Here is a 57,671-nt window from a genome sequence, read left to right on the forward strand (position 1 = left end):
TAAACATTACGATACAGATAATTTATACATAGCCATGCAGTTATGCGGTGTTATGGACGACTGTAAATCCTCTGAAACTTATAATAAATTACAAGACACCTACAACTCTCAAACGTTTTGTCACAGTTGCCAAGGAAAAGGAAAACATGTGTGTAAAAAATGTAATGGTTCTGGTTACTACTATCCAAATGGTGGCTCCCAAAGTTACACCTGCACAACATGTGATGGTGATAAAATACTAAAATGTGATGTCGTTATAAATCAGCCTAGCAGTCGAATAAAATCTAATTTTAGAAATATTCAACCCATGAAATAAGCATTTCATATTATACCCAAACAAAATGATAAAACGTTTACCCCAACCAACCATCACGATCTAAACTACGGTATTGAATCGCTTCACTGATATGCGCACCCAATATATCTTCAGACCCTTCTAAGTCAGCTATTGTTCTCGCAACTTTAAGAATTCTATCGTAAGCTCTAGCGGACAAATTTAAACGCTCCATTGCTGATTTTAAAAGTGACATCGAAGCGTCATCTAACTTACAATATTTCCGGATTTGCTTAGTATTCATTTGCGCATTGTAATGGATATGCTCCAAATCTTTAAATCGTTGCGTCTGTTTTTCCCGAGCTTTAGTCACGCGTTTACGAATCTCTACAGAAGATTCTCCTTGGCGCTCATCAGATAGTTTTTCAAACGGCACTGGAGTCACTTCAATATGAATATCAATACGATCTAGTAACGGTCCCGATATTTTACCCATATAGCGTTGCATTTCTGCAGGTGAGGATGTTATAGGAGCATCCGGATCATTAAAATAACCGCTAGGACTAGGATTCATACTTGCCACTAGCATAAAAGACGACGGATACGTTACCGTAAATTTTGCTCTAGAAATTGTCACTTCTCTATCTTCCAAAGGCTGACGCATAACTTCTAACACTTCGCGTTTAAACTCTGGCAACTCATCTAAAAACAACACTCCATTGTGCGATAAGGATATTTCACCGGGTTGTGGGTAACTTCCACCACCTACTAAAGCGACGTTGCTTATTGTGTGATGAGGGCTTCTAAACGGTCGTTGCGCCATTAAACCTGTATGCGCTTTTACTCTGCCAACGACCGAATGAATTTTTGTGGTTTCCAACGCTTCATGCAAAGTCATTGGTGGCAAAATACTTGGCAATCGCTTTGCCAACATGGTTTTACCAGATCCTGGAGGACCAATAAGAATTATATTATGGCCACCTGCTGCTGCTATTTCCATACAACGTTTAATAGACTCCTGACCTTTGACATCGGCAAAATCAAACTCTGGAAAGTCTAAACTTTTATAAAACTCTTCACGTGTATTAATTATGGTTTGCTCTAAAGGTTCACCATTTTCAAAGTGATTAATGACTTGCATGATGTTCTCAACTCCAAAAACTTTGATATTATCTACAATAGCCGCTTCTTTACTATTTTGAATGGGTAGGATGATATTTTTAAACCCTTCTTCTCGCGCTTTTACAGCGATTGGCAAGGCTCCTTTAAACGGCTGTAAACTGCCGTCTAAGGACAATTCCCCCATAATGAGGTAATCCTCTAAGTTTTCCGCTTTAATTTGATTAGACGCTGCTAAAATTCCGATCGCTAAGGTTAAATCATAAGCCGAGCCTTCTTTTCGCAAATCGGCAGGTGCCATATTAATCGTAATCTTTTTTCCTGGAATTCGGTAACCGTTATTTTGAAGGGCAGCTGCTATTCTGTAGTTACTTTCTTTAATAGCATTATCAGGAAGTCCCACTAAATGATAACCCACTCCTTTATCAACATTTACTTCAACAGTTATGGTCGAAGCCTCTACACCGAAGACAGCACTTGCGAAAACTTTTTTAAGCATGAATGATTAGTTTTCTTAAAAGTAAGAAAATCAGCGCAATAAAAAAACCTTTCAAAATTTAAACTTGAAAGGCTTCTTTATTAAATGCACTATAATTTAATCTTTTAAGACCTTTATAATTTTAGTAGCTTCACCTATTTTAACCTCAACAAAATACATTGCTGATGGTAACAACGACATATCTAATATAGCATTATCACTATTGATAATTTGAGTCTGTAATAATCGCCCTGTGAGATCTACAATAGAAATTTGATCTATGATAGTTGAATTATTAATAAATAACTTGTTGTTTACGGGATTTGGACGAAATGAAAATTCTGAAAACAAATAGTCGTTTGTACTTAACGACGGCTCTTCACCAAATGAAAGATTATCTAAATAAGCTCTATCATCACTGTTTTTACCTAATTGTTGCAGCGATACTCGCAATGTACTTCCGGCGAAAGAAGATAAATCTACTTCTACATTTTCATAGTCTACTGCATTATTAGCATTAAAAGATACAAGCTCATTTCCGTTAACGATTATTCTAAATACAGATTCTGAACTAGAATTTAGAAATGTTTGTCTTAAATCGAAATTCATAAATAAATCTGATACACTCGTCGCATCAACTTCAAAATTCACTTTTGAAATAAAATTTTGATTCGCTATCCAGTTTGAATTTATGTTGCCTGTATTATACCAAGCGGTATCATCACTACCTCCAGTCATCATAATAACATCTTCTCCATTATCAGTAGTTAGTCTACATAATGTATTTTCGGTTTCTTCTAAAATTAAACCTTCAAGGTCATCACTATTAAAATCGAATGTTAAATCTGCTCCACTCACCATATCAATTACCTCTTCATATTCTCCTTCTAAACTAAAAGAATCCACAGAAATAGTATGCACAATAGACGAATAACCAAAATCTAATAAAAAGGAATAATCACCATTTACGACTGGCGTAAATGTTGTTTCTATGGTATGATAATTATAGAAGCCAAAACTAAATTCTGAAAAATAATTAATGTAATTATCTAAAGCGTCTGTTGTATTACCTTGACCTGTCCATATTTTAACGCTTTGAAAACTATAGTCACCCTGTTCTTTTCTAATTTTAAAGGTTAAAGTATAAGTTGTACCTGCCTGCATATTAAACATTGGTGTTATCATGTAGGCTTCAATTCCATATTCATCAAAAATGGCGTATAAATAATCGGTATCACCATCACCAACTTGATAAGCACTTAAATTAGAATTACTAGAAACCCAAACATCATCATTTTGAAAACAATCTGGTAATATACCTTGACCATAAGCCTCCATATTATCAAAGTTTTCAACCCATGGCACACTCTCTACATTACAAGCTGTAGTTGCATTTAATGGTCCAACCCATGCACTTGTTTCGGAAGACCCACAGTTAGTTCTCACATAAAACTCATAATTAGTTTCAATACCTAATCCTGTTATAGATGCACTATTAGTTGTTGTATTTACAGTATTTCCTGTGCCTTGCGTAAAACCTTGGATACCAAATTCAACTTCAAAAGCTGAGCCTGATCCTAAATTATCCCAAGACAACATAACACTTGTGTCTGAAACTGATAAAAAATCTACATTTAACGGTTCTAAACACGTTGGCCGCTCTTTATACTCTAGATCATCAAACATTACCATAGAGTAATCATTTTCTTCATTATGTTTTATAGCAATGTGGTGACCGTTTCCTGTATAGGTTGCAAAATCTATTAAAAACTCTTTTCCAAATATTGGAACTTCGTCTGCCCAAATAGTTGTAAATGGCACAAAAGTTTCAATATCTAATGGGTTTGTCATTGTACCAATTATAATCCCTGACTTGTTACCAGTTGAACCTGTAGATTCGTTTCTAACCCAAATTTTTAGAATTTTATTGGTATCTAAATCCGATAAAAATGGTGAAATTAAAACACCAGGCAAAGGTGATGTATCTGAATTATAATAATTTACAAAACCAATATTTGGTGATGAGCTAGGACTAACCACTAACCCTTCTGAATCAAAAATTCCAGAAACAGAACGATTATTTCTTGTCCAACAGAAATTTGGGATGCCACTATTCGAATTTTGATAATATGCATTATAACTATCAAAATTCTCATAAAAAGGAGCTGATTCTACACAGGTTATAGAAAACGCATAAGGTATACTCCACTCACTGTAACCAAAATCTACACTACAATATGCTCTAACACGATACTCGTAATTAGAAAACGTACTTAAACCATCTACCACAAAAGGATTTGAATTAGTCTGAATCACGGTACCATTGCCACTCACAAAACCAATAGGTCCATATTCAACCTCCCAGCTTTGTGGTGCTAGTTCTATGTTATTATCTTGCCATGCTAATGTAACTTCTCCTGTAGCTGTTTGTGTCGCTTCTAAACCCGTTGGTATCACACATGAATTTTCTGAATATTCAAAATCATCAAAAAGAATGACTTGACGCTCATTAAAAGCGGCTTGCCTTATTCCGATATATTCATCCTCTAAATAAAAGTTTGACAAATCGATTTCATATTGCGTCCACGTATCTTCATTCTCAGCAGCATTTGTAATGGTATAATACGGTGTAAATGTGGTATAATCATCTGGATCTGTCATGGTACCAATAACAATCTCGGTTGGTGTTGCATATGCACTAGAAATTGGATACATCCAAAACGAAACTCTTTTGTAATTATCTAAATCAATGAGCCTTGGAGACACCAAGATGCTTTGTTCTGAAACCTCATCGTGTAATGGATGGTTTGTTTCATTCATAAACCAAATTGCTTGCTCACCAGTATGCGCATCTGGCGTATTATAAGCACTATTATTATACACTCTTATCTGCCCTATTTCATCCCAATAAGACGATCCTACCTGTGGTAATAATCCTGTCCAACAATGCTCTAAAAAGCCAGTTGGATGATTTTCGAAACCTTCTTGATAGCCGACCTCGAATCCTGCACATTTTGTTGTAAACACTTGCTTAACCGACCAGTCACTATAACCTGATCCACAATTTGCTCGTATATAATAGTCATAGTCTGTATCTTCCACTAGATTAGAAATCGTAGTAAAAGAACTATCATTTGCCGTTATAACGGTTCCGGTTCCAATTTCAAAACCAGAAAACCCATATTCAATCTCCCATGATGTAGGGTTTGAATTTTCGTAAGACTCCCAACTTACGTCTACAGCATCATAACGCTTATCTAACACTATTGGATAAAGCGGTTCTGTACATTCTGGAATACTTTCATAGGTAAAATCATCTACGAAAAATTCACTTCCAACAAATTCGTCACCATGCTTAATGGCAATATAATGGTCAGTACCCGTATAATTATTGAAATAAATAGTATGCTCTTTCCATGCTACCACATCTTCTTCATAGCTTTTATACTCATTCATTTCTTCTGGTGTAATGGTTTGCACTAAAGTAAAAGTGCTACTATCATTGGGATTGGACATTGTACCGATATGTAAGCTAGACCTATTATAATCTGAACCTGAAGACCCTTGACGAGAAATTAACTGAAATCGGATTCTTTTTTCATTATCAATATCTAAAATTTCTCTTGAAACCAACATTAGATTATCGGCTCCGCCTCCTGCATTATCAAAACTATTAAAAAATTGAATAAACTGACTACCGCTATGTGGATATAAGGTTCTGTTTACACCATTATAATTAACATTAAAATCTTCTACTGCATAAATATTAATAATGGTATTATCCGTCTCTACGATTTTTGTCCAACATGGACTAATTGCATTTTCAAATTCAAAAGACTCAAAGTAATAGGCTTCAACTGGCATACACGTCGTAAAAAACGTAATGACTTCTGACCAATCTGAATACAATCCGCCTTCATCACATTTAGCTCTAACTCTTATGCCGTATTCGATACCTTCAAGCAGATTCTCTAAAGTAAAATTATTTGAGGTAACTATAACCGTTTCTTCAGAATTGTAGACATCAATCTGCTCAAACTCAAGCTCCCATTCTATATCAGATTCGCCAACACCCCAACTTACGTCTACAGTATTATCATATACTTGCTCTAAAGTTAAATCTGAAGGCACTTCACACAACACTGATTGAAGATAGGAAAAATCATCAATAACCACTTGGCTGCCATTATTAGAGCTCGCTCTTTGATATTTAAAGGCTATATATTTATCCGTTCCATTATAATTATTTAAGAATACGGTGTACTTTTCCCAAGCATTGCCTTCTACACTTCCATCAATAGTTTCTAAAGTTTCAAAGGTTGAATAATCTTCTGGATCCGTGATTGTTCCTACTTTTAATCCTCCATCGTAATTACTGATGTAAAATTCAATTTTTTTATCGTTAGACAAATCGGTAAGTAATGGTGACACCATCATAACGCCATAACTGGAATACGCGCTGGTATCTTCCATATATGCAGAATAACCATCGTCACCAAAATTATTATCGATAACCATTTCAAAACTGGTCGTATAACTATTAGACGAATATTCATAAGCCATCCAACAGGCATCTAATGTAGAGCTATTAAAATCATACGTATAACCTGCTGCATACGATTGTCCACACCCAATATCTACCGTAATTTTTTCTGACCAGTCACTACTATTGTTAGTATCACAAACAGCTCTGACATAAAAATCGTATACGAATTCCGTTGGTAAATCTGAAACACTAAAAGGATTAGAATTTACCTGAATGACCGTACCATCATCAAACCAAAAGCCTTCTTCACCATATAGAATTTCCCATTGTGAGGCATTATTCTCATCATTCCAAGACAATTCAATTTCACCATTTGAAATTGAGGTATTTGAAAAATCAGTTGGTGTTTGGCATGTGGGCATGTCAGAATACTCAAAACGATCTAAGTAAATAATTGACGTCCCTCCTATTGGCTCTTCTTCAATTTGCATATTGAATGCGATATAGGTATCCGACCCTGAATAATCATCGAAGTTGATTGTAAACTGTTTCCAGTCCCTATAAATCATATCCTCATAGGCTATTGTTTCTTTAGCTATGAAGGTATTTGCATCAGTTGGGTCAGTCATTGTACCAACCACCATATTTGCATTATTATACCTAGGATGTAGCCAAAACTTTATACGCTTACTGCCATTACTTAAATCACTAAATTCTGGTGACACTAAAAAGAGCTCACCATTTTGCTGGTAATCATTGAATTTAATGGTATTTCCACTACCTCCAAGTGGATATGAATAAGACACATCTACAATATTTGTATTGTATACCTCTGGATCTACACTAGGTAATCTCGACCAACAATTAGCAAATTCACTATCGTCAAAATTCTGAGTATATGAATCATAAAATGGCCCACAATCTGTGTGAATATTTTGAAGTTTAAACCAATCGCTATAACTACCTCCGCCACAATTTGATCGGATATAAATATCGTAAGTTGAATCTGGGTAAAGGTTATTTATCGTAGTATTATCTCCTATTCCACTGATTATAGTACCAGAACCCAATTCAAAATTAAGTGCACCGTATTGTATTTCCCAATCGGTTACGCCATTTGTGTTTGTCCAAAGTAAATCTGCTGAACTATCTGATAGTGCTGTGACATGGAAGTTCTGGGGTTCTAAACAATCTGGCGTGTTTTGGTATACAAATTCATCGATAAAGAAATCTGCATAATTATCTATTTGTACTTGATTAAATGCCACAAAACGATCATTACCAGTGTAATTTTCAAAATTTATAATGATTTGTTCCCATATTCCTTCTTCCATATTTGCAGAAGAAATCGTTTGATATGGTGTAAACGTTGACATATCATTTTGAATCGCAAGTGTTCCAACGATAAGGTCAGAATCACCTTCTTCATTTTTTAACCAAAATTTTATACGCTTAGAACTATTTAGCTCAAATAATTCAGGGGTAACAACAGCTCCTTCATTGTAATTTGAAATTTTAATAGCACCTGTTGATGCCGTCGTATTACCATCTTGTGTAATAAAACCACTACCTAAAGCTTCCCAACAACTATAAAATTCTCCACCGTATCCATCTTCAAAATCATAAGAATAATCTGCAACAATTGCAGGACATGCGGTTGTAAATTCATTTGAATGAGACCAATCACTAGTTTCACTTCCACCACAATTAGATCGTATGTAGAAATCATATTCAGTATCACTCTCTAAGCCCTCTAGTATAAATGGTTTTGAAGTTGCATTCACTAATACACCTGTACCAAGCGTAAAGTCTTCTAGACCATATTCAATATCCCAACTTGTAGCATTACCTAAACTTGTCCAATCTATTGACGCTTCTGTAGCATACGTTATAGTTTCAACATCTATAGGAGTTATACAATTTGGTGAATCTTCATAAATAAAATCATCTATATAAGCAATAGTATAAGAACCACTTAACTTAAAAGCCACATGATTTGCATCGCCTGTATAATTTGCAAAATCAACATGAATTTCCCTCCATTGATTCCCGCCTCCATCACTAAATGAAATACTCCTGTAAGGTTCAAAAGTTGTAATATCGTCAGGATCTAAAATTGTCCCAACATTTAGAGACGTTACTTCTGGTGAGTATAACCAAAATGATACGCGTTTAGAACTGTCAAAATTTGATAATTCTGGAGTAATTAGTAAAGCATCGTCGTTAGATGCCACGCGCATACCAACAGAATTAACACCAGAATAAGCTGCTCCAATAGTTTTTACATAGTAATAATTAGATATTGTATGTGGATATTTTCTCCAACATCCATCTATATTAGGTTGTGTTGTTGTTTCAAAACCTTGTGTATAATTAACTGCTACAGCACCACAATCTTCTGGACTACATATTTCTGTAAAATAACTATTATATGGTATTGTAAAATTTGATGTGGCATAAGCAACATCATCTACACAAATACTACTTAAAGACGAGGCATTATCTATATTAAAATATGTGAAAATTGTATTATTTCCATTTTTAGCATTGACAGTTTCTAACAAAAACCCACTAAGATCTAACCACTCTAAATTAGGGTTGTTAGAAACATCTACTGTTGACACATATAGTCCATCAAGTGATAAATACGCTAAACTGCTATTAAAACTGACATCTAGCTCTGAAATATTATTATCCGTGACATATAAATTATATAAGTTAGGATTGTTTGAAACATCTAAACTCGTTAAATTTAAATTACGCAGATATAAACTACTTAAATTAGGCATATTAGACACATTAATCTCCTCCTGATTAGTATACCATAATAAAATATTTTCGAGTGTGTTATTATTTGAAAAATCAACGGTACTTAAATTATAACAATAGGTGGCACTAAATAACTCGAGGTTGACATTATTCGAAATGTCTATATTTTCAATAGGATTGAAATTGATTTCAATTGATTTTAGCGCTGTATTAGAAGCGATGTCTAAATCACTAATGGAATTCGCCGAAACATTTAAAACCTCTAAATTTACATTTGATGCGGTATAAAGTTCAACAAGATCATTACCATTACAAGCCAATTCCTTTAAATTACTATTCTGAGAAATATCTAAAACACTCAACTCATTGGCTGCAATTTCTATTTTTTCTAAAGCAATATTTTGAGTTAAATCAACTGCTGTAATTTCATTATTACTGCAATTTAACGCTGTAATAGATAGAAAACTCTCAATACCTGTAAGTTCTGCGATATCAGATGATGCCACATTTATACTTCCTGCATAAGCTTCAGCCTCGGTAACCTGAATTTCACCATCGCTATTAGTATCAATAATAGGATCATGATTTAAAAGTGCGGTTTTAAAATTTGCATCAGGAATGGTTACATTTTGAGAAAATGACAATGATGTTACTGCAATACATAAAAGTATTGTAAAAAGGGATTGGTAAAACTTCATTTGATTGGTTTAATAGGTCAATTAGAGCTCACATTGATACGACAGCATTACTGCCAAAGTCGTAAAACTGTTAAATAAATGCTAAAATATATAACAAAAAAACCTTTCAATACTAAAATTGAAAGGTTTTAATTATGACTACATCTACTAATCAACTCTTAATAAACCGTTTAACAGTTTTAGTGTTACCAAATTGAATTTCTAGGAAGTACACTCCATTAGACAAATCGCTAACATTTATGGATTCTGTATTATTGATGTTTACCGTTTACTTTCTTCTACCATTGATTACAATAATACTCATTTGATTTATACACCATATGGATTATTATGTTTCTTGACAGAAGAATATGCTATGAAACCTGAATTTCTCTTACAAACTCCAAAGCGCGTTTTTCATTGTAGTATATATTTTCCTTATCCACAAACCCAACATGCCCACCATATTTTGGCATTTCTAAAAACAGGTTAGGATTATACTTCGCTTCTTTTACAGGATAACATTCTGCCGATAAAAAGGAATCATTAAGCGCATTAATAATTAAAGAAGGTACTCTAATATTTGGAAGAAATTGCAGACAACTCGCTTTCTCATAATAATCAAAAGCATCCTTAAATCCATGTGCTTTTGACGTATATACATGATCAAAATCTATTAAAGTTTTAATTGAATCAAAATCCGCAACTGATATATTATTAGGAAATTGCTCTAATTTTGGTTTCAACTTATCTTTTAAATGCGCTAAAAATCGAATCGCGTAATGTTTGTTTTTTAAACTTAATAATTCACCACAAGAGCCTTTTAAATCACAAGGTGTAGACACCGCAATAACCGACTTTAATTCCGTTGGAAGCTCCCTTCCTTCACCCACATATTTTAAAACCATATTAGCACCTAAGCTTATGCCTTTAATATAGATATCATCATATTGTCCTTTTGATAACACATGTTGAACCACAGCGTCTAAATCTTCTGTAGCACCTGAATGATAACTTCTAAACAATATGTTAGGTTCACCGCTACAACTTCTAAAATTCACCGCACAAGCATCAATGTTATGATCATTGAATAACTTTGCGGCTCCCGTAATATAAGGACGCTGTGCACTGCCTTCTAAACCATGAAGTAAAATAATAACTTTATTAGATTTTTGCTGTGCATAACTCCAGTCTAAATCTAAAAAATCGGTATCTTCTAAAATGATACGTTCTCTCGTTTGCTCTACTCCTTTTACCTTTCGTGCTAAACCTGAAAAAACGGTGGACACAAAACTCTTTTTGGACCAGAATGGTGGTTTGTAGGTGGATTCTATTACTGGCATTTTCAGTATTCTGTCTTTAGTTTTTTAATCGGGTGATCAAGTTAAACGTCAGTTCGAGTGAAATTGACTTTTTTCAATTTTGTATCGAGAACTTTTTAAAGCATTAATTACTAAAAACTTCTCGCTACAATTTCTCATGCTTCGAAATCACTCGAAGTGACAACTATGATGTGAATGTTATATATTATTTAAGCACAGTAAACTCAATCGATGAATCATTAAACACCTTATGGGTCTGCTTTTGAAAATCACTTTCCTTAGCTTCAAAAATATTATCTACGTACGTCTGTGGATTCGCGTCTATATACGGAAAAAAGGTGCTTTGCACTTGTACTTGAATCTTATGCCCTTTTTTAAACGTATGAAACACATCTTGTAACTTCAAATTAACTGACGTCTTTTCGTTTGGTACAAGAGGTTCTGGTTCTGACATACTATTTCTAAAACGACCACGTAACACTTCGCTTCGTACCATCATGTGGTAATTGCTTAGTTTTAAGTGATCTTGAACATCGTCTGTGTTTTCAGTATCTGCAGGAAATACATCAATCACTTTTACAATCCAATCAGCTGCTGTTCCAGTTGTAGACACCTTTAATTTTGCTGAAATATCACCAGCTAACGTGATATCTCCGTCTAATATTTCAGTTTCAAATGTTAACACATCTGGTCGTCTTGAAGCAAAACGCTGATCGTCTGTCATGAATTTACGTGGTGTAAATCCAACACCTATATCTTCCGTATATGGCACGGGCTTCATTGGGTCGCTAATAAAATCTGACGTTGCCAGCATACGATTCGCTTGTTTTGTTAAACGTTCGTAAGGTTGCATAAAGTAATCTTGTTTTGTCGTATTTTCTGGTGGCCAAGTTTCAAAAGACTGCCATTCTTTTGTCCCTGTATTAAACATTTGTGCTTCAGCCAAACGAGTGCCTCCATCAGCTTCACCTTTTAAGAAATGATTAAAGAACTTGGTTTCCATATTTTTCTGAAAATAATCAGAAATACTATCCCCAAAATGAATATTTCCTACCACTTGTCGTTCGCTATTTCTAGCCCAATCACCATGGCTCCATGGCCCAAATACAACCGTATTGTAATTATCGCTATTGGCTTCAATACTTTTATAAGTATTAAACGGACCGTATAAATCTTCCGCATCAAATAATCCTCCGACAACCATAGTGGCTGGCTTAATGTCTTTTAAATGTTGAATAATGCCTCTAGATTGCCAAAATTCATCATAAGTCACATGTGTTTTCAGTTGCTCCATAAACACATTGGTACTATCGTAGTACTCATCTAACTTACTTAAGGGCATATGATCTAAGAAAAACTGATGTTGGTCTTCTGTTTTTAAATCTGGTAATGTATACCAAGATTCCGTTGTAGGTTGATCTTTCATATATCCAAACAAACCTGTGGCTCTCCAATAACTCAATAAATAAGCACCATTATGAATAAAATCATCAAAAAAGAAATCACCAATACAAGCTTGAGGAGACACGGCTTTTAATGCCGGATGTGAGTCTAATAAAGAATACGTGGCATAAAATCCAGGATAAGAAATCCCATACGTTCCCACGTTACCATTATTATAGTCTACGTTGTTGACTAACCATTCAATCGTATCATAAGTATCACTGGCCTCATCATATTGGGTTCCTGTTTTATTCGGAATGTAAGCGCGCATGTTATCGTAAACCCCTTCACTATTCCAACGACCTCTCACATCTTGATAGACCATAATATTACCTTCTTCCATGAGGTTTTTATTAGGACCTAATTTAGCTTTAAATTCATCTTCACCATAAGGCCTACAGCTATATGGAGTTCGCATCATTAATATCGGATAGGTTTTGGTCGTGTCTTTTGGTGTATAAATGGTGGTGTGCAGTTTTATACCATCGCGCATGCTAATCATTACTTCATTTTTGGTATAATTATCTTTTGCAAATGTATTTTCAACCTTTTGATCTGGTGCGGTTTCTAAAGCTTGATGCTCTTCTTCTTTACAATTGAAGCCTATTAAAAACGTAAGAAGGATGAAAAAAATTTTATGGTTTTGCATATCATTAGATTTTGAAGATTGAAAGATATATATTTTGAATTTATTATTTCTCAACAAATCCAAAAGGTAATAGAATCAATAGAAATGTTACGATTAAGCCTCAACGGATGTAAATTCAAACTTTCCACCATCAAACAAGCCTTTATCACTTAATTTTAAAGCCGGAATAACCAACAAAGCCATAAAGGATAAACTCATATAAGGTGCATGAAGTTGACTTCCCAATTGTTTGGCCATTTTATCGAGTTCTGAATATTGTTTCCCAATAACTTCGGCATTTTTATCACTCATAATTCCTGCAACAGGCAGTGCAACTACTTTCTCTTCTGTATCACTTACTGCACAAATTCCCCCTTCATTTTCTACTAATAAATTCACGGCTTTACAAATCGCTTCGTCCGACACTCCAATAGCAATTATATTATGCGAATCATGACCCACAGAACTTGCAATAGCTCCTTCTTTTAATCCGTAATTTTTAATGAATGCAATGGCAGGCTTGTCATTTTTATAACGATTAACAACCGTCATTTTTAAAACATCGGTTTCAGTGTTAGACACTAGATTCCCATTTTCAATCTTAGAATCTACGATGATTTCATTGGTTACTAATTCTCCATCTAAACATTCAATCACTCTAATTTCTTTTGCATCAGATTCAAATCTAAAATCTGAAACCTCTTTTTTATCAGTGTTGAAATTATTTAAATTCTGAAAATCTACATGCTTCACATGTGAAACTCCATTAGCAAACACCAACTCACCATTAATATAGGTTTCAAGCGTTTTAAAATCTTTTAAATCTTCTACAACGATACAATCTGCGTCATCACCTACCTTTAGCAATCCCACATCTAAATTGTAATGTTTCACTGGGTTTACACAAGCTGACTGCAAAACTTTAAATACATCAATTTCTTTTGCTACTGCTCTTGCACACAATTGATTAATATGCCCCAATAACAAATCGTCTGGATGTTTGTCATCGCTACAAAACATCATATTTTCATAATGTTCATCTAACAAGCCAATTAAGGCTTCAAAGTTTTTAGCTGCACTACCTTCTCGGATAATGACCTTCATTCCTTTTTGTAGTTTTTCTAAACCTTCGTCATAAGAAAAACACTCGTGATCTGTAGAAATTCCTGCTGAAATATATTTGGTTAAATCCTTACCTCTTAAACCTGGTGCATGTCCATCTACGGGTTTATTATAATGTTTAGCCCATGCTATTTTCTGTAAGACTTCCGCATCATCGTAAATGACTCCAGGATAATTCATCATTTCGGCCAAATACTTAATATCTGGATTCTCCATTAAGGTTTTAATAGCGTCAGAATCAATAACAGCGCCTGCCGACTCAAAACTTGTCGCTGGCACACAAGATGGTGCTCCAAAATTGAATTTAAAAGGAGTTTGTTTTCCGTTTTCAATCATAAATTCCACACCTTTGACGCCGAGTACATTGGCGATTTCGTGTGGATCTGAAACTGTGGAAACGGTACCGTGATTCACCGCTATTTTAGCAAACTCACTTGGTACCAACATAGAACTTTCAATATGAATATGAGCATCTACAAAACCTGGTAAAATGTAATGATTTTCGTCGCAATCTTGCTCTACGATAGATTCAATTTTTCCAGCTTTAATTGTAATTTCTCCTTTAAAGATTCTACGATTCTCAATATCTACAATGTTTCCTTTTAATTTCAAACTACTCAATTTATTTTTATTATTAATAACAGACTATCTAACAACCTATCTTATTTTATTTCAATTATTTAACATAGAACACTTAAATATTAAATTTAATAATATTTTTAGTATTAGTTTTTACTTTAAAACGCTCATCCCCGCGTTTACCAACAACCCAAATCACGTTATTATCTGAAGTTAAAACCCAAGTATTTTCTTTTTCTATTAAGGAGGTTTTTTCGTCTTTAAGGTATTTACTCACCTTCTTTTTACCTGTCATCCCTAAGGGCTGAAATAGGTCTTCAGTTTTCCAAAGTCTTAATTCCAACGGAAATTTTAAGCGGTCTTTATCAACATAAATGATGTGGTTTGATGTTTCAGAAATCGCAACAACTTCGCTAATAACCAAATTACCAAAAGGTGTGTTTATAGCCGTGTCACTTTCTTGTATATATAGAGAGGCTTCACTTTGCTCAGCATGAGATAACGTTGCTAAGATTAAATGGTCGCGATGCTTGATTAAACGATGTGAATTAGACCTTACCAATTTGCCTGATTCTGCATCTAACAAATCGAGGACATCATTCCATTCTGTAAAACCGTAATGTTTAAAGGTTTCGAATAGATACGCTTTAGGATTCGTTGTGGTTTTAAATTCTGAAATCCTAAAGGTTGTCCCAAGATGATCATCAGAGACAATGGCACGCTTTTTAAACTCCGTTAATTGCTCGTCTACGATTAATGCGGTATCATTAAGATGGCTTAACGTATTTTGAAAACTATCTAATAATTGCGGATTGATTTCTTTTAAAATCGGCACCACTTCGTGTCTTAGCTTATTTCTTAAATATTTACGAGAGGCATTACTGGCATCTTCTCGCCAAGTGATTCTCTGTTCTTTTGCAAAAGCTTTAATTTGTAATCTCGAAAATGGCAATAATGGTCTTACCACATTATCGTTTATCATCGGAATTCCCGTTAAACCATTTAAACCCGTTCCTCTTGTAAAATTAATGAGGAAGGTTTCAAGGTTATCATCTGCGTGATGTGCTGTAAGAATATAATCGAAATTTAGCTGTGTTGCTAATTCTTTAAACCAGTTATACCGTAGTTCTCGTGCAGCCATTTGAATAGAACATTTGTTTTCGTCAGCATACATCTTCGTATCAAAGTTTTGAATAAACACTTCAATATCTAAAGCATCAGCTAATTCTACAACAAAAGTTTCGTCCTTATCACTTTCTTCGGCTCTTAAGTTGAAATTACAATGGGCTAATGAAAAATTAAGTTTCAAGTTATGGCATAAATGTGCTAAAACCACACTATCTATTCCACCAGAAATAGCAATGAGTAACCTACCCTCTTTTAAAATAGAAAGGTTTTTATCGATGTGATTATTGAAGTCTTTTTGCACATCTCAAAGGTATTGAAATTATTCATTCCTTCAGAAGTACATATACTCAAACTTTTAGGGTAACTGAACTTTATTCTCCGGTGTTAAAATGACTTTTATCATATTGATGTGTATTCTTTTTAATTAACTTTAAAAGAATTTAAAATTATTAGGTCATGAGTGTAACAGAAAAATTAACATCAGAAACGACACGAAATGCCTTTGAAAAAAAGGTGCTTTCTGCAATACCGCATTTACATCCTTATGTAAAACACAGAATTTATATTGCTGAAACTACAGGCATTTTACCAAAAAATATGTTTTCGTCTAACGGCATTATTGACGAGAGTATTATTCTTCTTTATGATAAGGATTTTGACATAGACGCAGAACCTTTAGCTGTGAAGTTAGAGCTATTTAAAATAGTGGATAACTATATGAATTTACTATTTAAAAATGAAGCGCATCACAAAGAAACCATAAGCACAGATGCTTTACTTAAAAAAGAATTAGATAAACTTAGTGAAGAGTATACTATTGATGGCGATTTTGATTATGTCTTAAATACAGAACTTAACGATATTTCTTACAATCAGAATGAAAATGACATTTTACAACTTTATTCTGACAAAGAATCTTCCATTTTAAGTGCTTTTGAAATTAAGGATTTATCTACGAAACAATCTTCATCAGCTTTCAATAAATTGTACAATTGGCTCCCTTTCAATGTGTCTAACATTATGGATTTATACATTTTTGGGAAATTAGATTTTGAATCTATTGCTAAAATTAAAAAACTAGAAGAGAAACGTGTCGTGGATATTTTTGATAAGGTTAAGCGCACGTTTAGACGGCATATTGAGTAGTAGTTGTTGTTAGGGTAAACAAACTATTACTCAGGGTTACACAAAGAAGGCACGAAGATGCACAGAGCAATTTTTCTAGATGATGAAATGATATTTTAGTGTTAAACCTTAAGAAAAAGCACAAATTGAAACTAAATGTCTCACTGAGCGCAGTCGAAGTGCAGATGAAAATTGAGACTGAAAAACTATCCTTCTAACGCTTCTCGCATGGCTTTTGCTTTAATTAAGCATTCTTCGTATTCTTTAAGTGGGTCACTTTTTGCAGTGATGGCGCCGCCTACGGAATACGAAATGTATTGTTTAGTTTCGTTATAAAGTATACTTCTAATTATAACATTAAAATCGAAATCACCATTGGGTGTAAAATAACCAACAGACCCCGAGTATAAACCGCGTTTGGTTTCTTCAAGGTTTTCAATAATTTGCATTGCGGACAATTTCGGAACTCCTGTCATGCTACCCATTGGGAACGTCGTCTTCACAATTTCAACAGGATTTGTATCTGGATGAATTTGAGACTGAACTGTAGAAATCATTTGATGCACTTGCAAAAATGAATACACTTTGCAAAGCTCCTTCACCTCTACACTTCCTTTTATGGCTGTATGCGATAAATCGTTTCGCACTAAATCTACGATCATAATGTTTTCGCTACGCTCTTTTAAGTCTTTAGATAAATCGTTGGCGAGTTTTGTATCTTCTTCTATATTTTCAGAACGTTTAGCAGTCCCTTTAATAGGTTGTGAAATTACTGTGGTACCATCTTTTTTAATATAACGTTCTGGCGACGCAGACATCATATATTTATCTTCAAACTTTAAGAAACTTGCGAATGGTGGTTTTGAAATAGCATTGAGCTTCTTAAACGTTTCCAAGGGATTAATTTCACTGTTTTCGGCATAGAATTCTTGACAAAAATTCGCTTCATAAATATCCCCTCTTTGGATATGAGCTAGCATTTTATTGACTTTTTCGAAATAGTCGTCTTTATGAATTCTAAGTTTTATTTTTATAGGGGTTTCGTTATGAGCCTTCTCGACTGCGTTGGAAGTGACATCCGATTCTAGTAATCTAATATCATCCTCAATCTCATCATCAACCATTTTTAGGTACTTGATTTCAACGTGATTATCTTTAATTAAAAAGAGTTTTTTGGGTTGAAAGAAAAACAAGTCAGGAAAATTTAAACCGTCAAAATTTTCAGATTTTAAGTGTTCTGTGGTGTTTTTTAAATCGTACGTGAGGTAACCGAAAATCCAATCGTTAGTTATATTTTGATATTCTTTTAAGCGCTCAAAAGCATCAAAAAAATCCGTACGCAACGTTGTAAAAGCATCTACAGCTAAAATCGCGTCATAATTGCTGTATGGCTCGTTGTGATTATTAGAATCTAACCACAATATATCATCGAATTGTTGCGACCAAAGCAATAAATTTCGCTTAAAGTGCTCTATGTTTTTAGGCCGATGAATTTGTGTTGTTCTCAATAGTAAAATAATTGCCGCAAGTTACCGAAATAAAATTATTTCTACAGTGTAGATTTTATTTGTTGAAGGTTCAAAATTTAGAATTACACCCCTAAAGTCACCTCAAGACGACAATTCTTAAAAAACAATTCATGTTTTTTTTAGCGCAACAGTGAGACTGTCCCCTTGAAGAGACTTTAGGGGTATTTTCAAAGGATGAATTCTACAACTTCTATTGAATTAAAAAACCTTTTAGGATAATTAATAAGAATTGTATATTTCAAAAAAAATACGCAACATTATGTATAGCTTAAAAAATGACGTCTTAAACATCCATATAAAAACAATAGGTGCCGAATTATGTAACATCACTTCTGCACAAAACGCTACTGAATTTTTATGGCAAGCAGACCCAACGATTTGGGGTAGCCACGCCCCAAACTTGTTTCCTATTATTGGTAGCATGAAAAATGACAGTTACACGTACAATAATAAAACGTACCACATGCCAAAGCATGGTTTTGTAAGACATAACGATAATTTTATTGTGAAAGACCAATCGGATTCTAGCATCACATTTAGTCTAACATCTAATGATGAGCTTTATAAATATTATCCCTTTTTATTTGAGTTTAAAATCACGTATACGTTATTAGGAAATAAGCTAACTATTAATCATACTGTGACAAATCGCGATAGAAAAGCCCTTTATTTTTCATTAGGTGGACACCCCGCTTTTAATTGTCCGCTATCAAAAGATGAGACGTATACTGATTATTATTTAGACTTTGAACATACTGAGGATAGTCAAACCTATTTGTTAAATATGGATAATGGCTTGCTAACAAATGACACGAAACCAGCATTTTCTGATGGTAATAAAATTAAGTTACGACCGGACTTATTCAATGCAGATGCCTTAATTTTTAAAGACTTAAAATCTAGAAGTGTAAGCTTATCACATCACACAAGAGGAAAAGTTTTAACCGTTAACTACAGCGGCTTTAAACAATTAGGAATTTGGGCCAAACCAAATGCACCTTACGTTTGTATAGAACCGTGGTTAGGCATTGCAGACCATGAAACTACAGACCAAAAAATTGAAAACAAAGAAGGAATTTTGAGTTTAGAATCAGGTGCCATCTTTGAAGCCAGTTATAGTATTGAAATTGACCAAAAACATTTAGTGTAAATACGTTCCAAAGTTGTATAATCAAAACTTAAATAGTTTTCATTTAATAACCTTAAAGTCTTAAATTTTATAAAAAGTATCTTATTTTGCCTCTAACAAATAACCAGTTACATATATGAATCGCCAAATCTTTAAAGGAAACTCAACCTTTCACCTACTACTACTCCTATGTTTTTTAACTCAATTTACGTTTGCTCAAGATCAGGACTCGTATGGTTTATTATGGAAAATAGAAGGCAATAACCTAAAATCTACCTCATATTTATTCGGAACCATGCATATCGATGATTCTAGAGTTTTTAACTTTAGTGATGCCGTAATGCCAGCGATTGAAAACACAGAATATTTTGCTTTGGAAGTAAATGCCGATTCGCTCATGGTAGCAATGACGAGGAAAACATATGATATTACTGCAAATGATTTCTACAAAAAACTATTAAAACCCAAAGACTATCAACGGCTTTTAAAACGATTTAAAGAAATTAATAGCTATTCATTAGAAGACTCAGAAATTATGAGTCCAGATCAAGTTCTAAGCCTACTTGTACCAGATATACATAAAGAGGATGATAAATCAACCTTTGTAGATTTCTACCTTTTAGGTCAAGCACGAACTATGAACAAAACGATTGTGGGATTAGAAGATGTAGACGATCAAATTAACTATTTTGATAATTTATCTGATGAATCAAAAACCAAACAAATTTTAAGTCATTTAGATATTGATGTGGATAGCATTAATAGAACTAAGGAAATTATGACCAAAATATATGCTACTGGTGATTTAAATAAAATCGCTGAGTTTGTAGATAATTTTGATGTTATTGACAGCACCATGATGGCAAGAAACCACGTGATGAAAAATAGCATCATAGACATCATGCAGAAGGGAAGTTTGTTTGCTGGAGTTGGTGCTGCTCACTTAGTGGGAGACAACAATGTGATTGAATTACTACAAAAAGAAGGTTACGACGTTAGCGTTGTAGAAGCTGAATTTACCGGAGTTGCAGACACCTATACAATTGATACTTCAAAAGGATTTTGGTATAACTATGAAGATACAGCATTAGGGTTTCATCTCGAATTACCTAAACACCCAAATATTAAGGAGGATTTTGACCAGTTTATTATACGCGGTTACGCTGATATACCTACTAATACAAGTTATCTGTTTACGGGTTTTGATACAGGTTATGCGCTAACACAATCTCAAATTGACACCTTAATGGAAAACATGGTATCTAATGTCATTGAAAAAAGAGAAGGTGAAGTTATTAGTCGAGAACAACTTCCGGATACCGATAAATTTGGCTACGATATTATAGCTAAACTGCCTAATGATGTTATGGTAAAAGCTAGATTTGTTGTTAAACATAATCATTTTTATTATTTCTCAGTCGAAACGCCTCAAGCGCAAATCAACGAAAATTCCGTTCATCGTTATTTTAATTCCATCACAATTGATGGCATAGAACCAGTTGCTAAAATTGAAGGCTGGAGAGAATTTAAAAGTGAACAAGGAGCATTTACCATTCAAATACCTGTTGAAGCCAAAGACATATCCAGAGAACAACCAAATCCTATAGATGCAGACGGAGCACCTTATTTCCTTAATCTTTACATGGCAACGGATACCGAAAATTTAAATAATTATTTAATAAGATATAACGACCAACCTATAGGTTATTTTCTTCAAAATCCTGAAATAGCATTTCAAGAAACCGAAAATGGATTAGCACAAACATCCACAATGCTAGCCGAACCTAAAGTTATTTATTTAGATGGTTTTGAAGGACGAGAATACGAGGTAAAACTTAACGACAAATACCATTGTATTGTACGCGCATATTTCAGAGGAAACAGAACGTATCTTATAATGAAACAAAAGATCAACGAAACCGAAAAAGTGAGCGCTGACGATATTTTCTTTGAGAGCTTTAAATTATTGCCTTACCAAAAATCAAAACTCACTGAGTATGAGTCACCAAATAATGCGTTCAAAATGAAATTATTTGAACCGGTTAAAGAAGAGATTGATACTTTAAATCAAAATGATTCTAATGTTATTGACTCTTACGATTATACCACTGTAAACTCAAATACAGGAAGCATCTATCAATATGGCTATAATAATGTCGGTAAGTACTTTAGAATTTCAACTTTTAAAACATTTCTTGAAGATTACAAAAATGGAATGACCGAATATAATGATAGTATTATAGACGAGCATATCGTTGTAAAAAATAATGATTCCATTATTCAGTTTACAGCTCAAAATAATTTATTTGACAACAAAAACCGTGTAACGTTGAATCAGATTTGGTATAAAAATTACAGAATTCATATTGTGAAGGCCATTGTAACACATGAGGAAATGGAAACAGGAATCGTACAAGATGTCTTTAATTCAATAGATGAAAAACCTGTAAATTTAGATTTTGATGTATTTGAATCTAAAGCCAAATACATTATAGAAGATTTAAAATCTAAAGATTCCATAGTCTATAATAGAGCCCTAAAAGCTTTTGAGTATTATGAATTTGATAAAGACGATTTACCTATTTTAAACGATGCACTTAACTATTCATTTTCGAATGAAACAAGCGATGAGATAAAAGCAAATTTAATATATGAATATAGCCTAATCGATGATGAAGCCTCATTAGATGTACTTGAGACGTTTTATAACCAACCTTCAACATCAGATATTTTAAAATCTGCTATTCTCATTGCAATTCCAGATATTGAATCAGAAAAATCCTTGCCGCTTTACAATAAATTGTTCTTTTCTAATCCGCCAATTGAAGAAGAATCGTATGATTATAGCTTGTTTCAACCTTTTACCGACTCATTAAGCTATGCCCTAGAAAATTATAATAAACTGTTATCATTAATGTCTGCTGGGCAATTTAGAAGTGATATAATTTATATTTCTAATGACCTTTATAATTCAGAGTTAGATGCCAAAAATATTGTAGTATCTAATTATAATAAGATTCTAGAGTATTTAGTTACAGATTCCGAAGTATTTTTTAATATTCCACCACCAAGCGATGAGTACGATGAAGATTATGACTACACGTATTATAATTTAATGGTAGCTTATTTGAACAGTCTGAATACAGTGAAGTATGATGACAGTATTAGCAACGCTTTTACTTCTAAATTATTAAGCAGAGATGATGACAGATGGTTGCGATTGTTAGCTATTACTGCACGTATCTTTAATAATTATTCCATTTCGGAAGCTGTATTACATCCTTATTTGGAAGATATGTATTTCAGGTTTGAAATTATGGAAGCCTATCATAAAATCAACAAATTACAAGATGTAGATAAAAAATATCTTAAAGAAGAAGCATTCGCTAAACTATCCTTTTACAACTATGTTGGTGAAGATGGAGGCTATCCAGATGACATCAAGATTTTGAAAAAAATTAAAGAGAATGATTCCGAGTTTTATGCTGTTAAATGCGACTATATCGATGAAGATCCAAATGAAAATGTTTCGTACATAGGTATTGTCGGTCCTATTGAAACCGTATCACAAGATACTGAATTTACAATGTATAGCGCTTATACGTATTGGGACGAATATGACGATGACTGGAAGACTAAAATAGAGACTCTAATCACAGATTTTTTAGAGTTGTAGAAATAGTTATCTAATTACAACTATCTTTGCACCTTAAAACAGACACGTGACTTTTAACGACCTTAATTTAAATACACCATTATATAACGCTTTAGACGATTTAGGATTTACAGCTCCTACTCCAATTCAGGCTGAATCTTTTAACGTGGTAGCCGCAGGCAAAGATGTAGTTGGTATAGCGCAAACCGGTACAGGTAAGACTTTTGCCTACATGTTGCCTATACTTAAAAACCTTTCGTTTTCTAAACAAGAAAATCCAAGAGTTTTAATTTTAGTACCTACACGAGAATTAGTGGTACAAGTCGTTAGTGAAATTGAAAAACTTTCAAAATACATTAACAATCGTGTGTTAGGCGTTTACGGTGGGACTAATATTAATACACAGAAACAAGCTGTAGCGCAAGGTCAGGATATTATTGTAGCCACTCCAGGACGATTATATGATTTGGCTGTGAGTCGCGTTTTACAATTAAAATCGATTCAAAAATTAGTGATAGATGAAGTTGATGTGATGCTCGATTTAGGATTTAGACATCAACTCCTTAATATATTTGATATTTTACCTCCGCGTCGTCAAAACATCATGTATTCCGCAACGATGACTAAAGATGTGGATGACTTAATTACGGACTTCTTTAAAAGTCCGACTAAAATATCAATCGCTGTTTCTGGTACTCCATTAGAAAACATTAAGCAAGAACGTTTTGATGTTCCTAATTTTTATACCAAAGTCAATTTACTAGAGCATTTATTACGTGATAAAGATGAATTCTCAAGAGTCTTAATTTTTGTCGCTTATAAGAAGATGGCAGATCGCCTTTTTGACCAATTAGAAGACTTATATCCTAATGAAACCTGCGTCATTCACTCTAATAAAACTCAAAATTACAGATTGCGTAGTATTGAACAATTTAGAGAAGGTGAAAACCGTTTATTAGTCGCTACAGACGTTATGGCAAGAGGTTTAGATATTGAAGGTGTTACGCATGTTATTAATTTTGACACACCAGATTATCCTGAAAACTACATGCATAGAATTGGTAGAACTGGTCGTGCAGAAAACGAAGGCCATACCATTCTATTTTCTACAGATAGTGAACAAGACGGCTTAGAACGCATTGAGGATTTGATGCAAATGAAAATTGATACGCTTGAGATTCCTGAAGAAGTTACCATTTCAACCGAATTGATTGAAGAAGAGCGCCCACAAATAAGAGAGCGCAACAACCCTACAAAACGTCGTGATGAAGATGCGCCAGGACCTGCTTTCCATGAGAAAAAGGAAAAAAATCAAAAGGAAAATTTAGGAGGTTCTTATAAATTTAAAATTGCTGCGAAATATAAGAAACCTAAAACTCGCGGTGATAAAAATTATAATAGACGAAATAAAAAATAAGTACCTCTACTCTAGTTTGTGCAAGTCGTCGCAATGCACATTATAATCTAAACAAAGAATTTCTAAGGTTTCCGAAAGTAGTGCTTTCAATTCTACATTATCAGGTCTAATAGCGTATGCCAGTTTAAATTCAGAATACGCTTCTGAAATTCTACCTTTATGTAATCGCGATTTTCCAGATTTGAGTAAAAAGTTAAACGCGTAATTATCTTTTTTAATTGCCCATGCTATTTCGTTTTGGTGTCGTAATTTAGAATCTTCTATCCAATGTGGAATTGATAACGCAATTACTAAAACCATTACAAAGAACAAGATAATTCCAAAATTATAACTTCCTTCATTATTTGAATATTGAAGTTTAAATTTTCGACTATAGGTTGGTACTGCAGTAAATGAGCCTTTTCGTTGCATAGAAAATGGTTGACGTGGACGCATCCCGTATATCCATTTTTGCATACCCAACCCCATGTAACCCATACTATTGTCTTTATAGTATAGGTCTGTAATCTGAAGGTTTTGTTACAATATTATGATGTAAAATCAGAAATAAGACCTGTCAGGTATTAAAACCTCGGCAGGTCTGACACGTATTGCTATTTAATGCGTTAATATAATTCCTGTTCTATAAACCTATTTAGATTATGATTTAAAGATGTTGTTAGAATTGAAATTTTTCGTAATAATTATTATATCTTATTGTAAGCAAAAATAAACTTATACTACAACCAAGTATAAATGCAAGAAGATTATAGAGCATTAATGATTTTCTTTCTATTCCGTAAACATTCTTAAAAGTATCTGGCCGATTTAATATGTATATTGAAATGGATAGAATTATCAAAAAACCAATTATTGTGAGAATATAAACGAAATCTATTAATTCACCTTCATACTTTATATCAAATAACGATACGGCAAAAATGTTACATAAAAGTAAATAAAAGGAACTAAGTAATACAAACCAACTTAATTTACTCTTATATAAAACCGCAAAAACAGGAATTAGCATGTATAATAATGGTTTAAAATAAATATGATAATTTAATGTTCTAATAATTGCCATGATATTATATTCATTTTCATTCCAACTATGTAATTCAGGAAACATAATTATAGCGCTTATTGTGTATAAAATAAAGATTATAAGAACTATAGCATAAACAATATAAACTGGTTTTAACGTCTTCAAAATAATAAATTAATTTTAGCAAAATCGATACTATGATACCGATAATGCAATATAAGTACAATGACCTGACAGATCTAAAATCCTATTGTCCACCAACAGCCCTCAACGAATCCAACTGACGTTGCAAAGCATTAATCTTATCGGTATTATCTTCTACTTTAGGAATACTCATAATAGAATCCATTTGTTGTTCTATAATATCTTTATCTTTTGGTTCTTCTTTGAAGTAATACCCTATACCCTCACTAGACCTCCACGCTTCGTTTAATTGATTGTAAACTTCTTGATCCCACGTACTAGGATGTTTTACATCTATCCATATCACGTCTCTGTATTCGCTATCAATCAACACTAAATCTGGCGTTGCGGAGCCATCAAACTGCTGGGAATTTGTTGAACTAATAGACGAAATAGTACCTAAGAAAAACATACGTTTTCGACCTGCAATATCTTTTATATAGGGTCTAAATTCTACAGGTGTACTCGCATTCCAATCGTATTCTTTACGCGATTCTTTCACTTTTAAAGGCATAGCAGATACACCTGCATACCCTTGTTTTTTAGTTGCGTGATCGTAGTAATACATTTTATCGGTTCCGTCTGCAGGAATAAACACACTATAACTTAAACTGGTACGCTCATCTCCTACAGGTTCTAAACCAAACCAATGATACAAACCACTATAGGCATCTGAATTTGATCCTGAAAAATCAAAATCCGTAACATACGGTTGTTGGTTCTGATCTTTTGGCATTACAGGAATTTTAACAGCCGTTTCCATATTCCATGGTAATGGATCACTAAAGCCACCTAAGAATTTTAAAGATTCAGCTTGTAATTGCGATACATTTTCGGCGAGTGTATTTTGCTTATTTAAAAAGGGATAATTTTTAATATCATCCGGGCTCACAAAGGTTCCTTTTCCGATAGTGATGCGCTCTAAATAGTCATTAAAATCATGCTCACCACTATCTATAATCATCACACCACCAAACGTTGGATAGGGAAAAAAGAACCCTTTCCATTTTATTAAGCTCACCACTTCTACCCAATTACCAGCATCGTTTTTCATGTAAAACGTATCGCTTGGTTCATAATTAAATAACATCCATGGATTAAATCGTTGTACGACGGCATTATATGTGTTTCTACTGAATTTTAAGGATTCGCCTATGGAAAATGTAACGTCAATTCTATTTTCATTTGAAAACCTTGGAAATGGTGTAGTACTACTTACTGAAAACACTTCCTCGGTATTGTCACTAATACGTTGCATTACATATTTTTCACTTGGCTGAATAGCCATGGTCCATTTATTCTCAGTCCCAATTCTTACTAAATGTGGTAAGGATACATCTTTAGTTTCACCCACACTTTCATTGGCCATAGAAAATACATTTCTTAAGGGCTGAATACGCTCATTCTGCGTTAGTGGTAATTCATTTATTTCCACTTTATTTAGATCATTAAACACATTGTAGGTTTTCATATAATCATACATCTTATAATGCCAACCAACAGCATACAAAATTCCGAAAAAGACAATCAGTAAGGCCAAAATCCCCAATCGGCTACCTACTTTTGCCGATTTTCTAAATTTACGAAGTCCAAAGAACAGACATAAGATACTTATTAATATAATAAATATATACTTCCTGATAAACAATAAAACAGGTTGGTAATCATCCCTAAAAAAGAATAATAACACGATTAATAGCAATGCTACGAAAATTGTAATTCGTTTTTGTTTACCGCCTTTATTCCAATATGATTTTATCATGGTAATTATTTGTCATTGCAAAGTTGACTTTTTTGTCAGCTGTGGCAATCTGTTCGTTATTTTTATAAATATTTTAATGTTAATGAGATACTTCGACTGCGCTCAGTATGACATTTAGGATTACATCAACCCTTTATCTTTCAAACGCTCTCTAGCACTTGGCTTTTCTACTTCGGGTTGTGTTTCAATTTCTTTCTTAGCTTCTTCAACAACTTTAGGTTCTTTAGTTCTTAAGTCTTCAATAAAATCTTTTCCTTTTTCCACGACATCATCAAACTTATCTTCTAACGATTCACTTTGCTCTTCGATAACTTCAGAAGATTTAATAACGAAACTCGCTATATAAGTTCCTAAAAGTGTTCCTACTGCAAAAGATGAAAATGCTGAAATCCCATTATAACTACTAAAAACAGCTATTGGTGTTAAAAACTCAATAATTAAGGCTGCAATAAGCATCAAACTTACCACAAAAACTATTCTTGGTAAAAGGGATTGTTTAAACACAAATCCTTTGGGATTATCAGGATGCATTTGAAGCTCTTTACTATTTACAATTTTATTCAAAAAACGATATGCACCATTTCCGTTGGACTCTCTCCAATAGATGAAAATTCCAAATAAAATTGCTGCTATAAATATGACGAGTTCAATTCCCATGATTCTTGTGTTAATGTTACTTATAAAGTTAGTCTAAAATTATTAAATATTGTTACGGATTCTTTCAATAACCCAATCTTTAAACGAATCTTGCCAAGTCTCATAATTCTTATAAAACTGTTCTTTATCATACCAATACAGAAATAAAACATCCTTTGGCGCGATGTTAATTAATAATTTATGAATTAAATCGCGATGCTCAGATGACAATGATGAATGTGGTAAATGCAACGCAAAATAGAGCGACTGATCAACGATATCTTCAATTTTATAGGCATTACTGCGTTCTAATTTTTCAAGGTATATTTCAACGCTCATCACCTGTTTCCTGGCATTGATATCTATTTTATTCAAATAGCTTTTGAAGAGTACTTTGTCATTTAATATAGCTAATATTGGGTGTTCCGTGTCTTTTAAAAATTGAGCAAGTTCGTATTTTTTAATACGGTCGTAATTTGGGGTTTTCACTACCTCTCCTAAATCACATTCTATAATGAGATGATCTTTCAACTTCGCTACTAATTCTGGCTGCTCTATATGATAAATTAAAACATCATGAATAGTATCTTTTATAGCTTCCTTATAATGTACTTTACTTTCAAAAACGACTATTGGTTTTATAAAATCTCGAAGTAAATACACTCCGTCAAAAGCTCTGGTGTAAAATGAACCGGTACTATATTGTAAAGGATGTAAGTTTAAATCTCTATGTCTTAAATCTCCGTACGTCTTTGCTGAGTCCAGTAACTGTTTCTGAATGCCTTCATCTATAAAATTATTTCCATTATTGAATTTATCGATCAGCATTAATTGGTCTTTTTGAACCTGCTCTAAATTGTCTATCAGTTTGAATATGATATTAACCTTATCATATTTTAGAACATCTAATGGCTCATAAAACACATCAATATCCTGGTCAAAATCTATACAAATGGCAGAATCTCTTGTAATATCATTTATTTTCTGACCATGCGTTCTAAACACATGTTGCATCATTTCTCTATCAAACGAATGAAACGGCAGATACACCGGTTTTCCTTTTTGTAATGGCGAAATAATAATGCCATGCGGATTTGCATCTCCATGATTAAGGTAATGCATATTATTCTTTTCTTCTGCAATATCTGGACTCCAGCCAATACCATCAATAAAAAATGACGTCAACTTGGTTTCAGAAAACCCCAAGGTTTTTAGACACTTGTTATAACGCTCAACGAGTTTTCCGCTAATGGGAATAAGATCACTTCTATATAGGTTGGCTTGCTTTAATTTTTGCATCTTAATCTAACAAATTATTTATCTGTGCATATTGCAATAACATAATCGTTTTTGCATCAATAATTTCTTCAGTTTTAATCATTTCTAAGGCTTTGGAAAATGACAATTCTAACACTTCTATTTCTTCATCTTCACTTTCTAACCCTCCTCCTTCATTTATTTTTTGTGCATCCTTATATTCTGCGACGAACAAAAACATTTTTTCAGTCAAGGCTCCTGGTGATGTATAAGCTGAAAGCACTTGTTTTGCATTGCTTATTTTATATCCCACTTCCTCTTCTGTTTCTCTAATTATTGTTTCTAAAGGCTCGTCGTTATTATCAATGGCACCAGCACAAGCTTCAATAGACATTCCGTCTACTTGGTTTTCTTCATAAATTGGCATGCGAAATTGTTTGGTCAAAATTACCGTTTGCCTTTCTAAATTATATAACAAGATAGCTGCACCATTACCTCGATTATAACATTCACGCGATAAACGTTTCCACTTACCATTTTTGAATTGATAGTCGTAATCTATGCGATCTAATTTTGCCCAATCGTGAGAAAGGGTTGTTTTTGTTATGTTTTTTAGGTTATTCATTTAATTATAAAATCTTTCTTGATGTTTTTCGAGTTTAGGAATAATATCTTCCCAATCTTTAAAACTTATTGGTTCTAACTTTCTAGCTTTCAAAAAATCGATCGCTTCAAAAATATCTTTCAAAATACTTTCATATTTAGTCTTTTTAAAGCCTTTATAGGTCTTATTTAAAATTACCAGACTATTTAATGTAAATGTTTTATTCTCTTCTGATAATGATTCTTCAAATGTATCATACTCGTCTTGGCGCAAAAATCTTTCATTTGAAAAAGGATTAAATATAATTTGAGAAAAATATGAAGGCTGCTTTTCATGATTTTCCCATAAAACTCCGATAAATAAATTATAACCTCTTATACTTCCTTTTAAATCATTCTCGTCATCCTTAACAAAACCTTTTCTTTTAAATTCGACTAATGGCGAAGAATTAAGAATTTTATTTATTTTCCAAGGGCGATAATAGGTGTGACTTAATAGCTCAAGAGTTCCTATAAAAATTAAAATAAACCATATTAAAAACCAAAATATAAAAGCTGAATAGATATCTAAATCTTCGTTTTTATTTGTGAAAAAGTAGATTAAAAACAAACCTAAACAACCCAAGGTGTATACCAAATAATACTCTTTAAATATATACCACGTTCTTTTCAAAATCTATTTTCTTTCTCCAAATTGCTCTCGCGCCTCAGTTTCAATATTCATCTGATTCACTCTAGCATCTACTTTACGCTTGAAATCTGTATCTGCAATAGTGGCCACATTATCTAAATAACGAATTACTTCTTGTCGTCTTATATCTGAAAAGTTTAAACCTTTCATATTCGATTTCATTAACTCTTGAAGCATATTAAACTTCGTGTCATAATCCTTTTTAAAATACGTTTCAGGATTGTCAAACCAATCTTGTTCTAAATCGAAATCCGTAAGTCGCAATGAAATGGCAGATTGAATATTTCGAACATCTCTTGAAGAGAAAAACGGAAATATCTTCTGGATTTCTTTATACAACGCCGCATAAAACATATGGTCGTTATTCTGATGCAATTTTTCAATTTTATCAAAGGTATCATGTACTCTGGCTTCCGATGGATGTTCAATAGTATTCAGAATTTCACCCATACTGTTTGCCAAACCTTGGTCTGACAAGTATTTATAAACTTCGGGATCATTCATGTTTACAAAATCTGGCATAGTGTCTTGTAACTTCTTCCACCAAATATAATCTTGATCTACAAAATCGTGTTCCGTACGTGCACCATCAATTTTAAATCGCCCTTGAACTCTAGAGATTACGGCCTTATCTAACATTTCAGGTAAATTGGTAAATAATCCAATAGAACTGTTACCATAATTAACCGCATAAGCTCCTTCCGTATATCTTAAAAATACACCAATCACTTCTTTCACACCTGCAGAAACACCTTGCGCTGTACGTTCTTGCAGGTTATTTTCGGCATCATCAATTGGTGCGAATATTAATCGGGTTGGGTCTTGAAGCGGCTTCATCCATTCGACCATTTTTTCAGCAGAACCACCTTGAAACGTACTAATTAAGGTATCTGGCATAGGATGAAACAAAAATGGAATATCTAAATTATCGGAATGTTCTTTAAGTCGGGTGGCGATGGCTGCTATCAGCATACTTTTACCTGTTCCTGGAATTCCGTAACCCATAAACACGGGCATAAAACCACCCAATTCTTGAAACGGATTTTTCTTAGCTTCAATATCGTAACTCAATAATCGCTCTGTTAAACGACGTGCAAAATGCTTCGCATCTCTGTTACCTACAATTTGTTCGAACTGAATTTTATTAAATTCTATACTTTTTGCCGTTCCCGAAAACGCATTCTCCCAACCAGATACGGCAAAATCTGAGTTTTCTAGTTTGTATGTTCTATCAACTATAGTCTCAGTGTACTCTAAACTACTTTTTCTTAGTTGAATTTCGTCTATTAAAGCTTCAAAATAAACTACCGTAAAATCTATAACATCTTTATCTGATTTTATGATTTCAGGATGCCCTAAATACTTATCATAATAAAACAACTGACACGAAATGCCTTTTAAAGGTGTTAATAACGACACTTCCGGAATACCTGCAAATTTCTGCTTCATCACTGATAAATCATCTGAAGCATGTGGTTTTAAATCATGGAGAATTTTATATGCAGCAGAAAATAACATAAAAGCGGTTGCGGTATGCATTTTACTTTCGTACTCATGTCTTCCTGAATTGTCTAATGCCGATTTATTTTCACTTAAACTCGATAAACCTGATGCATCGTAAAATGAATCTTTAATCCAGATCCCCAAAGTCATGCCCTCTTGAACAGCGTATAATGTTTGATTCAAATAAATGGGAAGTGCAACCGACTCTGGCAACAAACGCTTTTTTAAAGCCAATATCGTTTTTGAAACAGAAGTAACATTAACATTACTTCCGTTATTAGCTCTAGATAAATACAACAAAATAGATTCATCTTTAGTCTCTGCATCTTTATTTTTTGCGCGCTGACTTTGTTCCCATTGAATGGATTTTAAATAAGAGGTAGCTTCATCTCGAAGCATATCTAGTTCATTTTGTTTAATTGGGAATGTTGAGTTGTGTTCCATAGCATTATTTGTAATTCAAAAACCGTTTGAATTCTATTTAAAATTCGAAGCAATTAATTAAAATCAAAGGCTTCGAAATCATCTTTATAAATTGTTCTAATCTTTTGTTTTATCGCGTCCGTATAAAAAGCCTCTTTTTTAGGAAAACTACCGTTAGAGTCTTTAAATGCAATTAATTCAGTGTTTTTTATGTTATAAACATCTGTTAATTCAGCAATACTTTCTTGATCAGCATAGCTGTTAGACTGCCTAGGTTGAGATAAATTAATCGTAGTGTCGATTCCAAATTTTTCACTAAGCTCTGGCAATCTAGAGGACATATCCTTTAAGTGAATCACTTCATCAAGATTTATGTTTTTTAGAATATAAGTTTGAGGTCTCCAATGTGGATTTACATCTTTCATTTCATGATTCAATAAATAATCTACAAATAGCGCAAATGTGATGTGATAGTTTCCTTCAGAATCCATAACTCCGATTTCCTTAACCACATCCTGAACCCAAGATCGACCAAGGTCATCACCACAAAATTTATCTACATAACCACTAACTAAACGTTCATAAGGATTTCTTATCACCGCTATTTTGTAGAAAGCCGCATCATCAATATGTTTAGTAATTTGAGCTTTTGTACTAACTCTATAAATCTTTATAAATTTTCTTAATAAAGAATTCGTTGATTTTATCTTATCTGAATCATGAAACAGAAAGCGATACTTATACCATTTAAAACTAAAATACAGTCCATAATTATTAAGCATTTGAAATGTATTAGAAAATGTACTTTCTAAATTAAGGGAATCTATAAACCAACTTTTTAATGTGGTCCCTCCACATTTAGCATTAGTGAAAAGAATAAATTTTTTATCGACATTTATTAATGGAAATGGTTTTCGAAGCGTACCCACAAGCAATTATTTAATTTTTAATGATTAAGATTTAATTATTTCTTTGTTATTAATTCCGAAATCTGAATCGGGCTCTGTGCCAACTTATTCATAATTTCTGGTGTTTTGTTGTACAGCATTTGTATAATTCTGTGAGGTGCAAAAACATATCGCTGTCTAAACATCGCATCCCAACGCTGATACGTTTGCTTACTAAAAAAGCCTCCTTCCTTAAATTCACTTCCAGATGTTAATTCATCTATTTTAAACGAAATAGCATACGATTCTAAAGGGATTTCTTTATTCGCTATACCTTGTAAAATAGCGTGTGTTACTTTGTTTTCGTCCTTAGCAAATACATTGTGAATTGGACCTAAATCCACACGTTTTATGAGTTTTGGAAGCACTTTGGGTAAACGCTTATCAATTCCGTAAGCCATGGTATCTAAAGCCATTTCTCTATCTGCAATAGTTTTTAATGCGCTATAAATTTCACTACGATCCTTTAAAGGATCTCTTCCATCGTAATCAAAATACATGTAGCATATAAATGGTCTATTATGAGACACATCGTAGAAACTCCAACTGACCAAATACTCAGCAGCAGAACCTTCTGGTGCTGCTATAATTTTACCTTGAACAAAACGATTGAAGATATATTCTTTCTTAGCTGACGTATAATACACAATTGATGCGGCTTGAAAGAGCTTACGCTTCGCAATAGGTTCTTTCTTTCTCATTAACGTATCTAGAAATTCTTCTTTAAGAGTGTCTACATCTGTAAGCTTTCCTAAGTAATCTTCTCGTAAAGCCAAATCGTTAAACAAATAACGGAATTCTAAATAATTTGGAAAGCTTGAATCGGTTAAATCCACCTTCATGTTTTCCTCATCATCATACATATATTTTACACGCATGGCTTCAATGGAATACAATAATAAATCACTGTATTGCTTAAAGAGAAGTACTTCTTGTTGGTTTAAAATTTGTTTTTGTTGTACAGCGACAATAAGCTCTTTAAGTGAGAAATCTATCATTTTATGATAGAACACATACTGCTCTTTTGAGTCTAATACAGCTGAATCTAATGGTGTTACAATCATTTTTAGTAGGTAGTTGGCAGTATTCAGTTTGTAGTATCCCAAGAATACCTGAAAAGTATTATTAAAAAAAGATATTAAATATAATAATAGTCATAGTATTCAGTTTCAATTTGACTGCCAACTAAATACTAATGACTCATCACTAAATTTTATCCTAACAAATCATCCTCATTAGCTTCTGGCTCTGGTTCGCCTGCTGGCTCTCCTCCTCCATCACCAGAAGGTGCATTAGCATCTGCAGCATAGTAATCTTCGAAAATTTCTTTCATATCAATACCATAACGCTCGGCAAAATTCTTTTGAATAGACTTATCCTTTTCACGAATCTCACTTAAAGCTTCAGCATAACTTCCGTAAACACCCTGCATCACTTTTTCGTGTACTGGTATATTATCCATCATTTCTTGACGTGCGCGTGCACTCGCTGTATGCATTGCTGCTAACGTTTCCCCAATATGTTCATCGGTTTTAACACCTAAATGTTCTAAGATTGCTGCGAATTCTTGATCTGTACGTGCTTTTAAAGCCACCACATAACCGTCGTAATATTTAAGACGCTCGTCTGTATCTGACTTTAATTTGGCACGATGCGTTTGTAAATTACTACGTAATGAGGTTAATACTTTTATAGTAAGGTTATGCTTATGTACAAAACTATCTTTAGAAGCCGCTAATGTGGTATAAGCATTTTTAAGACCTTCTAATTCTTCTACTTTCTGCTCTAATGTCGTCACTTTACCTAAAGCATCAGAATATTCAGTAGATTGCTTATCCGCAACTTCTTCCAATCCTTGACGTGCTTGTTTTAAAAGTGCATACCGCTCTTCTAATTTATCTTCAACTTCTTTTTTCTTTTGAAGTGCTTTAGTATGATTATTTGAAGCTTCTACAATGGCGGTTTTAAGACTTTCTTCAACTTCTTTAATTTCAATTTCTCTGTCTTTTAAACGTTTGATGGCTGCTTGACTCTTAAAAGACAATTCATTTAACAAGGTTTGAATATCAGCCGTCTCAATACGTTGCTGAAACATAGCTTTTGCTTTATTATCTGAAGCATCACGTTCTTTCTGTGCATTTTGAAGCTCTATCTCAGCATCTTTAATTTTGCTTTTACGTCCCCATAGATTATTCCACCAAGTATCTGGTTTATTATTGGCATCTTCTAGTTCAACTTTAGCGCGTTCTAAACGTTTTACAGCGTCATCAATGATTTTTTGTTCCGCCGCATTTAAAGCTGAAAAACCTTCAAACATAATACCAACTTCATCTTGATAATCTGTTAAGTCCTTAATAGCATCTAATAAGGTTGTTCTATCCTTTTCTGCCATATCTACAACATTATCTAATGTTGCATTTAGTATCTTCTGACGACTTTCTGGATCATCTTCTTGAGCTAGCTTTGACTTCATTTGGTCAATGGCTTTTCCCCAATTTACATCGACTTTCGCTGTTTTTTCATTGGAATTGGTTTCTAATAAATCAAAATCATCAGACATATTTGTATAGTGTTATTAAGTTGAACAATTTTCAGGATAACAATTTCGGTATTTTTTTAAGACTATAAAAACTTTAGTTGCTAAAATATATGTAGCATTTCTTTAATAATTGTTACAAATATTTATAAAAATTTGATTTTTTTTAAAGATTTAACAATCGCTTGTTTCCCTTAAAAACACTGTGGTTTAACGGATATTTAGTACAGTTAATCGATATAATTGTTGATTAAAAGTTGGTAAATATTTTAATATTAAGGATTTAACACTTAGTTTTTTTATATATTAGCGTCATAGAACCCAAATCTAGAACGAAAAATGATACGTACGAACCTGTTTTCAAAGGCTTTAATTGTGACAACTACACAACTTACATTGATCTTGATCGCTGTAGCAACTATTTTTATCGTTTTTATCTTAAGCGCAATCTTTAAGATGTATAAATTAAAAGCTGAAAACAAAAAATTGATGCAAACAAATGCTTATAAAGATTATGAAGATGCTGGTGAAGATATACACAACGGTCATCTTTATGGCGATAACTAATTGATGAATTTAAATTAAATTTTACAATTTTGAATAATTCATCCGAGCAAATAATTAGTATACTTTCTATTGGATTTATAACAATGACTATTTTATGGGTTTCATTGTATCTAAAAACAAGACAACTAAAAGCGAAAATAAAACGATTAGAAGATAAATAGTCGAAGTAATATTATAAAAAAAGAGCCAGCAAATTGCTGGCTCTTTTTTTGTTTAATTCCACTTAAAATTATCTTACTAACTTTCTATACTTAATTCGTTTTGGCATTAAATCTCCACCCAAACGTTTCTTCTTATTTTCTTCGTATTCACTAAAGCCACCTTCAAAGAAATACACTTGAGAGTCTCCTTCAAAAGCTAAAATATGCGTACAAATCCTGTCTAAGAACCATCTATCGTGACTAATAACAACAGCACAACCCGCGAAGTTTTCTAAGCCTTCTTCCAAAGCTCTTAGTGTATTAACATCTAAGTCGTTAGTGGGCTCATCTAAAAGTAATACATTACCTTCTTCTTTAAGAGTCATCGCTAAATGCAAACGGTTACGTTCACCACCCGATAGTAGTTTCACCTTTTTATTTTGCTCACCACCAGAGAAATTAAATCGACTTAAATAAGCTCTAGAATTCACTTCTTTTCCGCCCATCAATACCAACTCTTGCTCGTCACTGAAATTTTGCCAGATTGTTTTTTCTGGATCAATATTAGAGTGCTTTTGATCGACATATGCAATCTTCGCCGTTTCCCCAACTTTAAACTCCCCTTTATCTGGAGTTTCTTCACCCATAATCATTCTGAATATCGTCGTTTTACCGGCACCATTTGGACCAATAACACCAACGATTCCTGCTTGTGGTAGGTTGAAATTTAAATCATCATATAATAATTTATCATCATAACCTTTGGCAACACCTGCAGCTTCAATAACATTGGTTCCTAAACGCGGACCATTTGGAATGTAGATTTCTAATTTCTCATCGAGTTGTTTTTGATCTTGACTCATTAATTTATCGTAGTTCTTCAAACGTGCCTTTTGCTTTGTTTGACGACCTTTAGCTCCTTGACGTACCCAATCTAGCTCACGCTCTAAGGTTTTTTGACGTTTAGAAGCTGTTTTACTTTCTTGAGCCATACGTTTAGATTTCTGATCTAACCAAGATGAGTAGTTTCCTTTCCAAGGAATACCTTCACCTCTATCAAGTTCTAAAATCCAACCAGCCACATTATCCAAGAAATATCTATCGTGTGTTACAGCAATAACCGTCCCTTTATACTGTGCTAAATGATGCTCTAACCAATGTACAGATTCTGCATCCAAGTGGTTAGTAGGCTCATCTAATAATAATACATCTGGTTCTTGCAATAATAAACGGCATAGTGCTACACGTCGACGTTCACCACCCGAAAGGACACCAATTTTCTTGTCACCATCTGGAGTTCTTAAAGCATCCATAGCGATTTCGAGCTTCGTATCTAATTCCCAAGCACCAGCAGCATCAATTTGATCTTGCAATTCTGCTTGACGGTTCATTAGCTTTTCCATTTTATCGGCATCGCTATAAACTTCTTCTAAACCAAATTGGTCATTGATACTATTGTATTCATCAAGAATCGCTACAGTTTCAGCGGCACCTTCTCTTACTATTTCCATTACGGTTTTGTCGTCATCTAATTGCGGTTCTTGTTCCAAATAGCCAACCGAGTAACCGGGTTGAAATACCACATCTCCTTGATAATTTTTATCAACGCCTGCTATAATTTTTAACAAGGTTGATTTACCAGAACCGTTGAGACCAAGAATCCCAATTTTAGCCCCATAAAAGAAACTTAAATATATATTTTTTAAAACGGGAGTATTTGCTCCTGGAAAGGTCTTTGTAAGACCTGACATTGCGAAAATTACTTTTTTATCGTCACTCATTATTATTTGTTATTAGTTGTATGTTGTTCCGTGGCTTGTACCGTTCGAGATTATTAAACGACCACTTAAAACGTTTTTAAACTCTACCTTTCAATGCATTAAACACCCAAGCGATGCAGAAAAACCCACCTCCTACTGCTGCAAATCCCCAACCTGCAACATCGTCATATCTAAATGCACCAAGGGCTATAAGCCCAAGTCCTACAAATATCATAATCCACGTCGCCCAAGCTAGGACAGTATTTTTATTCATTGCCATACTCTTAATCTTTTAATTTAGTAGTTAGTTGAAGTACAAATATCGCATTTTAAATAAAAAAAGCATCACAAATTGCGATGCTTATATGATAATAAAGATTTAAAACTATAAAGTAATCATAGGAACTTCTATCAGTAATAGCTCACTATCAGATTTGGAATACACATCAAAAGTGTTAATTTCATGAATACCTAGTGCATCTCTTGACGCTAAAATCTCGCCTTCAACTTCAATTTGCCCATAGATATTCATTATATACACTCCGTGATTTTGACTTTTTAAAGTATACGAAAAAGTCTCATTTTTTGATAAATCAATTCGAGATATTAACGCATCTTGATGAATCTTTAAACTGTCATTTTCACCAGTTTCAAATGAAGATACCAACGTTTGAAGCTTTCCTTTTCTTTTTTCTGGGTTGAAAATCTTCTGATCGTAACGCGGCTCAACATTTAGTGTCTTTGGAATAATCCAAATTTGAAATAAACTTAAATGCTCATCTAAAGATCCATTTATTTCAGAGTGCTGTACACCTGCTCCAGCAGACATCACTTGGACTTCATTTGGCACAATCGGTTGCCAATCATTATTCATATTATCGCGATGCTTGAGTACACCAGATAATGGAATAGTTATGATCTCCATATTTTTGTGTGGATGCGTACCAAATCCCATTTTTGGAGCTATAATATCATCATTAAGAACTCTTAAAGCACCAAAGTGCACCCTTTCTGGGTTATTCCAACTCGCAAAACTAAAGGAATGATTCGCTTGTAACCATCCATGATTTGCAAATCCTCTACTTTCTGATCGATGTACTATTTTTTTCATTTTTTTATTATTAGCGCATTTTATCCAATAAATCACTTAATTGTTCTGCCTCTTCTTCATTTAACTTAGCGAGCAATTCATGATTTAAATTTTTAGGGATCTCCTTTAATAATTGAATTCCCATGGTTGTAATTGAAATTTTCACAATACGTCTATCGTCTTCTGATGGCAAACGTTCAATATAATTTTTGGCACAAAGCTTATCCATTAATCGCGTCGCATTTGGAGAACGTTCTAACATTCTACTCTTTATCGTTTGAACTTTTAGAGGCTGCCCTGCTCCCTTTAGAATTCGGAGAATATTATACTGCTGTGGTGAAATGCCAAATGGTTTAAAAAATTCATTTTGACAACTTGTAATCCAATTGGCGGTATAAATAACATTCAATAAGGCTTTTACTCTATTATTTTCAAATTTTGAATTGATATCTTTTGCTAAGTCTCCCATATTAAAGGTGCTTTGTAAATTCTTCTAACGCAATTAACAATTGGTCTTGTAATTCTGCATTCGTTATTTTTCCTTCCGAAAAATTGTCACCAAAAGATGGTAATGAAAATTGACCGACAATATTACCGTCGTGTCTTGGGAATCGATCTAATGCCATTTGCAGTACCGACTGCCCTCCTCTTGCTCCTGGAGACGTTGCCATTAACAATATCGGTTTGTTAAAAAATGTTTTTGGCTCTACTCGAGATGCCCAATCAAATACATTTTTAAAAGCAGATGAATACGCTCCATTATGTTCTGCTAAAGAAATTATAATACCATCTGCATTTTTAATATGCGCTACAAAATCTATAGCTTCCTTTGGAAAACCTGTATTTATATCTCTATCAGCACTGTAAATTGGCATTTCAAAATCGTTTAAATCTAAAACTGTGACTGAGGCATCCTCCACTAAATGAGATGCATAAGTTACCAATTGCTTGTTTATCGATGTGCTACTATTACTTCCAGCGAATGCTATAATGTTTTTCATATTTATGATGTTTTATGAAACAAAAATACAATAAAAAATAATATATTCCAAGGAAACTATTTCCGTGTAATATATTTTAAACAAAACATTCACTTTTCAAACATCAATTCGTTTTGTAAATTCGTACAAAACAATAGTATACTTTAATCAATCAAATACTCCTTATTAATAGCTAACATATATGGATATCAAATTCAACCAAAACGAAGATTATAATAAACTTCTTCTTTCTGATCTTAAAAAACGCCTCGTACAAGTCAAATTAGGTGGAGGCCAAAAAAGCATTGATAAACATCATGCCAAAGGCAAAATGACGGCTCGTCAGCGTGTAAACTATTTATTAGATTCCAAAGCTAAATCAATTGAGATTGGTGCCTTTGCTGGTGACGGCATGTATGAGCAATATGGAGGCTGCCCATCTGGAGGCGTGATTGTAAAAATGGGTTACATTAAAGGAAAGCAATGTATCGTTGTTGCCAATGATGCTACGGTAAAAGCGGGAGCTTGGTTTCCTATTACAGGCAAAAAGAATTTGCGTGCTCAAGAAATAGCCATAGAAAATCGTTTACCTATTATATATCTAGTAGACAGTGCTGGTGTTTTTCTGCCCATGCAAGATGAAATCTTTCCAGACAAAGAACACTTTGGCCGCATTTTTAGAAACAACGCTGTAATGAGTAGCATGGGAATTACCCAAATTGCTGCGGTTATGGGAAGTTGTGTGGCTGGCGGTGCTTACTTACCAATTATGAGTGATGAAGCCTTAATCGTTGATAAAACAGCGAGTATTTTCTTAGCAGGAAGCTACTTGGTAAAAGCTGCCATAGGCGAAACCATAGATAATGAAACTCTAGGTGGTGCCACAACACATTGCGAAATTTCTGGAGTTACAGATTATAAAGCAAAAGATGATAAAGACGCTTTAGATAAAATTAAAAACATCGTAGATAAAATTGGTGATTTTGACAAAGCTGGCTACAATAGAGCTGAATCTAAAAAACCAAAAGAGAATCCGGATAATATCTATGGAATTCTTCCAAAAAGTCGCGCTGATCAATATGATATGAAAGAGATCATAAAGCGTTTAGTTGACGATTCGGAATTTGATGAATATAAAGAAGATTATGGCAAAACAATTATAACGGCTTATGCTAGAATTGAAGGTTGGGCTGTTGGCATTGTTGCTAACCAAAGAAAATTAGTAAAAAACGCAAAAGGTGAAATGCAATTTGGTGGTGTTATTTATAACGACTCAGCTGATAAAGCAACACGTTTTATTGCCAATTGTAATCAGAAGAAAATTCCATTGGTATTTCTTCAAGATGTCACTGGCTTTATGGTTGGTAGTAAATCGGAACACTCCGGAATCATTAAGGATGGTGCCAAAATGGTAAATGCCGTTAGTAATTCTGTAGTCCCAAAATTCACTATAATTTTAGGTAATAGTTATGGAGCAGGAAACTATGCCATGTGTGGAAAAGCGTATGACCCAAGGTTGATTGCAGCTTGGCCAAGTGCTGAATTAGCTGTGATGAGTGGTAATTCTGCTGCAAAGGTTTTATTACAAATTGAAACGGCTTCACTTAAGAAAAAAGGAGAAAAAATTACAAAGGAAAAAGAAGAGGAATTATTTAATAAAATAAAAAACAGATACGACGACCAAGTGTCTCCTTATTATGCTGCTTCTCGCATTTGGACAGATGGAGTTATTGATCCTTTAGATACAAGAACTTGGATTTCTATGGGAATTGAAGCTGCTAACCACGCTCCTATTGAGAAACCTTTTAATATGGGTGTTTTACAGGTTTAATTTATATAAATAATCCTTGAACAAAAAAAAAGAGCGCAAATTTAATTTGCGCTCTTTTTTGTTTATATATTAAAGAATACTAATCTAGCGTTAAGCCTTCACGCTTTGCTTTCTTTTCTTCTCTTTTTTCTTTAAAATGTTCCAATGAAGCCCCAAAAATCCAATACGGCACTACAAATGTTAAAAGGAAAATCATTAACCAAAATCCAATAGTTAATATGGTTAAAAATGCTAAAAATCCTAAATATTGATCAAAGTCGAACATAAGTATTGTTTCGTTTACGTTTTATTAGTACAAAGATATAACCAAAATATAAGTTTTACAACAGGCTTGCCTAGTTTTATCAACAGGTTATTAAAAAATTAAATAGATGTCATTAATAAATTGGCTGTTGCTGGATTGGTAGCTAAGGGTACATCGTGTACATCACACAGTCTCATTAACATCAAAATATCAGGCTCATGTGGATGACGATCTAATGGATCTCTAAAAAACAACACCATATCACACTGACCCTCAGCAACTCTAGCTGCAATTTGAGCATCTCCACCTAAGGGACCAGAAAGTAAAGCGTTAACTTCAAAACCTGCTTTACTTACCTTTTCACCAGTTGTTCCTGTAGAAATTAATACAATTTTCTTTTGAAGCAAAATATCTCTGTGTTCATTTAAAAATTGTACCATTTCGGCTTTCTTTCCGTCATGAGCAATAATAGCAATTACCATATTAAAGATTTTTTACGTGATAATTAACTAAACCTTCAATTGGTCGTCTTACAAAGTTACCAACTTTAAATCCGTATTCTTTGGCAACTTGCTTGATTTCATCTTGACCAAAATACGCTATAGAACCTGCAAAATGAACTGGAATACCATTTTCTAGCTCCTCTTTATACTGAAGAATCATATTCTCGGTAAATAAACGGATACCTTTTGTAATGATATTACTAATATATTCTGAATCTTTATTAATAAACATAAATTCCGCATGATCTGCTAAATAGGCACTTGGATTGGTTTGTTTATAAAGGTTATACTTAATAAAATCGGAATCTAAATTATGCTTATGAGCAAATGCCACACTAATCGTGTCTGGCATTTTATTAAAGTAATAATCTCTAATTAATTGTTTACCAAAATAATTCCCACTGGCATCGTCCATTAATATAAACCCAAGACTATCAACACGTTGATGCAAGTCTTTACCGTCATAATAACTACAATTAGAACCCGTTCCTAAAATACAAACTACGGCAGCTTCATCATTAGTATTAATACATGCTCTAACTGCTGCATATGTATCCTCTCTAACTTCTACTGTGGCATTAACGAAATAAGATTCCAAAATTGTTTTTAATAACAACGTTGGTTTCTCTGTTCCACAACCTGCACCATAAAAATAGATATGGGTAACCTCACTGGCGATTGCCATTAATTCTTTACTCTTTCGAATTGTTTTATTCAGTTTTTTCTCTGCCACAATTGCAGGGTTTAAACCTTTGGTTCTAATTTTATCAACGGCTTGTTTACCATCAGAGTTAATTGCAATCCAATCGCATTTTGTAGAACCTCCATCTGTTATTAAAATCATGATAATGAGTTTATATAAAAATTCCGTAGTCTATGACAAAACATAATCCTACGGAATTTTCAGAATTAATACTATGTCTTAAAGGCTATTCACCTTTTGAGCTAAATCAACTAATTTGTTTGAATAACCAAATTCGTTATCATACCATGATATTAATTTGAAGAATTTAGAGTTAAGTTCAATTGACGCATCAGCATCAAAAACACTTGTTCTTTCTTCACTTACAAAATCTTGAGACACTACAGCGTCTTCAGTATAACCTAAAACACCTGCCATAGAACCTTCAGCGGCACTCTTCATTGCTGCTTTAATATCTTCTAAAGACGTGTCTTTTTTAGTTTTTACAGTTAAATCTACAACAGATACATCTACAGTTGGTACTCTAAATGCCATACCAGTTAATAAACCATCTAATTCAGGAATTACTTTACCTACTGCTTTTGCAGCACCAGTTGAAGATGGAATGATGTTATTCAGTGCAGAACGTCCTAAACGGTAATTTTTGCGTGAAGGTGCATCTACTGTAAATTGTGTAGATGTAGCTGCATGAATTGTAGTCATTAATGCTTCTTCAATTCCGAAGTTATCCTCAACAACTTTAGCGATTGGTGCTAAACAGTTTGTTGTACAAGATGCATTAGATACAATAGTATCATTAGCTGTTAACTTGTCATCATTTACTCCCATCACAAACATTGGAGCATCTTTACTTGGTGCAGAAATTACTACTTTTTTGGCACCACCATCAATATGGTATTGAGCCATTTCTAAAGTTGTAAAAATACCTGTACATTCTGCAACAACAGTTGCGCCTGCTTCGTCCCATTTAAGACTTTTTGGATCTTTCTCTGCAGTAACACGAATGGTTTTTCCATCGACTACTAAGTGACCATCTTTTACTTCAACAGTTCCATCAAATCTTCCATGAACTGAATCATACTTTAATAAGTATGCTAAATGCTCAACATCTAATAAATCGTTAATTGCGACAACATCTACGTCATCACGTTTTACTGTTGCTCTAAATACAATTCTTCCTATTCTACCGAATCCGTTGATTCCTAATTTTAAATTTGCCATTTCTCTATCTTTGTTTTAATTTTTATTAGTGTTTAAATTGACATTATATCTGAAACTCTTAAAAGTTCCTTGTTTATTTTAGATTTTCCTTTTACGGCTTGGTCAAATGGTGTTAATTCTATAACATCGTTTTTCATACCAACCATATAATTACTTTTACCTGTAATTAAACTTTCTACAGCTTTCACTCCCATTCTACTCGCAAAAACCCTATCGAAACATGAAGGTGGTCCTCCACGTTGCATATGTCCAAGTACGGATACTCGCACATCGTAATCTTCCATGTTTTGATCAACATAATCCTTGAGTTCAAAAACGCTTTTACCTATTTTATCACCTTCAGCTACGACTACGATACTCGATGTTTTACCAGATTTTTTACTTCGTTTTAAAGATTCCACCAATCTATCTAATCCTAAATCTTCCTCAGGTATTAAAATTTCTTCAGCACCACCAGCAATTCCAACATTCAATGCAATGTGTCCCACATCTCTTCCCATAACTTCAATAAAAAACAATCTGTTATGTGAACTGGCTGTATCTCTAATTTTATCTATAACTTCTACAACTGTATTTAAAGCCGTATCGTAACCTAATGTATGTGTTGTACCAAAAATATCATTATCTATAGTACCAGGGATTCCCATAACTGGAAAATTGAATTCTTTATTAAAAATCATAGCTCCAGTAAAACTACCATCACCACCAATTACAACAAAAGCATCAATACCAGCTTTTTTTAATTGCTCGTAGGCCATTTGCCTACCTTCTTTAGTTCTGAATCCTTTAGAACGTGCAGATTTTAAAATTGTACCTCCTTTATTAATGATACCTCTTACACTACGAGCATCCATTTCTTCGAAGTCTCCATCAATCATTCCTTCATAACCTCTGTAAATACCGTAGCATTTGATATCATGAAAAGCACAAGTTCTTACTACAGATCTAATTGCAGCATTCATTCCTGGTGCATCTCCTCCAGATGTTAAAACACCTATTTTTTTTATTGTTTGTAGCATTTCCATAATTTATTTACAGTAAAATTAAGAAACAATATATAGATAAATGTGACTATTATCATAAAAATAATAGTGATAAATCAATTCAATCGTTTTCGTTAATAAGTATTTAATAAATATGAATATTTTAAAGGACTTAAGACTTTGATTTCGACTTTTTATCTTTCATCGTCATGTAATCTGGCATTAAATCATCTTCATTTTCCTCCGACTTACTTTCTTTCTTTTCAATTTTATCTTTTCTATTTTTACCTGAAAAGATAATTTGAAGAAATTCCTTAAACGAATCAAATTCAACATTGTAAGATATACCGACACCTTGAGTATACCCAATTTCTTCACCAAAGTTTCTAATGCTATTCTCTCTATTAAACACTTTAGCTCTAAGGGTTCCGTCTTCATTTAGCAACAAATCTATTTGTACATCTCCACTAATAACGGTCTGACTAGCACTTCCGAATGGTACACCAACTTTACCATTAACTAAAATTTTATCACTTATTTTAGTCTGAAGCGTTAAACCAAATTTATTATCGGTTTGTAATTCTGGTGTGTCTTGTGCTAATTCTAAATCTATACCTATATCTAAATTTCCATTACTTGTACCAAAAAGATTGTTTACAATACCTGTTAAACGTTCTGAAATAGTCCCGGTAAAATTTGCCCCTCCTAAACTACTAGAAAAGCCTCCTGTAGCTAAAAATATCAATGCTTGGTTATCGCGTTCATCTTTTGAGGACAACCTATATTCTAACTCAGATTTTACAGTAGAACTGACGTTAGGGAAATTAAAATCGAATTGTGGGTCTGGTTGTTCTAATTGCCCTGTTAAATGAATTTCGACTTCAACATCAATACTTTGATTTATGGGATTATCTAATAGTACTGATGGGTTTGCGCTTCCGGCATATAACGCTTTTAGGTTTATTTCTGCTCCCATCGGATCCCCTTCCCAAACAATACTCCCCCCTTGTTCTACCTTAAATTTCTTCTCAACAAAGCCTCCATATTTAAAGTTATATGTGCCATCATACACTACAAAATCTCCCCACATATTAAACGTTCCGTTAGTATTGATTAAGAAGTTTAAACCACCGACTCCCCTTCCTTTAATGGTGCTTCCTGCTTCTTTATCGATCACTATTTCTATGGTAGCGTTTTCGTTTACGTTTAAATCAAAGTCTAACACTAAACCTTTTACTTCAATAACGTCTGATATTTCACCTTTTAGTCGTGCTGCCTTTTCATCAGGGCTTAGGAAGTGAATAAAGGTATTATCTCCAAAACTTTCCGAATCATTTAAAGGAATAAAGAACTCGGTTCCGGCTTCCGTTCTTCCATCTATTACTTTAATTGTAAGCTGATCTGTTGGCCCTTTAATTTCTGCTTTTCCTGAAATAAACCCTGTGCCATAATATAGTTCATCTTCAGATTCTTCGGTATTTAAAACTAAAAGTCGATCGGTCGTTAATTCCAATCCGAGTTTCCAATCTGAAAAATTATTATGCGCTATAAAACCATTGAGACTACCTTTAGAAAAATATTTTGAATCCGTCATGGCCACATCATTAAAAATGAATTGCTGGCCTCTAAGCGAGACTTTAGAATCGAAATCAAAACCATAATCTACGTTGAGATATGGAATAGATAACCCGGCCCTATCTAATAACAATTCACCATAAATAGCCGGTTTATTTAAGCTTCCTGTAACATTGGCATAGCCAGATACCAATCCTCTAATATTATTAATAACTCCTTCACCCAATGGGTTTAATGGATCTAATAAAAATTCTTCAAAATTCACATTTAAGTCAATTTCGGGGTTGCTCTCAGCCACATCTATGGTTCCTTTGGCATCCAATGATTTTAAATTATCATTAACCAATGTGACATCAACATTGTAATTAGTTATAGAATTATTACCCTCAATATTTGCTTTAAGGTTTCCTAAATCATAATCATTTACAAAAAAGCCACTTATCTCTACATTTGATTTTGGTAAATAAACTCCACTATTTTGAACCACGTCTAACTTACCATTAACAATACCTTTTAATGCTAAACTATCAATACGCGGAGTGATTTTTACTAATTCAACATCTTTAAAATCGACATTAAAACTTTTATTGGTGGAGTCTATAACTTTTCCTGATAACAAAATTTCTTCATCATCGTGCGAAATTTTAATTGGAAAGATATCGAATGTTTCCAAATTTCTATCAAACGTAATCTTATTTAAAGTGTCCTTTTCTCTATTTAGCAACCAATTATACCCTTTAAATTTTACATCAGACTTTCTTAAACCTATAACTGATTTATTAGATTTATCAATGGTATAAAACATATTTAAGTTAAAGTCATCAGCATTATTAGTGCCTCCTTTAAATTCAGATTTTATTAATAAGGTATCACGTTTGGTTACATTAATTAAACTAAACTGAGATGCATTATACACTCCTGCACTAAGACTATCAATTTCAACATAGGTATTAAATAGTGGATTACTATTATCAATATTAACGTTAATATTATTAGCGAAGTAATCCTTAAACCTAATCTCTGGAGAATTAAATGAAAGTTCAAAACCTTTTTCATCCGTTTCTATTCTACCTTCTATAAACGTGTTTTTACCTAAGATTAAATCCTTAAAAAACACCGTAGCAATTTTAGAATAAATATTGAATCTAAAATCTATATATTGATTTTTATCGACCACATTAGGAACATAATTGGTATAAATACTCCCAACAGAATTCTCTACCAAACCTAATATGTCTTTCGTTTTAAATTGTCCGGTAATTTTACCATCTATAATATCTGGCGAGTTTATAGCTAACGTACGTTCATTATCATGAAAAGAAGATACAATATCAAAATCTTGAAAACTGTATTCACTATCTTGATTTTTATAAGTCGTATTCTTAATATTAATGGCTCCAACAGCATTATCTAAGGTTGTACCTGTGGCAGACATGGTTACTAAACCTCTAAATTCTGAAACACTATCACGTTTTACAAAATTTAAATTGCTAAGATTAGCATAACCAACATTGGCCTTAAAATCGAATTTTTTAAGGTCTTCAGAAAAATCTGCTAACCCGTTAAAATCCAGTTGTAAATTAAGATCTTCAACTTTTACGATACCGTTAAAAATACTATTCCCAAGATCGCCCGAAAGTGCAATATCTCGATACGTATAATCATTATAGTTTAATACAAAAACATCACCCTTTACTTCTGTTTTTAAATTTTTAATAGTAAAACCTTTTCCATCAACATCAAGATTTAAAGACGCGTTTTTTACTAAGGGATCATTGATGAGCTCACCAATATTAAATTCATCTAAAACAATATTTCCGATGTAACTAGCATCATCAATATTATTAATATTTGTCAATTGCAGATTCGACTTTATAAAACCTAAATCTGTATCGATGTCTAAATCAGCTTCAACACGTTTAGCCGTAACGAATGATGTTCCTTTAATTTTAAAATTCCCAACCTTAGAAATCACACTTGGGATAGAATTTCCTAAAAGCCTCGGTAACAATGCTGTTAAATCTCTATAATTTGAAGCTAAATTTTGAAAATCCCCTTGTAAAGCAAAACTATCTTCCGCTTTACTAAATAAATTTTTAAACGTAATATCTCCAATTATTCTCGTATTTGAAGTGGTACTTATATTAAGGTTTTTAGCTTCTAGGTTATTTAACGTTCCTGATAAGTCTGCATTAAAATTAGCATGCTGATTGGTTCCAAATTCATCGAAAAACACGTTTAGTTCTGTCAGTGAAATATCAGACTCTCTAAAGCTTGCAATAACATCTACTTTGTCTGTAAAATATTTTAAATCTTCGCGCTTATAATTAAATCTTAAATCACCTTTTAACTCTGATAATTCCGTTTTAATATTAAGATCACCAAACGTCATGTGATCTAAAGTGTATTCAAAATTTGCCATTAGATTTCTCACGGCAATTCCTCTACTATCTACAAAGCTAAATTTATTAATACGAGAACTGACCTCTGGCCCATTAATTAAAAAGTTTGTGGTATTAGCATTTAATTCTGTAAACTCAAAGATTTTTGGAGTGTCTAGATTTTCGTCTGTTAATCTAAAAATTCCACCTTCAATAGAAACATCACTCGATGAAAATAGAAATTCACTCGGACCAACTCTAGGGTTATCATTATCAAATTTAGCGACGAACACATCTAAATTAGTATCAATATCACCTTTGTAAGTTTTTAAATTGAAAATAACATCTTGAAGATCGATATCCCCAAAATTAAGCTTACTATTCATTAAATTCTGAAAGCTGATAATTGAACTATTTAATTCACCAACACTAATAAGCGTGTCTTTTTTATAATCTCTAATCAGTATTTCTTTCAGTTCAATATCACCATTGAGTTGAAGTCCAACACGACCAATATTAATATTAGTTTTAAAGTCGTTATTAATCCTATCTGTGGCATATCTTCCCAACCTTGTTTGCACCGTTGGAATCGATAGTACCAAAAACAAAATGAAAAACAGGAGCAATATAATTCCTATTATTTTTCCTATTATTTTGAGTATCCGTTTGATAGAATTTATGAGATTTACTTTTTACACCAATTACACTTCAAAAGAATCGATTAAATTAGTTTCTTTTTCCTTTTGATTTCATTTAAAAATAGAACCGTAGCTATCGCTATGCTAAGATTTTTTATATCCTAAAAAGAAAAAATAATTCCAATTTATTATCGACCATTTTAAAATTAATTTGGTCTTATTTCTTATTACCTTTGTCCTTACAATACGTTGTTTAATGTGGTAATGGACTTTAACTGGTAAAATTAACAATTATTGTGCCTAATATCGACTATGAAAAAAGAAAATATTTATATCCTTGGAATTGAGTCGTCTTGCGATGACACAAGTGCTGCAGTACTATGTAACGATCAGATACTGAGCAACGTTGTCGCTGACCAAAAAATACATGCTGAGTATGGTGGTGTTGTACCAGAACTAGCGTCGCGAGCACACCAACAAAATATTGTACCTGTGGTACACCAAGCTCTAGAAAAAGCTGGCATTAAAAAAGAACAATTAAGTGCTGTCGCATTTACCAGAGGTCCTGGATTGATGGGATCTTTATTAGTGGGGACGTCGTTTGCTAAATCCTTAGCTTACGGATTAGATATTCCGTTAATTGACGTCAACCATATGCAAGCGCATATTTTAGCACACTTTATTGATGAAGACCACCACAACAAACCACCATTTCCTTTTTTAGCCATGACGATTTCTGGTGGACACACACAGATTGTGAAGGTGAGTCGTTATTTTGAAATGGAAGTTTTAGGAGAAACGATTGATGATGCTGTTGGGGAAGCTTACGATAAAAGTGGTAAGGTTTTAGGTTTAGGTTATCCTGCGGGACCAGAAATTGACAGACGTGCACAACTTGGTAATCCAAAGGCCTATCAATTTACAAAACCAAAAGTTGATGGCTTGAATTTTAGCTTTTCAGGATTAAAAACTAACATTCTCTATTTTGTGCAACGCGAAGTAAAAGCAAATCCGAACTTCATTGAAGAGAACCTTAATGACATTTGTGCGTCTATTCAATATACAATCATCGGTATATTAATGGCGAAGTTAAAACTAGCAGTTAAAGAAACTGGCATCAATCATATTGCGATTGGCGGAGGAGTTTCTGCGAATTCGGGCATTAGAAAAGCACTTAAAGATGCTGAACAAAAATCTGGCTGGACAAGCTATATTCCGAAATTTGAATACACTACAGATAATGCAGCAATGATAGCTATTGTTGGGTATTTGAAGTATTTAGAAAAGGATTTTTCAGATTTTGATGTGATGGCTACGGCACGATTGAAGATATAATGCTACAATTAAAATCTTATAAATATTACATATTTTTATTAACCACTTTAGCAATCTGTTGGATTGGATTTAAGGCTATAGATTTAAATTTTGTTTTCAATATTTTAGACACCTATTATGTTATTCAGTATTCAGATATTATTGTAATACTTATGGCACTAGTACTTTTAATAGGATTCACATATTGGCTATTTTCGAAATGTAAAATTACCCTAATTAAAAATCTAGTTAAAATTCATAATTTATCAACGATTCTTAGCCTTGTATTATTAATAGTCACGCTTGTTTTCAATGAATTTATCAGTCCTTCAGGTTCCTCATCGCAATTCCCACTTTTTGATGACGCTAAAAATACGGAGGTAATACTAATAATACTAAGTGTTATAATTATAGCTTCTCAAATATTATTTGTTATTAATGCATTTGTAAGTCTTATTCGATACTTTTTATATAAAAAAGAAGTGTAAACTTCATAATTGTTAAAACATCTGTTAACATCCTTACAACCTTTGCTTCTATGGTGTCTTAAAATTTAGTTGTTTTGCAGTAACCCAAATCGAACTTAAAACAATTTTATTATGAAACATGTATTTACGCTTTTAATTTTACTGCCTTTATTCAGCTTTTCTCAAGCATCTTTTGAAAAACAATTAGATTCCATTTCCACACCTGAAGAAGCTACATCATTTTTAAAAGAAAATAGACCTGCACACGGTAAACTATTTACCTTCAACAAAGCAAAGCATAAAACCAGATTAGCAAACGACTTGTTTAATCTTTCCAAAGGCGGAAAAAAAGTGATTAAAACGGATTTCAATAAAACCTTTTATAAGGTTATTGATAAAGACGAAGTTAATTATACAAAATTTAGAATTATTTTATTTAATGCCGCAAACTCTTCTGATGAAGACGCCATAGCTAGACGTAAGAAAACTTTATCCCTATACCTTCAGGGCTACAGTTTTAAAGATTTAGCAAAACACTATTCATATGGCCCAACGGCTAAGATGGGAGGTGATACAGGCTGGATAAAAGCAGGTGAAATCTCTGAAGCTTTTGACAATATTGCTTTTAATGAAAGTCATCCTATTGATGAAGCTTTCATGGTAGACGATACAGAAAATAAAGTTTATTATTTGGTTCTCAAAACTGAGAATACAAAATCTATTGAAGAAATTACAGTTTTAAAATTTACAGAAGATATTGAGTAATGCAGTTATTCTATAATCCCAACATATCTGAAAATGATACCAGTTTTAGCTTTGAAAAAGACGAAAGTCGACACATCGCTAAAGTTTTACGTAAAACGATTGGCGATACGTTACATATTACGAATGGAAATGGTTGGTTATTTACAGCGGAAATCACTCTAGCAGATCAAAAACATTGCACAGTTTCCATAACCTCTAGAAGCCTACAACCCAAACGCCATTACGATTTGCATTTGGCTGTGGCACCAACTAAAATGAATGATCGCTACGAGTGGTTTTTAGAAAAAGCTACTGAAATTGGAATTGAAACCATCACTCCCATTATTTGCGATCATAGCGAACGGAAGGTTGTAAAAACAGAACGTTTTGAAAAAATTATTCAGTCTGCAATGAAACAATCCTTGCAATGCCATTTACCAAAACTAAATGCTCCCATTGCTTTTAAAGACTTTATTAGTCAAGAGTTTTCCAATCAAATTTTTATTGCACATTGTGAAGAGACTGATAAAACATCTTTAAAATCGCAATTACTACCTGAAACCGATTGCACCATTTTAATTGGACCCGAAGGAGACTTTAGCGTTAAAGAAATTGAAATGGCCTTGCAACACCAGTTTATTCCTGTAACTTTGGGTGACACACGCTTACGAACAGAAACAGCAGCTATTGCCGCTTGCCATTCTGTGGCTTTTTTAAATGAATAGACTAATGAGAATCATTTTCACTTTATATTTTTCACTTTTCACTTTTGTCTTGTTTTCCCAAGATGTCGCTATTTTAAAATATAAAGGCGGTGGAGATTGGTATAGTAATCCAACCGCTTTACCCAATTTAATTAAGTACTGTAATGATCATATTGATACAAATATCAATGAAAGTATTCAAACTGTAGAAGCAGGAAGTATTGATATTTTTCAATTTCCATTGTTACATATGACGGGGCACGGAAACGTCTTCTTCAGTGATGACGATGCCGAAAACTTAAGAAATTACCTTATATCTGGTGGCTTTCTTCATATTGATGATAATTATGGCATGGAACCTTATATTACCAAAGAACTCAAAAAAGTATTTCCAAATAGCGAATTAATTGAAATCCCTAAAGATCATAAAATATTCAGTTCAGCTTATGAATTTTCAAATGGCTTGCCTAAAATCCACGAACACGATGGCAAAGCTCCACAAGCTTTTGGAATTTTTTACGAAAGTAGATTAGTTTTGTTATTCACTTTTGAAAGCGATTTAGGCGATGGTTGGGAAGATCAAGAAGTTCACAATGACCCTGAAGATGTAAGAGAAAAAGCTTTAAAGATGGGAGCTAATATTGTGAAGTATGCTTTTGAAAATTAAATTTTTTTAAAATAAAGACCTAATAATCAATAATAAGAAACCACAAGCATGAAATTAAATTACCGTTGCGAGTCTTGTAAAAAAGATAATTTTATTAGCACGAAAGCTACAGACAGACATGGCTTATTAATGGAAAGAGGGAGTAACGAATTTAATGAACGCTGTAAGCATTGTGGTCATTTTACAAAAAAACACATCAATAGACTCTATGCAGATGATAATTACACTCTAGTAATTGTTGGGTTTGCTCTTTCTGCAATTGCAACGTTCTTCTTATGGGATTTTGGTTGGATTTCAACACTGACTGGTACAATTCCTCTATATTTTTGGACTGAAATGAAAAAGAAATCCAGCGCATTTAATAAAACCATGGTTAAATAAGCATGAAGACGTTTTCTCTTAAATATAAAATCGTTGCATTTTTATTAGTTTTGGCGTTCACCTTTCAATCGATGGAGTCTATTAATAGTCATACTTACAAAACAGGTATTGATAGTTATCATTATACCTATTCTTGTTTTGTTGGAAAAATAAGTACTCACTTAGCTATTCATTGCGATGCTAAATTCTGCAACACCTATTTATAATAGCGTACAAATTAATTTTGTTTTCAACCTTTATGCAATTAAACCACTACAACTCCAACTTCAAAAAGCAAAAACATCCAATTACAGTACTATGTGATAATGTCACTAACGCTCCGAATATTGGTAGTTTATTCAGAACAGCAGATGCTTTTGGTGTTGATGAACTCATCTTTTGCGGTTCAGATATTCCTTTAGGTAAACGGATGACAAAAACGTCACGTTCTACAGAAAAGTATGTCAACCACCGTGTGGAAGACGCTATTGAAACTCAAATAAACATCTTAAAATCAAATCAGTATTTTTTAATTGCTTTAGAAATTTCAGAAAACAGTCAACCGTTAACGTCCTTCACCTTAGAAACAAAACAACCTATCGCTCTAATCTTGGGTGATGAAAATTTTGGTATATCTGAAGCTGTACTTAAACAAGTGGATGCTGTGGTTCATATCAATATGTTTGGAAATAATAGTAGCATGAATGTTGTTCAAGCTACGAGTATAGCACTTTACGAGATTACTAAGCAACTTAATTCATAAATTTGTCTTGCTGAATTATATTCAGCATCTTTGAGTAAATAATTACACCATGAATTCAAAAACAATAGCCAACGGTATTTTAAGAGCAATAGGTGTCATATTAGCTATTATTTTAGTGTTATATTTTCTTTTTAAAATTCAGTCTGTAATTGTTTATATCGCTTTAGCTGTAGTTATTTCGCTTATCGGAAGGCCTATTATTCTTTTTTTAAGAGATCGCTTAAAATTTAATAATACTATTGCTGTCGTAGTAACGATGGTATTACTATTAGGTCTTTTAGTAGGTTTAGTTGGACTTTTTATTCCATTAATTATGGAACAAGGCCAAAATTTAGCATTATTAAATATTGAACAACTACAAGTTAATATTGAAAATCTGTATGATCAAATTATCACCTATTTTCAATTTAATAATATTGATATTGAACAATCTATAGAAGACTCTCACTTACTATCAAAACTCGATTTTGCTATTATACCTAACTTCTTAAATAGTTTTGTAAGTGGTTTAGGTACTTTTAGTATTGGTTTGTTTTCTGTACTTTTTATTTCGTTTTTCTTTTTAAAAGATAGTAAGTTGTTTGAAGATGGTTTAATGACCTTTATACCTAGCGGAAATGAAGAACGCTCTAAACGTTCAATAAATACTATAAAAGACTTATTATCACGTTATTTTGTTGGACTTATACTTCAAATTTTAATCTTGTTCGTTATTTATACGATTGTGTTATTAATTTTTGATATTGATAATGCTATTGTAATTGCATTCTTATGTGCATTACTAAACCTTGTGCCTTATGTTGGTCCTTTAGTGAGTGGTTTTTTAATGCTTTTATTAAGCATGTCTAGTAACTTAGGAGAAAGTTTTAGCGATGTTATTTTACCAAAAACAACCTATGTTATGATTGGTTTTATTATAGCGCAATTGGTAGATAATTTCTTCTGTCAACCTTACATATTTTCTAAAAGTGTTAAGTCTCACCCCTTAGAAATTTTCTTAGTTATCATCATTGCAGGTATTCTATTTGGTGTGGTTGGAATGATAGTCGCTATACCGTCTTATACGGCCATAAAAGTAATTCTGAAAGAATTTTTATCAGAGTACAACATCGTTAAAAAGCTGACTAAAAACTTATAGTATTAGTTTGAATACATCATTACTACATATTGAAATTCAAGATTTTATAAGTAAAAATATAAATTCAAACACTTCTGAATTATTATTAAAAGGTATGCCGTTTGACATTGTAGATTCTAAATTAATCATTGAACAAATTGAAGCCAAAAAACGATGCCAAAAGAAATTACCAACGTGGTATAACACTGAACAGATATACTATCCTAACAGACTAAATATAGAGCAAACTTCGTCAGAACAAACCGCTAAATTTAAAGCCGATTTAGTATCCGGAAAATCAGTGATTGACCTCACAGGAGGCTTTGGTGTAGATGCGTATTACTTTTCAAAACAAGTCAATCAAGTGACACATTGTGAAATCAATTCTCAATTGTCAGAACTGGTAAAGCACAATGCTAATGCATTAAATATTTCTAATATAACTTTTATTAACGGTAACGGAATTGAAGCTTT

At 33.1% G+C, this 57,671-nt stretch carries 44 protein-coding genes (2 of these 44 cut by a window edge); 15 read left to right on the plus strand and 29 right to left on the minus strand.

What is annotated here, in order from left to right; genetic code table 11:
- Positions 1–316: the 3' end of an SEL1-like repeat protein gene (locus KO515_RS16335; RefSeq protein ID WP_215937408.1), read on the plus strand. The gene continues 1,340 nt to the left of window position 1, outside the view; only the last 316 of its 1,656 coding nucleotides appear in the window; the start codon falls outside the window, past its left edge; its stop codon occupies positions 314–316.
- A 37-nt stretch (positions 317–353) separates the two neighbouring features.
- Here the strand turns inward: KO515_RS16335 and KO515_RS16340 are convergent, their stop codons facing one another.
- From KO515_RS16340 to tilS, 7 genes are all read right to left on the minus strand, one after another.
- Entirely contained in the window at positions 354–1,892 is a 1,539-nt protein-coding gene (locus KO515_RS16340) for a YifB family Mg chelatase-like AAA ATPase (protein WP_215937409.1), read from the minus strand.
- 96 nt (positions 1,893–1,988) lie between these two features.
- Positions 1,989–9,824 (minus strand): T9SS-dependent choice-of-anchor J family protein, encoded by a 7,836-nt coding sequence (locus KO515_RS16345; protein WP_215937410.1) that lies wholly within the window; start codon positions 9,822–9,824, stop codon positions 1,989–1,991.
- 151 nt (positions 9,825–9,975) lie between these two features.
- Complete coding sequence (locus KO515_RS18950; protein ID WP_215937675.1) at positions 9,976–10,083, minus strand: T9SS type A sorting domain-containing protein; 108 nt, start codon at positions 10,081–10,083, stop codon at positions 9,976–9,978.
- A gap of 94 nt (positions 10,084–10,177) precedes the next feature.
- Positions 10,178–11,146: a YheT family hydrolase gene (locus KO515_RS16355; protein WP_215937411.1), complete on the minus strand. Its 969-nt coding sequence runs from the start codon at positions 11,144–11,146 to the stop codon at positions 10,178–10,180.
- Between the two features lie 184 nt (positions 11,147–11,330).
- Entirely contained in the window at positions 11,331–13,217 is a 1,887-nt protein-coding gene (locus tag KO515_RS16360) for a CocE/NonD family hydrolase (RefSeq protein ID WP_215937412.1), read from the minus strand.
- Positions 13,218–13,310: 93 nt separating this feature from the next.
- Positions 13,311–14,930, minus strand: coding sequence for an adenine deaminase (ade, locus tag KO515_RS16365; RefSeq protein WP_215937413.1), 1,620 nt, complete (start codon positions 14,928–14,930; stop codon positions 13,311–13,313).
- Positions 14,931–15,012: 82 nt separating this feature from the next.
- Positions 15,013–16,326, minus strand: coding sequence for a tRNA lysidine(34) synthetase TilS (gene tilS / locus KO515_RS16370; RefSeq protein WP_215937414.1), 1,314 nt, complete (start codon positions 16,324–16,326; stop codon positions 15,013–15,015).
- 155 nt (positions 16,327–16,481) lie between these two features.
- Between tilS and KO515_RS16375 the strand changes: the two genes are divergently transcribed.
- A complete protein-coding gene (locus KO515_RS16375; protein ID WP_215937415.1) occupies positions 16,482–17,171 on the plus strand; it encodes a hypothetical protein in 690 nt (229 codons plus the stop codon).
- Positions 17,172–17,356: 185 nt separating this feature from the next.
- On the opposite strand, the gene KO515_RS16380 is transcribed toward KO515_RS16375, so the two are convergent.
- Positions 17,357–18,658: an anthranilate synthase component I family protein gene (locus KO515_RS16380; RefSeq protein ID WP_215937416.1), complete on the minus strand. Its 1,302-nt coding sequence runs from the start codon at positions 18,656–18,658 to the stop codon at positions 17,357–17,359.
- 280 nt (positions 18,659–18,938) lie between these two features.
- On the opposite strand from KO515_RS16380, the gene KO515_RS16385 reads away from it, so the two are divergent.
- The 3 genes from KO515_RS16385 (at position 18,939) to KO515_RS16395 (ending at position 24,880) form a co-directional block, all read left to right on the plus strand.
- Entirely contained in the window at positions 18,939–19,829 is an 891-nt protein-coding gene (locus KO515_RS16385) for an aldose 1-epimerase family protein (protein WP_215937417.1), read from the plus strand.
- Positions 19,830–19,944: 115 nt separating this feature from the next.
- On the plus strand, positions 19,945–23,484 hold the full coding sequence (locus KO515_RS16390; RefSeq protein ID WP_215937418.1) for a TraB/GumN family protein: 3,540 nt from the start codon (positions 19,945–19,947) through the stop codon (positions 23,482–23,484).
- A gap of 46 nt (positions 23,485–23,530) precedes the next feature.
- Entirely contained in the window at positions 23,531–24,880 is a 1,350-nt protein-coding gene (locus KO515_RS16395) for a DEAD/DEAH box helicase (protein ID WP_215937419.1), read from the plus strand.
- 6 nt (positions 24,881–24,886) lie between these two features.
- Here the strand turns inward: KO515_RS16395 and KO515_RS16400 are convergent, their stop codons facing one another.
- From KO515_RS16400 to KO515_RS16445, 10 genes are all read right to left on the minus strand, one after another.
- Positions 24,887–25,336 carry a hypothetical protein gene (locus KO515_RS16400; RefSeq protein WP_215937420.1) on the minus strand — a complete coding sequence of 150 codons (450 nt, stop codon included), beginning with the start codon at positions 25,334–25,336 and terminating at the stop codon, positions 24,887–24,889.
- A gap of 815 nt (positions 25,337–26,151) precedes the next feature.
- Positions 26,152–27,849, minus strand: a complete 1,698-nt coding sequence (locus tag KO515_RS16405) for a hypothetical protein (RefSeq protein ID WP_215937421.1) — start codon at positions 27,847–27,849, stop codon at positions 26,152–26,154.
- 120 nt (positions 27,850–27,969) lie between these two features.
- Positions 27,970–28,506, minus strand: a complete 537-nt coding sequence (locus tag KO515_RS16410; protein ID WP_215937422.1) for a hypothetical protein — start codon at positions 28,504–28,506, stop codon at positions 27,970–27,972.
- Positions 28,507–28,548: 42 nt separating this feature from the next.
- Entirely contained in the window at positions 28,549–29,784 is a 1,236-nt protein-coding gene (locus KO515_RS16415) for a DUF6638 family protein (protein ID WP_215937423.1), read from the minus strand.
- 1 nt (position 29,785) lies between these two features.
- Complete coding sequence (locus tag KO515_RS16420) at positions 29,786–30,367, minus strand: NUDIX domain-containing protein (protein ID WP_215937424.1); 582 nt, start codon at positions 30,365–30,367, stop codon at positions 29,786–29,788.
- Positions 30,368–31,018 (minus strand): hypothetical protein, encoded by a 651-nt coding sequence (locus KO515_RS16425; RefSeq protein WP_215937425.1) that lies wholly within the window; start codon positions 31,016–31,018, stop codon positions 30,368–30,370. It lies immediately after the preceding gene.
- Between the two features lie 3 nt (positions 31,019–31,021).
- Entirely contained in the window at positions 31,022–32,983 is a 1,962-nt protein-coding gene (locus KO515_RS16430; protein WP_215937426.1) for an AAA family ATPase, read from the minus strand.
- Between the two features lie 53 nt (positions 32,984–33,036).
- Positions 33,037–33,891 carry a sulfotransferase family 2 domain-containing protein gene (locus tag KO515_RS16435; RefSeq protein WP_215937427.1) on the minus strand — a complete coding sequence of 285 codons (855 nt, stop codon included), beginning with the start codon at positions 33,889–33,891 and terminating at the stop codon, positions 33,037–33,039.
- Between the two features lie 35 nt (positions 33,892–33,926).
- Positions 33,927–34,973, minus strand: coding sequence for a hypothetical protein (locus KO515_RS16440; RefSeq protein WP_215937428.1), 1,047 nt, complete (start codon positions 34,971–34,973; stop codon positions 33,927–33,929).
- Between the two features lie 149 nt (positions 34,974–35,122).
- Positions 35,123–36,469 (minus strand): microtubule-binding protein, encoded by a 1,347-nt coding sequence (locus tag KO515_RS16445; RefSeq protein ID WP_215937429.1) that lies wholly within the window; start codon positions 36,467–36,469, stop codon positions 35,123–35,125.
- A 315-nt stretch (positions 36,470–36,784) separates the two neighbouring features.
- Here KO515_RS16445 and KO515_RS16450 point away from each other — a divergent pair, with 315 nt between their 5' ends.
- Positions 36,785–37,012, plus strand: coding sequence for a hypothetical protein (locus tag KO515_RS16450; protein ID WP_215937430.1), 228 nt, complete (start codon positions 36,785–36,787; stop codon positions 37,010–37,012).
- Between the two features lie 229 nt (positions 37,013–37,241).
- On the opposite strand, the gene ettA is transcribed toward KO515_RS16450, so the two are convergent.
- The 5 genes from ettA to KO515_RS16475 all read right to left on the minus strand — a co-directional run bounded on the left by ettA (position 37,242) and on the right by KO515_RS16475 (position 41,003).
- Entirely contained in the window at positions 37,242–38,933 is a 1,692-nt protein-coding gene (gene ettA, locus KO515_RS16455; RefSeq protein ID WP_215937431.1) for an energy-dependent translational throttle protein EttA, read from the minus strand.
- 76 nt (positions 38,934–39,009) lie between these two features.
- On the minus strand, positions 39,010–39,192 hold the full coding sequence (locus tag KO515_RS16460; RefSeq protein ID WP_178985515.1) for a CAL67264 family membrane protein: 183 nt from the start codon (positions 39,190–39,192) through the stop codon (positions 39,010–39,012).
- Between the two features lie 105 nt (positions 39,193–39,297).
- Positions 39,298–40,023, minus strand: coding sequence for a pirin family protein (locus tag KO515_RS16465; protein WP_215937432.1), 726 nt, complete (start codon positions 40,021–40,023; stop codon positions 39,298–39,300).
- 10 nt (positions 40,024–40,033) lie between these two features.
- The gene (locus KO515_RS16470) at positions 40,034–40,471 is read right to left on the minus strand and encodes a MarR family winged helix-turn-helix transcriptional regulator (RefSeq protein ID WP_215937433.1); all 438 of its coding nucleotides are present in this window, start codon (positions 40,469–40,471) and stop codon (positions 40,034–40,036) included.
- A gap of 1 nt (position 40,472) precedes the next feature.
- The gene (locus KO515_RS16475; RefSeq protein WP_215937434.1) at positions 40,473–41,003 is read right to left on the minus strand and encodes an NADPH-dependent FMN reductase; all 531 of its coding nucleotides are present in this window, start codon (positions 41,001–41,003) and stop codon (positions 40,473–40,475) included.
- Positions 41,004–41,184: 181 nt separating this feature from the next.
- Here KO515_RS16475 and KO515_RS16480 point away from each other — a divergent pair, with 181 nt between their 5' ends.
- Positions 41,185–42,813, plus strand: a complete 1,629-nt coding sequence (locus KO515_RS16480) for an acyl-CoA carboxylase subunit beta (protein WP_215937435.1) — start codon at positions 41,185–41,187, stop codon at positions 42,811–42,813.
- 79 nt (positions 42,814–42,892) lie between these two features.
- Here the strand turns inward: KO515_RS16480 and KO515_RS16485 are convergent, their stop codons facing one another.
- The 6 genes from KO515_RS16485 to KO515_RS16510 all read right to left on the minus strand — a co-directional run bounded on the left by KO515_RS16485 (position 42,893) and on the right by KO515_RS16510 (position 51,004).
- Positions 42,893–43,078, minus strand: coding sequence for a hypothetical protein (locus KO515_RS16485; protein WP_178985524.1), 186 nt, complete (start codon positions 43,076–43,078; stop codon positions 42,893–42,895).
- 98 nt (positions 43,079–43,176) lie between these two features.
- On the minus strand, positions 43,177–43,539 hold the full coding sequence (locus KO515_RS16490; protein WP_215937436.1) for a methylglyoxal synthase: 363 nt from the start codon (positions 43,537–43,539) through the stop codon (positions 43,177–43,179).
- Position 43,540: 1 nt separating this feature from the next.
- Positions 43,541–44,404 carry an N-acetylglucosamine kinase gene (locus tag KO515_RS16495; protein WP_215937437.1) on the minus strand — a complete coding sequence of 288 codons (864 nt, stop codon included), beginning with the start codon at positions 44,402–44,404 and terminating at the stop codon, positions 43,541–43,543.
- Positions 44,405–44,482: 78 nt separating this feature from the next.
- Positions 44,483–45,484, minus strand: coding sequence for a type I glyceraldehyde-3-phosphate dehydrogenase (gene gap / locus KO515_RS16500; protein WP_215937438.1), 1,002 nt, complete (start codon positions 45,482–45,484; stop codon positions 44,483–44,485).
- A gap of 32 nt (positions 45,485–45,516) precedes the next feature.
- Positions 45,517–46,503, minus strand: coding sequence for a 6-phosphofructokinase (gene pfkA, locus KO515_RS16505; RefSeq protein ID WP_215937439.1), 987 nt, complete (start codon positions 46,501–46,503; stop codon positions 45,517–45,519).
- Between the two features lie 136 nt (positions 46,504–46,639).
- Positions 46,640–51,004 carry a translocation/assembly module TamB domain-containing protein gene (locus tag KO515_RS16510; protein ID WP_354668284.1) on the minus strand — a complete coding sequence of 1,455 codons (4,365 nt, stop codon included), beginning with the start codon at positions 51,002–51,004 and terminating at the stop codon, positions 46,640–46,642.
- A gap of 369 nt (positions 51,005–51,373) precedes the next feature.
- Between KO515_RS16510 and tsaD the strand changes: the two genes are divergently transcribed.
- The 8 genes from tsaD to KO515_RS16550 all read left to right on the plus strand — a co-directional run.
- On the plus strand, positions 51,374–52,396 hold the full coding sequence (gene tsaD, locus KO515_RS16515; protein WP_215937440.1) for a tRNA (adenosine(37)-N6)-threonylcarbamoyltransferase complex transferase subunit TsaD: 1,023 nt from the start codon (positions 51,374–51,376) through the stop codon (positions 52,394–52,396).
- Positions 52,397–52,974: 578 nt separating this feature from the next.
- Entirely contained in the window at positions 52,975–53,607 is a 633-nt protein-coding gene (locus KO515_RS16520; protein WP_215937441.1) for a peptidylprolyl isomerase, read from the plus strand.
- Positions 53,607–54,311 (plus strand): 16S rRNA (uracil(1498)-N(3))-methyltransferase, encoded by a 705-nt coding sequence (locus KO515_RS16525; RefSeq protein ID WP_215937442.1) that lies wholly within the window; start codon positions 53,607–53,609, stop codon positions 54,309–54,311. The genes KO515_RS16520 and KO515_RS16525 overlap by 1 nt, the downstream gene beginning before the upstream one ends.
- Positions 54,312–54,315: 4 nt before the next feature.
- Positions 54,316–54,957: a DUF4159 domain-containing protein gene (locus KO515_RS16530; protein WP_215937443.1), complete on the plus strand. Its 642-nt coding sequence runs from the start codon at positions 54,316–54,318 to the stop codon at positions 54,955–54,957.
- 48 nt (positions 54,958–55,005) lie between these two features.
- Positions 55,006–55,338 carry a hypothetical protein gene (locus KO515_RS16535; protein WP_215937444.1) on the plus strand — a complete coding sequence of 111 codons (333 nt, stop codon included), beginning with the start codon at positions 55,006–55,008 and terminating at the stop codon, positions 55,336–55,338.
- 238 nt (positions 55,339–55,576) lie between these two features.
- Entirely contained in the window at positions 55,577–56,080 is a 504-nt protein-coding gene (locus KO515_RS16540) for a TrmH family RNA methyltransferase (RefSeq protein WP_215937445.1), read from the plus strand.
- 49 nt (positions 56,081–56,129) lie between these two features.
- On the plus strand, positions 56,130–57,218 hold the full coding sequence (locus KO515_RS16545) for an AI-2E family transporter (protein ID WP_215937446.1): 1,089 nt from the start codon (positions 56,130–56,132) through the stop codon (positions 57,216–57,218).
- 7 nt (positions 57,219–57,225) lie between these two features.
- Positions 57,226–57,671: the 5' portion of a THUMP-like domain-containing protein gene (locus tag KO515_RS16550; RefSeq protein ID WP_215937447.1), read on the plus strand. The gene runs 736 nt beyond the window's last position; only the first 446 of its 1,182 coding nucleotides appear in the window; the start codon lies at positions 57,226–57,228; its stop codon lies off the right edge, out of view.

The sequence above is a fragment of the Winogradskyella psychrotolerans genome, from assembly GCF_018860545.1.
Classification (GTDB): Bacteria; Bacteroidota; Bacteroidia; order Flavobacteriales; family Flavobacteriaceae; genus Winogradskyella; species Winogradskyella psychrotolerans_A.

Bases quoted from the DNA above. Each gene is read 5' to 3' on its own strand.
- KO515_RS16475 (WP_215937434.1), bottom strand. From the start codon at position 41,003: ATGAAAAACATTATAGCATTCGCTGGAAGTAATAGTAGCACATCGATA.
- KO515_RS16390 (WP_215937418.1), top strand. From the start codon at position 19,945: ATGAATCGCCAAATCTTTAAAGGAAACTCAACCTTTCACCTACTACTA.
- pfkA (WP_215937439.1), bottom strand. From the start codon at position 46,503: ATGCTACAAACAATAAAAAAAATAGGTGTTTTAACATCTGGAGGAGAT.
- KO515_RS16480 (WP_215937435.1), top strand. From the start codon at position 41,185: ATGGATATCAAATTCAACCAAAACGAAGATTATAATAAACTTCTTCTT.
- KO515_RS16460 (WP_178985515.1), bottom strand. From the start codon at position 39,192: ATGGCAATGAATAAAAATACTGTCCTAGCTTGGGCGACGTGGATTATG.
- KO515_RS16535 (WP_215937444.1), top strand. From the start codon at position 55,006: ATGAAATTAAATTACCGTTGCGAGTCTTGTAAAAAAGATAATTTTATT.
- KO515_RS16410 (WP_215937422.1), bottom strand. From the start codon at position 28,506: ATGGGAATTGAACTCGTCATATTTATAGCAGCAATTTTATTTGGAATT.
- KO515_RS16470 (WP_215937433.1), bottom strand. From the start codon at position 40,471: ATGGGAGACTTAGCAAAAGATATCAATTCAAAATTTGAAAATAATAGA.
- KO515_RS16440 (WP_215937428.1), bottom strand. From the start codon at position 34,973: ATGATTGTAACACCATTAGATTCAGCTGTATTAGACTCAAAAGAGCAG.
- KO515_RS16375 (WP_215937415.1), top strand. From the start codon at position 16,482: ATGAGTGTAACAGAAAAATTAACATCAGAAACGACACGAAATGCCTTT.
- KO515_RS16345 (WP_215937410.1), bottom strand. From the start codon at position 9,824: ATGAAGTTTTACCAATCCCTTTTTACAATACTTTTATGTATTGCAGTA.
- KO515_RS16445 (WP_215937429.1), bottom strand. From the start codon at position 36,469: ATGTCTGATGATTTTGATTTATTAGAAACCAATTCCAATGAAAAAACA.
- KO515_RS16525 (WP_215937442.1), top strand. From the start codon at position 53,607: ATGCAGTTATTCTATAATCCCAACATATCTGAAAATGATACCAGTTTT.
- KO515_RS16400 (WP_215937420.1), bottom strand. From the start codon at position 25,336: ATGCAAAAATGGATATACGGGATGCGTCCACGTCAACCATTTTCTATG.
- KO515_RS16530 (WP_215937443.1), top strand. From the start codon at position 54,316: ATGAGAATCATTTTCACTTTATATTTTTCACTTTTCACTTTTGTCTTG.
- KO515_RS16415 (WP_215937423.1), bottom strand. From the start codon at position 29,784: ATGCAAAAATTAAAGCAAGCCAACCTATATAGAAGTGATCTTATTCCC.
- KO515_RS16430 (WP_215937426.1), bottom strand. From the start codon at position 32,983: ATGGAACACAACTCAACATTCCCAATTAAACAAAATGAACTAGATATG.
- KO515_RS16490 (WP_215937436.1), bottom strand. From the start codon at position 43,539: ATGGTAATTGCTATTATTGCTCATGACGGAAAGAAAGCCGAAATGGTA.
- KO515_RS16340 (WP_215937409.1), bottom strand. From the start codon at position 1,892: ATGCTTAAAAAAGTTTTCGCAAGTGCTGTCTTCGGTGTAGAGGCTTCG.
- KO515_RS16485 (WP_178985524.1), bottom strand. From the start codon at position 43,078: ATGTTCGACTTTGATCAATATTTAGGATTTTTAGCATTTTTAACCATA.
- KO515_RS16495 (WP_215937437.1), bottom strand. From the start codon at position 44,404: ATGATTTTAATAACAGATGGAGGTTCTACAAAATGCGATTGGATTGCA.
- KO515_RS16360 (WP_215937412.1), bottom strand. From the start codon at position 13,217: ATGCAAAACCATAAAATTTTTTTCATCCTTCTTACGTTTTTAATAGGC.
- KO515_RS16450 (WP_215937430.1), top strand. From the start codon at position 36,785: ATGATACGTACGAACCTGTTTTCAAAGGCTTTAATTGTGACAACTACA.
- gap (WP_215937438.1), bottom strand. From the start codon at position 45,484: ATGGCAAATTTAAAATTAGGAATCAACGGATTCGGTAGAATAGGAAGA.
- KO515_RS16545 (WP_215937446.1), top strand. From the start codon at position 56,130: ATGAATTCAAAAACAATAGCCAACGGTATTTTAAGAGCAATAGGTGTC.
- KO515_RS16405 (WP_215937421.1), bottom strand. From the start codon at position 27,849: ATGATAAAATCATATTGGAATAAAGGCGGTAAACAAAAACGAATTACA.
- KO515_RS16420 (WP_215937424.1), bottom strand. From the start codon at position 30,367: ATGAATAACCTAAAAAACATAACAAAAACAACCCTTTCTCACGATTGG.
- KO515_RS16385 (WP_215937417.1), top strand. From the start codon at position 18,939: ATGTATAGCTTAAAAAATGACGTCTTAAACATCCATATAAAAACAATA.
- tsaD (WP_215937440.1), top strand. From the start codon at position 51,374: ATGAAAAAAGAAAATATTTATATCCTTGGAATTGAGTCGTCTTGCGAT.
- ettA (WP_215937431.1), bottom strand. From the start codon at position 38,933: ATGAGTGACGATAAAAAAGTAATTTTCGCAATGTCAGGTCTTACAAAG.
- KO515_RS16355 (WP_215937411.1), bottom strand. From the start codon at position 11,146: ATGCCAGTAATAGAATCCACCTACAAACCACCATTCTGGTCCAAAAAG.
- KO515_RS16540 (WP_215937445.1), top strand. From the start codon at position 55,577: ATGCAATTAAACCACTACAACTCCAACTTCAAAAAGCAAAAACATCCA.
- KO515_RS16520 (WP_215937441.1), top strand. From the start codon at position 52,975: ATGAAACATGTATTTACGCTTTTAATTTTACTGCCTTTATTCAGCTTT.
- KO515_RS16465 (WP_215937432.1), bottom strand. From the start codon at position 40,023: ATGAAAAAAATAGTACATCGATCAGAAAGTAGAGGATTTGCAAATCAT.